The sequence below is a fragment of the Brasilonema angustatum genome, assembly GCF_059505445.1.
The window spans coordinates 1-49,008 of record NZ_JCACKO010000037.1 but is presented as its reverse complement, the minus strand read 5'-3'; the positions used below and the strand labels follow the sequence as shown (position 1 = coordinate 49,008).

General features: G+C 41.6%; 32 protein-coding genes and 3 tRNA genes. 26 read left to right on the top strand and 9 right to left on the bottom strand.

Translation table 11 applies throughout. The features are described from left to right. From AC5JM2_RS09370 to dnaG, 3 genes are all read right to left on the bottom strand, one after another. The coding region (locus AC5JM2_RS09370) for an NB-ARC domain-containing protein (protein WP_495834619.1) at positions 1-2,506 on the bottom strand (2,506 nt) is incomplete at its 3' end. 51 nt (positions 2,507-2,557) lie between these two features. Then, positions 2,558-3,580 (bottom strand): CHAT domain-containing protein, encoded by a 1,023-nt coding sequence (locus AC5JM2_RS09365; protein ID WP_495834618.1) that lies wholly within the window; start codon positions 3,578-3,580, stop codon positions 2,558-2,560. 377 nt (positions 3,581-3,957) lie between these two features. Continuing rightward, a complete protein-coding gene (dnaG, locus tag AC5JM2_RS09360) occupies positions 3,958-5,916 on the bottom strand; it encodes a DNA primase (protein WP_495834617.1) in 1,959 nt (652 codons plus the stop codon). Positions 5,917-6,073: 157 nt separating this feature from the next. On the opposite strand from dnaG, the gene tftA reads away from it, so the two are divergent. The 5 genes from tftA (at position 6,074) to AC5JM2_RS09335 (ending at position 13,086) form a co-directional block, all read left to right on the top strand. Further along, positions 6,074-7,426 (top strand): hormogonium tapered terminus morphoprotein TftA, encoded by a 1,353-nt coding sequence (gene tftA / locus AC5JM2_RS09355; protein WP_495834616.1) that lies wholly within the window; start codon positions 6,074-6,076, stop codon positions 7,424-7,426. 753 nt (positions 7,427-8,179) lie between these two features. Continuing rightward, positions 8,180-8,323, top strand: coding sequence for a hypothetical protein (locus tag AC5JM2_RS09350; RefSeq protein WP_169157121.1), 144 nt, complete (start codon positions 8,180-8,182; stop codon positions 8,321-8,323). 1,064 nt (positions 8,324-9,387) lie between these two features. Continuing rightward, positions 9,388-10,608 carry an acyltransferase family protein gene (locus tag AC5JM2_RS09345; protein ID WP_495834615.1) on the top strand — a complete coding sequence of 407 codons (1,221 nt, stop codon included), beginning with the start codon at positions 9,388-9,390 and terminating at the stop codon, positions 10,606-10,608. Between the two features lie 420 nt (positions 10,609-11,028). Next, positions 11,029-12,021 carry an NAD-dependent epimerase/dehydratase family protein gene (locus AC5JM2_RS09340; RefSeq protein ID WP_495834614.1) on the top strand — a complete coding sequence of 331 codons (993 nt, stop codon included), beginning with the start codon at positions 11,029-11,031 and terminating at the stop codon, positions 12,019-12,021. 159 nt (positions 12,022-12,180) lie between these two features. Further along, complete coding sequence (locus AC5JM2_RS09335) at positions 12,181-13,086, top strand: carbohydrate ABC transporter permease (protein ID WP_495834622.1); 906 nt, start codon at positions 12,181-12,183, stop codon at positions 13,084-13,086. A gap of 131 nt (positions 13,087-13,217) precedes the next feature. Here the strand turns inward: AC5JM2_RS09335 and AC5JM2_RS09330 are convergent, their stop codons facing one another. Continuing rightward, positions 13,218-13,562 carry an ArsR/SmtB family transcription factor gene (locus AC5JM2_RS09330; RefSeq protein WP_495834613.1) on the bottom strand — a complete coding sequence of 115 codons (345 nt, stop codon included), beginning with the start codon at positions 13,560-13,562 and terminating at the stop codon, positions 13,218-13,220. Between the two features lie 78 nt (positions 13,563-13,640). On the opposite strand from AC5JM2_RS09330, the gene trxA reads away from it, so the two are divergent. The 17 genes from trxA (at position 13,641) to AC5JM2_RS09245 (ending at position 41,158) form a co-directional block, all read left to right on the top strand. Continuing rightward, positions 13,641-13,964 (top strand): thioredoxin, encoded by a 324-nt coding sequence (gene trxA / locus AC5JM2_RS09325; protein ID WP_210620867.1) that lies wholly within the window; start codon positions 13,641-13,643, stop codon positions 13,962-13,964. Positions 13,965-14,100: 136 nt separating this feature from the next. Continuing rightward, complete coding sequence (locus AC5JM2_RS09320) at positions 14,101-14,895, top strand: SDR family NAD(P)-dependent oxidoreductase (protein ID WP_495834612.1); 795 nt, start codon at positions 14,101-14,103, stop codon at positions 14,893-14,895. Between the two features lie 111 nt (positions 14,896-15,006). Beyond that, the gene (locus AC5JM2_RS09315; RefSeq protein WP_495834621.1) at positions 15,007-16,122 is read left to right on the top strand and encodes an alkene reductase; all 1,116 of its coding nucleotides are present in this window, start codon (positions 15,007-15,009) and stop codon (positions 16,120-16,122) included. Positions 16,123-16,204: 82 nt separating this feature from the next. Continuing rightward, positions 16,205-16,876, top strand: a complete 672-nt coding sequence (locus AC5JM2_RS09310; protein ID WP_495834611.1) for a nitroreductase family protein — start codon at positions 16,205-16,207, stop codon at positions 16,874-16,876. Positions 16,877-17,103: 227 nt separating this feature from the next. Next, the gene (locus tag AC5JM2_RS09305; protein WP_495834610.1) at positions 17,104-18,396 is read left to right on the top strand and encodes an MFS transporter; all 1,293 of its coding nucleotides are present in this window, start codon (positions 17,104-17,106) and stop codon (positions 18,394-18,396) included. A gap of 15 nt (positions 18,397-18,411) precedes the next feature. After that, complete coding sequence (locus AC5JM2_RS09300; RefSeq protein ID WP_495834609.1) at positions 18,412-19,101, top strand: SDR family NAD(P)-dependent oxidoreductase; 690 nt, start codon at positions 18,412-18,414, stop codon at positions 19,099-19,101. A gap of 72 nt (positions 19,102-19,173) precedes the next feature. Then, on the top strand, positions 19,174-19,521 hold the full coding sequence (locus AC5JM2_RS09295) for a GFA family protein (protein ID WP_495834608.1): 348 nt from the start codon (positions 19,174-19,176) through the stop codon (positions 19,519-19,521). A gap of 189 nt (positions 19,522-19,710) precedes the next feature. Beyond that, positions 19,711-20,418, top strand: coding sequence for a glutathione binding-like protein (locus AC5JM2_RS09290; protein WP_495834607.1), 708 nt, complete (start codon positions 19,711-19,713; stop codon positions 20,416-20,418). A 172-nt stretch (positions 20,419-20,590) separates the two neighbouring features. Continuing rightward, a complete protein-coding gene (locus tag AC5JM2_RS09285; RefSeq protein ID WP_495834606.1) occupies positions 20,591-21,292 on the top strand; it encodes an NAD(P)H-dependent oxidoreductase in 702 nt (233 codons plus the stop codon). An 872-nt stretch (positions 21,293-22,164) separates the two neighbouring features. Further along, on the top strand, positions 22,165-24,750 hold the full coding sequence (locus AC5JM2_RS09280) for an AAA-like domain-containing protein (protein WP_495834605.1): 2,586 nt from the start codon (positions 22,165-22,167) through the stop codon (positions 24,748-24,750). A 228-nt stretch (positions 24,751-24,978) separates the two neighbouring features. Next, positions 24,979-25,860: a dioxygenase family protein gene (locus AC5JM2_RS09275; protein ID WP_495834604.1), complete on the top strand. Its 882-nt coding sequence runs from the start codon at positions 24,979-24,981 to the stop codon at positions 25,858-25,860. A 130-nt stretch (positions 25,861-25,990) separates the two neighbouring features. Beyond that, positions 25,991-26,464, top strand: a complete 474-nt coding sequence (locus AC5JM2_RS09270) for a lipocalin-like domain-containing protein (protein WP_495834603.1) — start codon at positions 25,991-25,993, stop codon at positions 26,462-26,464. A 32-nt stretch (positions 26,465-26,496) separates the two neighbouring features. Beyond that, positions 26,497-28,344, top strand: coding sequence for an alpha/beta hydrolase (locus tag AC5JM2_RS09265; protein WP_495834602.1), 1,848 nt, complete (start codon positions 26,497-26,499; stop codon positions 28,342-28,344). A 387-nt stretch (positions 28,345-28,731) separates the two neighbouring features. After that, entirely contained in the window at positions 28,732-32,955 is a 4,224-nt protein-coding gene (locus tag AC5JM2_RS09260) for a carotenoid oxygenase family protein (RefSeq protein ID WP_495834601.1), read from the top strand. A gap of 125 nt (positions 32,956-33,080) precedes the next feature. Continuing rightward, entirely contained in the window at positions 33,081-38,540 is a 5,460-nt protein-coding gene (locus AC5JM2_RS09255) for a trifunctional serine/threonine-protein kinase/ATP-binding protein/sensor histidine kinase (RefSeq protein WP_495834600.1), read from the top strand. Positions 38,541-38,552: 12 nt separating this feature from the next. Next, positions 38,553-38,927 (top strand): response regulator, encoded by a 375-nt coding sequence (locus AC5JM2_RS09250; RefSeq protein ID WP_495834599.1) that lies wholly within the window; start codon positions 38,553-38,555, stop codon positions 38,925-38,927. 23 nt (positions 38,928-38,950) lie between these two features. Then, positions 38,951-41,158 carry an AAA-like domain-containing protein gene (locus tag AC5JM2_RS09245; RefSeq protein ID WP_495834598.1) on the top strand — a complete coding sequence of 736 codons (2,208 nt, stop codon included), beginning with the start codon at positions 38,951-38,953 and terminating at the stop codon, positions 41,156-41,158. Positions 41,159-41,326: 168 nt separating this feature from the next. On the opposite strand, the gene AC5JM2_RS09240 is transcribed toward AC5JM2_RS09245, so the two are convergent. Together AC5JM2_RS09240 and AC5JM2_RS09235 are read right to left on the bottom strand one after the other, a co-directional pair. Further along, entirely contained in the window at positions 41,327-42,136 is an 810-nt protein-coding gene (locus AC5JM2_RS09240; RefSeq protein WP_495834597.1) for a TrmH family RNA methyltransferase, read from the bottom strand. Positions 42,137-42,222: 86 nt separating this feature from the next. Further along, positions 42,223-42,304 (bottom strand) — tRNA-Leu (locus AC5JM2_RS09235). Between the two features lie 801 nt (positions 42,305-43,105). Here AC5JM2_RS09235 and murA point away from each other — a divergent pair. The 3 genes from murA to AC5JM2_RS09220 all read left to right on the top strand — a co-directional run bounded on the left by murA (position 43,106) and on the right by AC5JM2_RS09220 (position 45,581). Further along, positions 43,106-44,500 (top strand): UDP-N-acetylglucosamine 1-carboxyvinyltransferase, encoded by a 1,395-nt coding sequence (gene murA, locus AC5JM2_RS09230; protein WP_495834596.1) that lies wholly within the window; start codon positions 43,106-43,108, stop codon positions 44,498-44,500. A 143-nt stretch (positions 44,501-44,643) separates the two neighbouring features. Continuing rightward, a complete protein-coding gene (locus AC5JM2_RS09225; RefSeq protein ID WP_495834620.1) occupies positions 44,644-45,519 on the top strand; it encodes a M48 family metallopeptidase in 876 nt (291 codons plus the stop codon). Continuing rightward, positions 45,498-45,581 (top strand) — tRNA-Leu (locus AC5JM2_RS09220). Before AC5JM2_RS09225 ends, AC5JM2_RS09220 begins: the two co-directional genes overlap by 22 nt. A 100-nt stretch (positions 45,582-45,681) precedes the next feature. Here AC5JM2_RS09220 and AC5JM2_RS09215 read toward each other — a convergent pair. The 3 genes from AC5JM2_RS09215 to AC5JM2_RS09205 form a co-directional block, all read right to left on the bottom strand. Continuing rightward, on the bottom strand, positions 45,682-46,800 hold the full coding sequence (locus tag AC5JM2_RS09215) for an ABC transporter permease (protein WP_495834595.1): 1,119 nt from the start codon (positions 46,798-46,800) through the stop codon (positions 45,682-45,684). Positions 46,801-46,897: 97 nt separating this feature from the next. Beyond that, positions 46,898-47,773 carry an Npun_R2479 family HD domain-containing metalloprotein gene (locus tag AC5JM2_RS09210; protein WP_495834594.1) on the bottom strand — a complete coding sequence of 292 codons (876 nt, stop codon included), beginning with the start codon at positions 47,771-47,773 and terminating at the stop codon, positions 46,898-46,900. Between the two features lie 658 nt (positions 47,774-48,431). Further along, complete coding sequence (locus AC5JM2_RS09205; RefSeq protein WP_495834593.1) at positions 48,432-48,581, bottom strand: hypothetical protein; 150 nt, start codon at positions 48,579-48,581, stop codon at positions 48,432-48,434. A 66-nt stretch (positions 48,582-48,647) separates the two neighbouring features. On the opposite strand from AC5JM2_RS09205, the gene AC5JM2_RS09200 reads away from it, so the two are divergent. After that, positions 48,648-48,719, top strand: a tRNA-Gly gene (locus AC5JM2_RS09200). The last annotated feature ends 289 nt before the right edge of the window (positions 48,720-49,008 follow it).

Sequence of the window (49,008 nt, the reverse complement as noted above, 5' to 3'; positions counted from 1 at the left end):
CTGCCTTTAGTACCTCTGATAGGTGTGGCGCAAGTCCAGTCAGGGCTTCAGCACGGTAATAGTCATTTTTAATACTAAATGCAGCTTCGAGGGCTTTCTCTAATAGTGCCTTTGATAGGTGTGGCGCAAGTCCAGTCAGGGCATCAGCACGGTCATAGTCATCTTTAATACTAAGTGCAACTTCGAGAGCTTTCTCTAGTACCTCTGCCTTTAGTGCCTCTGATAGGTGTGGCGCAAGTCCAGTCAGGGCATCAGCACGGTCATAGTCATCTTTAATACTAAGTGTAGCTTCGAGGGCTTTCTCTAATAGTGCCTTTGATAGGTGTGGCGCAAGTCCAGTCAGGGCATCAGCACGGTCATAGTCATCTTTAATACTAAGTGCAACTTCGAGAGCTTTCTCTAGTACCTCTGCCTTTAGTACCTCTGATAGGTGTGGCGCAAGTCCAGTCAGGGCATCAGCACGGTTATAGTCATCTTTAATACTAAGTATAACTTCGAGAGCTTTCTCTAGTACCTCTGCCTTTAGTACCTCTGATAGGTGTGGCGCAAGTCCAGTCAAAGCTTTAGTGCGATGTTTGTAATATTTAATACTAAGTACAACTTCGAGAGCTTTCTCTAGTAGTACCTCTGATAGGTGTGGCGCAAGTCCAGTCAGGGCTTTAGCACGGTCATCGTCATCTTTAATACTAAGTGCAACTTCGAGAGCTTTCTCTAGTAGTACCTCTGATAGGTGTGGCGCAAGTCCACTTAGGGCTGAAGCACGGTAAGAGTCAGATTGAATACCAAGGGCGGCTTCGAGGGCAATGGAAAGTAGAGATTCTGATAGGTAAGGAGCTAACGCGCTCAACGCTTCTGCTCGTTGATTGGATTCTTTTGTTTGTTGGACATATGCTAATCCTTGTGCTTGACTCCACAATTTTTGCTTTACTAGTGCTGCTATTAAAGAACCAGGGATATTCTTTGCCAAACTGTTTAGAGAAGTTGTAATCAGAGCATAGCGACACTGTAATGCAATTGACTGCGTTGGCTTTTCTTCAAACATCTTCTCTGCCAATTTCCAAGCACGAGCTATATCTATCACAAAATTGGCAGTTTGTCCCAAGCGATCGCACGCTTCAAACCACCCATTCCTTCCTGTCTCTGTTTCCTCCTGCAACAATAAGTGAATTTCTTCTGTTTTTAAAGCCTTTTCAAAATGCCAAGTAAGACGCTGATGGATATAACCGTCATCAGGTAAGGTGTGCCATTGCCCATTTTTGGTTTTTTCTTTATATCGCTCCAAAAATATATTATGAACATCAACCAACTTCAAACCCAATCCAGGCAAATCTCCACGACGTTTTGGTTTTGTAGGAGCAGTTAACAAATTACGTGCTAAGTCATGCAGTAAGTCGTGTAAACGATATGTGCGGGTTTCGTCACCGAGAGTCACACCAGGCAATAGCAGCGCTTTACTTCGTAAATCTTCCAAAATATCAGAAGCCTCGCGCGCATCATCCAGATCCCAAAGTGTTACCACCATTTTGTCAGTAATCGTTGCATCTTCAGGTAACACCCCCAGCCATGTAAAATTCTCGCGATCAGGTTCTTCCAAACGCTGTATGCTCAAGTTGAATGATGCAGTTAAACTGAGCTTTTTTAAAGAAGCTTCATCACTACTTCCTGTAGATCCCGGTCTGTCAAATGTTTTTAACCGAGCAATTTCCCCTTGAATATCTTTTAACAGAGTTGCCCAGGATACATTGCTGACAACCTGAGCCACAGCCAGTTCCAACGCCAGAGGTAGATAGCCAACGGCTTTAGCTAAATCGGCTGCAGGCTGACGTTCTGCATCTTTTAGGTCACGCCCTAGCTTGTTTGTCAGCAATTCCATAGCCTGCTCTGGCTTCATCACATCTAAACTATAGGTGCTGGCTCCTAATGCATCCGCGATCGCACCTTCACGAGTTGTGACTAGTACTTGACAACGAGAGCCTCCAACGCTAAATGCCTGAGCATGTTCTGGTTCCCAAGCATCATCTACTACTAACAATATTGCTTTATCATGTAGCAGAGTACGTAGATGAGTGGTAGCAGCTTTTATACTGGTTGGTTTAAAGTCATAGTCACCCAAAGCCTGCACCCAACCGCTTAGTAGGGAGAGGACATCCGGTTGCTGACCTAAAGTTGCCCAAAGAATACCGTCACTATAGTGTGTTTGCACATCAAGATCATGTGCCAAAGCAGTTGCTAGGGTCGATTTACCTACAGAACCTAAGCCATGAATAGCACTAACTACCAAACTACGAGTATCTGGTAATTCTGCAAGTAGGCGATTCTTCAGGTCTTTGGTGTACTCTGGTCTATCTACGTAATAAGTTGGCAGTGGAGGTGCTTGAAAATGTTTACCAATCGCGTGACGATAATTGATAGTTAGGCTGCCCTCTACTCTGCCAACTACGATATTATTGTCACCTTTGGCGTTTTGGACAACATTCTCATTACCTGAAATTTTTTGTGTTTGCATAGTTGTAATTTGTTTGATTTAGTCAGGCATAAACACAAATTTTTCCTTTAACTAATTGATAGTTGCATTTCCACCTACTCTTCCAATCGACTTACTGTTATTACCAGTTACGTTCTGTACCACATTGTCATTACCGGATATCGTCTGATTAAAAGTATTGACAGCCTTGGAAATAACTTCCTCATCTGACTGCATTAAGCGAGTTATCTCAGTACTCAAGACTTTATCTTCATCAAGCAGCTTCTTGAGTTGCTTTTGAAGTGTATCCAAAGCATCCGCATCAGTGGGAGAGTTAGCTAACTCTTGTGCTGCCCCTTTTGCCATCGGCTTTGTTTCCACCTTTGGTTGCAGCTTACCCCAAACAACAGTCGCTTTTCGCCAAACATCCTCACCAAGCTTTCCAGATGCACCTTCCACAGCCTTATTGCCCACATTTAGTAGAAATGGCAAACAGGGCGCTAAAAATTTAACTAATAATGAGATATCCATTGGTTTATGTGGTTTATCTAGATTTATGTTTGTTTTAATAACTGGAATCTCGGCTTGGAAAAGATTTTCCATTTGAATAGCCACAAAACCTTCTTCAAAAGCCCTTTGAAACACATTTTGGTTTCCTGAGGTTTCGTAACCTAATCCATCGTAAAAACCTTGAGAAAACTTAATTGCAGAATTATCTTGAATCTCCCGGTTCATCCCAATGACATAATTAATATATTCACTAATTGCCTCAGCAGATTTGACAGAGTTACAAGCATTTAACAGCACACAGTCTACATAATCCGCGTGTAACTTGAAAAGTGATGCCAAGCCCTGTGGTGGAACAGCCTTGTTCTGTCCCCTATCGTCTTCTAATAGCAAACTACCATCCTCTAAGCCGTGTCCACAGAAATGGACAATTTGGGGTTTTTCTTCGGCGATCGCACGGCGAATATCTTGTGGTTGAACAGCAGTCTTAGTAATAATCTTAAACGAATCTCGCCTCACTGCACCTCGGATACATTCTTCAATTAAGCGAATTTCCTTATCCAAGCGCAATCCCTGGGGAGTTGCTGCCAAAATTAGGATTGTTTTCATATACTTTGACAAAATTTTAATTGTGTGCAGATCGTCATAGTAGCATAAATCACTTCAATAAAGTCGGGGTTATTACCTTGTTCGGACATAAGCCTAGCAACTACATCTTATATAAATGTCAGTGAAATCAACTTATGCACACAAAGAAGATGAACTTGGATTGTAGATAGAGTCAAGCATTTTGCCGCCGCAGTAGAATTGATCCGCAAATACAGACAATGTTTGCAGGCGATACGGACAGTTTGCCCCGCAGGGAAACCCTCCTCTCCTGACGGAGACGCTACGCGTAAGTCCCAAAGGGACACGCTTACGCGAACGCCCTTGGCGTGCGCTTGCGCTTACGCAACTGTCCTTGGGAACCCCCTTTGAAAGTTGTGTTACAGCAATTCAGCAAGGGAAAATTGCCGCTGACGCTCTAATTCCTGAAGTTGCTGTTTTTCTTGGCAGAAAACCTTACAATAAGATTCCCATTTTTCCGGCTCAGCTTCTGGATCGATTTGCTCAAAGAGTTGACACAAATGACGATAGCGCTTTTCACGCAGCACCAGTTCAATGCAAGCAGTGGCTGCTTGAATCAACTTATCATGACGTGAAATAATTTCTTTTTGTGTTTTCTCATTTAAATGAAATAAGTGAGATACCAAACTCATTTCTTCTGGAAACTCTAGACATCTATCTTGCACCATTGATATCAAATCATCGTCAATCCCAGAGGAAATCTCTAAAATTTGCCGCCATAAAAAGCGGTGATGAGAAAGACTAAATTGCAAATCTCGCTCGTCTAAAACATCAACTATAGCCCCACGATATACTGGATAGTGCAAGTAAATTTGCAACAATAAAGCCTCTGCTATTGGTAATAAACTACTTTCACTCTTGTCGAGACTTTGCTCTGTTTCTACAGGTTGCTGTTTGATAACTGGTGTTGGCTTACGAAATGCCCTAGTAGGAGCAATTTGTGTCAGAAGATTTTCTACTCTTAGGGATATCAGTCTGGTATCTCCTAAACTGAGGATTTCAGCGCAGTGGGAAATGTAATAGTTACGTGTATCACTGTTAGCTATATTTTTCAATAACTTCACCATCTGCCCAGACACTTGTTGGAAATCAGCAGCCTGTTTCAAGTCACGCTCTTTTGTCATTTGCTGAATTTGCCAATCTAACCAAAGAGGAGCATTTGCTAATAATTGTCTATAATCTTCCGGTTCACGTCCTTGCAAGTATTCGTCAGCGTCTTTGCCATCGGGTAAATTAAGAATCTTAAGCTGAACTTCACCTTTATATGCGAGTTCGGCAATTTCTCCAATTGCTCTTTCTGTGGCGTTTGTCCCAGCTTTATCAGCATCAAAGTTAAGGACTAACTGTTTGGAGTCGGTGTAGCGTAAGACTTGCCGTACTTGTTCTATGCTAAGAGCAGTGCCAAGGGAGGCGATCGCATTATTTATCCCAGCTGCGTGGAGAGCGATCGCATCAAAATATCCCTCCACCACCACCGCTTGATCCTGCTGAGAAATCCCTGCTTTTGCCTTGTCTAAGGCGAATAAAGTTTTCCCCTTAATAAAAACTTCTGTTTCCGGTGAATTCAAATATTTGGGTTGTTCATCACCTAAACTTCTGCCACCAAAGCCAATGACACGTCCGAGAACATCGTGGATGGGAATGATGATGCGATCGCGGAACACGTCATAATAACCACTGGCTTCTTTACGTGGTTTAATCAAACCAGCTTTTTCCACCAGTTGTACTGGGTAGCGTTTGTCCTCAACTAAATAGCGGTAGAGTGTTTCCCAACCTGCGGGCGCATATCCGATTCCGAACTGCTGTATTGTTTCTTCCTTCAGTTGGCGCACTGATTGCAAATATTGCAATGCTTTCTCTCCCGAAGTCGCTTCAACTAGGGGAACCTCCGAAGGACGCTTCTGTCCACCGTACCTGAGAGCGTGTTGATAAAACTGTGCCGCCGTAGCGAGAACTTCGTATAGTTGTTCGCGCAAAGACAACTGACGCTGCAACTCTTGCCTCTGTTCCGGTTCTAGCGTTTTCACTGAGACTTGATAACGCCGCGCCAAATCTAATACCACTTCAGCAAAAGAGCGCTTCTCCAAATCCATGAGAAACTTCATAGCATTGCCACCAGCTTGACAGCCAAAGCAGTAGTACATCTGCTTAGTCTGGCTAGCAGTGAAACTGGGACTTTTTTCTGAGTGAAAGGGACACAAACCTACGTAATCTTTTCCGCGCTTGCGTAAGACGACGTGTTCTGAGATGACATCAATAATGTCAGCTCGTTGTTTAACTTCTTCAATTGTGTCCGGATGCAGGCGGGGGATGTGCATACTAAATTAGGAGTCAATAGTCAAGAGTTACAAATGATTGATCATTGACTATTGACTATAGACTAACGGTTCTGATGAATATTATATTCTTGATGCCAATCCAAGAATCAGGCTCCAGAATCGCTAATTGTTAATTGTATAACAGGAAATACTGAAAATGGGACGCATTTTTCTTTCAGCAGCTCACGGAGGCAAAGAAGCAGGAGGAATAGATCCAGGCTCAATTGCCGGTGGAACAACCGAAGCCAAGGAAATGATTCTGCTGCGGGATTTGATCATCACCGAACTCAGAGCGCGTAATTTTGAAGTTTTGGCAGTTCCAGATGACTTGAGCGCCCAACAAACTATCGCTTGGATAAATTCTCGTGCTCGTCAAAAAGATGTTGCCCTAGAAATTCATGCTGATGCTGCGAGCAATCCTTCTGTACGTGGGGCAAGCATATTCTACATTGCTAACAATGATGAACGCAGAAATCATGCCGAACTGCTACTGGTGGCACTGTTGCGTCGTGTTCCTCAGTTACCAAATCGGGGAGTCAAGCCAGACTCAGCAACAGGTTTGGGGCGTTTGGCGTTTTGTCGTCAGACATCAGTTGGTTCTTTGTTGATGCAAGTTGGCTTTCTTACTAGCCCAGATGATCGCGCCTTGCTACAAACTCGCCGCCGCGACTTTGCCTTAGGAATTGCCGATGGAGTTGCATCTTGGAGTCGTACTATTGATCCTGGTTCAGCTGTGGAAACAGACTCAACATATCCAGTATTTAGTATCAATATTAACGGACAACTTTATCCAGAGAAAGGGATACTCATTAACGGTAATGCCTATATCCCCATTGACTTGGCGGATCGCTTGCGGATTGATTTATCCAAAGCGCCTAATGTCCGCCGCGTGACTTATCGCCGAGTTGTTTTCCTCAAAGCCGTTGAACTGCGCGACTTTCATCTTTCTGTCGTATGGGATAGTACAAGTCAAACTCTGAATTTACGCTCGATCACGCAAATTCCTCTTGGTCAAATTGATCAGATTATGTCATATGGTCATGCATCAGAAGTGCAGTTGCAGTTATTTTTGAGAAACAATAATGAAAATGCGATCGTGCAGTTTCCCGACTTGCCCAAACTCTATCGGGAAGAAGCGACAATAGAAGGAGTGAGTCATGACATTGCTTTCTGCCAAATGTGCCTAGAAACTGGATTTTTACACTTTGGTGACGATGTCAAATCAGAACAAAATAACTTTGCAGGTTTAGGGGCTATTGGTGGTGCCCCTAACGCAGCGTCCTTTGAAAGTGCCAGACTTGGTGTTCGGGCGCACATCCAACACTTGAAAGCTTACGCCAGTTTGGAACCACTGGTGCAAGAACTCGAAGATCCGAGATTTCGCTTTGTGACTCGCGGTATTGCTCCATCAATCGAACAACTCTCGGGACGTTGGTCTGCCGATTTGGAATATGGTAACAAAATTATGGCAATGCTCAAACGGCTTTATGAGTCAGCAGGGCTATTCTAAGTGCTGAGATCCTAGCACCACAAACAAATTGTTCTCCCCAACCGTCGTACGTTTGCGGTTGAAGGAGATCACTTTGAGGAATTTTTGCACAGGAAAAAAGTAGTGGCGATATCGCGGTTGCTGGGAGTTGACACTCCCAACCGTCTACTTTCTTTGGGTTGCCTTGTTGCCCGAGGTGGCTCCCCAGTAAAAATATAGCAGTCGCCAGGTAGATTAGGACACGAAATAATGAGAAAACACGCTCACCAAGAGACTTTCAAGTCTGTTAAGCGTTCCCTGTTCCCTGCTATAGAAGAAAATATGTTCACATATAAGAAGCTTTTTCTTTAAATCAAGATTTTGTAAAGATTATCTTTCTTTCCGTAAATATCTATTAAAGAGTGGGCACAACATGACGATTTGTATTGTCATAGATGTTATGGTTTACTTGACTATAGAAACATTAATCTCTTAGCAAAACTAAGTATCTTTGGCTATGTTCAAAGTATACACAAATAACTACATATAGGTTGTTAATATGTACCATTGTCTACTTGTTTCTATCACCTTTTTCTAGTCCTTCACAAGAGGAATTAAGGAAATAGCTTATTAACGGCAACAGTAGAGGAACGTTTTTTACAATCATTTATGTGTAGTTATAAAAATAAAATCAATATTTTTGCTATAAGTCTAATGTAGAGAGCAGCTGTGCATTTACTACAGTATGTGCAGTGACGAGCGAACTGTACGATGGAAGCTCAGAGGTCATTTGTTATGTTTAAGCTAGATTTTCTTCGTGAAATCCTTCTGACTCACATCCAGCAACCACTGCTAAAAGGAACAGTTTTTGTAGGGTATGAGCTAGTAGTTCCAAGAGTTCATGCCGTCAGGGTTCCTGGTGGTGTAACTCCCCCCTGAATTTTATAGATTTCAAAGGCTTTCTTGGTCAAGGTTAGAGGCGTGACTTCTACTCTACACAGCCTTGCAAGATAAAGAGCTTTCATAATATACAACTTAGTACAGAACTGCATAAGTTCGTAACAATTTTTAGTTGCGAATGCTCCAGATATGCGAAGCTTCGCTTGATGATGAAATATCACAATTTCACGCTACATATAGGTGTGAATGTGTAAACAACTGTCCTTTGTTCAATACAAGAGTTTGTTTAGATACAGCAATACTAAATTGTTCGTGAACAACGTCATTTTTTCTCATTGCTCTAAATTCTTTGTGTCCTAATACAGTCAGGTGCATGCATCAAGGGACGCGTGCTTTACGGTTAGTTCAACAAGATTATGTTCACAACCTAAATTTGGACGCCTGTAGAGCAAAATTGAAAAATGTGAAAGAAAGTCTTTGTGATGACTTCATTCCACAGTGTTTGATGCTTTAGACAGAATGTAACTAGTTTCAGATATGGCTTAGTTAGCTTTCGCGACTCATTTACTATTGGTAGCAAAAAATCTAGTTTTCTCCTAAAGCAAATATCAATATAAGTAGTTAATACTTATATATTTTGGTTGTCACCTACCATCGCACAAGTAATATTTCTAAGTACATCTCACCATAAAACGGATTTAGAATTGGCTTAAAAGACAATTCATTATCTTGTTTTGGCATAAATTGGATTTCCGAATTCTATTAATGATGAGTTGTACTAAACTGTTTTCTAACTTAAGAAAGACTTCTCGTCTTCAAAGGTTTGTTAATATTAGGAAAAGCATTACTCTATGTAAATAGAAAAATGAAATTTTCTTGATTTGGCTTTAGTTTCGTTACTGGTAGAGTTTGATGTCAAGACTGTCGTTTTAACTAGAAAAGTCATTTTCTGACACTAACTTACAGAAACTTTTTGTTTGAATACCTTGTTCCAAGGGTAGTTAAATACCTTCCTAATAGCATGAGTTTATTAAACAACTCGTGTTCAGAATTTTTGTGCGTCTAATTCTTAATATTTAGCTCTTAATCATTTATCGTTACCAATGCAGCAAAATATCACTTACGAGTCTTCAAGTACTTATTCTGAAAAGCCTAGTAATCAGAGGCTCCGTCTGGCTTACTTAGATGGTATACGTGGTTTGGCAGCTCTATATGTGGTTCTCGTTCATTGTTGGGAACCCAGCCTTGCAGAGGCTTTACAACCAGCCTTGCTTTGGTTACCTATAGCAAAGTTCCTCAGATATGGAATTTTTGCTGTTGTTGTTTTTATTGTTATTTCGGGCTACTGTTTGATGCTTCCAGTAGTTCGTTCTGATAAAAAATATTTTTCCGGAGGCTTACTAGGTTTCTTTAAGCGACGGATTCGCCGAATTCTACCACCATATTATGCTGCTCTAATCTTATGTTCATTAATAGGTGTATTCATACTGTGGATAGAGCAAACTGCTAATTTAGGCTGGGATGAAGAAAGATTAAGCAACCTCAAAGGTTTGTTCTCTCCTTCATTTTCTTTCAAAGATATACTTTGTTATCTCTTTCTTCTTCAAAATTTCGGCAGTTCATATATTAATAAGATAAATGGTCCTACATGGACTGTTGCTGTAGAGTGGCAAATCTATTTTGTGTTTGCCATCTTTTTAATACCAATATGGCGACGTCTGGGCTTATTACCTACACTAACAATTGCCTTTGTTGTTGGAATTACACTTAACTATCTGATGGGTGAACTCTCCTCTACTGTTCATCCTTGGTTTTTAGGTCTTTTTGCTTTGGGAATGGCTGCAGCAGAGATTAACTTTTCACAAAAACCATTGTTGGTGCGGATGAAAAAATCATTACCTTGGGATAAACTTGCTGCTGTTTTTACTTGCTTTGGTTTTTTAATAGAGTGGATACGATTTAATTTGATACAAGAAATGCCGGAATGGGTGATCCATTACTTTATTGCTTTTGGCGCAGCTTGTTTTCTCATATACTGTACCAATTTCTTAATCAATGGTAAGCCACTTCCTCCTGCGGTGCGGTTCTTAGAATCACCACGGATTGTTGGACTGGGAGTATTTTCTTACAGCCTTTATATTATCCATGCTCCTATAGTTTGGCTTGTATTTCAAATTTTACTAAGTATGCACTTGTCTCCTTCAATGTTGGCCGTTAAATGGTTTCTGATCGGGGTTCCATTATCAATACTTGTTGCTTACGTATTCTACCGATTCTGTGAGCGACCTTTTATGTCTCACCTTCCAGTTAAAGTGAAGTCGTAAGAGCTGAAGGTTTGTAGCTCAAATTTCGCATCTTGAACTGCAAGAAGTGACTTTAGTTTTTATTGCGACTTGTTTTTTCAAAAGAAGGTTCATAGCGTCCATAAAGTTAAACTCAGTCGGACAGTCACCTAAACCTGCTGAGTTTCATTTTGTTCCTTATTGCTAGCGTTGATACAAAGTGCCTGAATTCAAAAGCTAGAATACAAATTTAGATCGGTAGATGTTTGAAAAGGGAGTGCCAAAACTCCTATTTTCTCCTTACCACTCCGATTACTGAATTGGTATAGGAATTTTATTTGATTTTTGGAACACCCTACACTACTCAAGATTTTTTATAAATGATTTAGGATTCCTATATTATGGTACTGGTATTCGTATTGAGAAATAATAAAGATAGAAGTTTGACAAGATTTAGAGCAGATGTCAAAAGAAAAAGACGTTCTAGACGAGAAAAACCGTTCAGTTAAAAATATTTTGCTCTTGGGTGCAACTGGCTATATTGGTGGAGTGTTGTGCCGAAGGTTTTCCCAAACACAAGATTTCAGTGTCTTAGCGCTCGTGCGTCCGAGTAGTAACACTGAGGCTATCAAGCCCTTTTGTAAGGACATAATCCGTTCCAAAGAAGTCGTATTCTCTGCTGAGGACGTTGAAGCCGCAATTTGCAAGTATGATGTTAAAACGATAATTAATGTGGCATGGAGTAAGCCTCTGGAATCGACCAAACAGGCTCAGTTTCAGAAAGATCGCATAGCCTTGGAAGCAGCTTTACACGGCGCAAGCGCCCTCTCACCAGATATTCATGTCATCACAACGAGTGGAAATTTTTCTCTGACGACTGCTGAGGGAGGACGAATAACAGAAACACCTCCGCCGAAAGGTTTCGCAAAACCCAAGTATTTAGAATGGGGGGAGTCATTATCGGCTGTAAATTTGATGAAGGATGCACTGACAGAGGAATACATTAGCCAAGTAGGTAACGCCTCCATCGTGTATCCATCATCAGTATATGGTTCATCACCTACCTGTGGCGGTTTCTGGGATTTTGCAATTCAGCAGTTCATCACGGGTAAACCATACTGGGGCTATGAACCATTTCCACCAGATTTTATGACAGCATGGGTTCACGTTGAAGATTTAGCCCAGTGCTACATTGCTACAGCGCGAAGAGGTGAGAAAGGAGGACATTACCTTGCAGCGCCTGAAAACCTGAGCATTAGCCAGATGGCAACTTTGTTTGCTGAAGCTGCTGAGGTGAAATTTCAGGCACCTGTGTTTGAGAATAAGGATAACGTAGTGTTTGATGATTCTTATACCCGAGAAGTACTCCAACTCGAATGGAAGCATAAAGTGGCTGATGAGGTTAAGGCTTGGGTGGAGCGAATTAAAGAGTTGGGAACTTATTTTTTGGGGTAGATGCGAAATTCCAACTGCTTAGTTTGTGTGGTGCGTTAACAACGTATAACGCACCCTACTAAAATTGAATCTTGATTTTCTAAACATTAATTTGCTTTTTACTTTTGCACTGATCCAAACTCGACATTCATGCCTCAACAGCACGAAAAAAATCTTCCTATGAATAAATTGACAGCCAAAGATTGGGTTCTCATCACACGGCGACTGACTCCTTACTTATTTTTGCTCCCTGCCCTGTTTATCTTGGCATTAACCGTCTTTTGGCCTGCACTACAAGCGTTTTACCTCAGCTTTACTCGCTACGAATACGATTTAACTCAGATGCCCCAATGGGTAGGTTTTGCTAACTTTCAGCGCTTGCGCAAAGATCCAGTTTTTTGGCAAACTTTATTTAATACTTTTATATACCTTGTGGGTGTTGTACCTATCTTAGTCATCGCCTCCTTAGCACTGGCAATTTTAGTCAATCAGAAACTGCGCGGAATGAACTGGTTTAGAGCCGCATACTATACACCAGTCGTGATTTCAATGGTAGTCGCGGGGATTGCTTGGAGGTGGCTGTATGCAGAAAATGGCTTACTCAATCAATTACTAAAGGGTATTTTCCCAGAAGGAATTCCTTGGCTGACGAGTCCTCATTTTGCACTATTCAGCGTCATGGCTGTGACGGTATGGAAAGGGTTGGGTTACTACATGGTGATTTATTTAGCTGGGTTGCAATCTATCCCCAGTGACATCTACGAAGCCGCAGCAATTGATGGCTCAGACGGTATCCGTAAGCATTGGGATATTACTGTACCTTTGATGAAACCATACATAGCTCTAGTTACTGTGATTTCGGCTATTTCTGCCACCAAGGTGTTTGAAGAAATCTACATCATGACGCAAGGTGGACCACGCAATAGCTCTAAAACAATAGTTTACTATTTGTATGAACAAGCGTTTAGTAATTTGGAAATTAGCTATGCTTGCACAATTGGGTTAGTGTTGTTCCTCATCATTTTGGGGCTATCCGTTGTGCGATTAACGATTGATCGACAGGGTGGTGATAATATAACAGCGTGATCAGGACTTATGCAACTGTCACAGGCGATAAGCTGGAGGCTTGACTGGCAAGATTCACAGACAGCACCTACCGTCTTTCCCCTGTAACAGCAACAATCGATATATTACAATCTTAAAATTAAGTAGTTACTTTACATAGATACCGTTTGTTGAGAGGAGGAATCAACACACAAAGGCTTAGCTGAGCGCAACACAGCGTCCAGCAACCCTGGAAAAAGTGCGTCCAAATCTTCTTTGCGCAACATATTAATGTGCTGTGTTCCCTCTTTGCGAGTCAAGATAACGCCTGACTCTCGTAAAATCTTGAAATGATTAGACATGGTGGATTTGGCAATGGCAAAATCAAAGTCAGCACAGCATTGCTCTTCCTTAACTGCCAGCCGCCGCACAATCTCCAGCCGCACCGGATCGCCCAAAGCGTAAAGCACTGCTGGTAAGGAAATATGTTTTCGGTCTGGGTGATACAAGAATCTCATACTTGTATTATCTCATCAAGTTGACTATATTTTAATTATTCGATATTATCGAATTAACGAATTAATGGAGAACAAATTATGTCATCCGTTGCAAATGTGACAGATGCCACGTTCAAGCAAGAAGTTCTTGACAGTGAAGTTCCAGTGTTAGTGGACTTTTGGGCACCGTGGTGTGGACCTTGTCGTATGGTAGGTCCGGTGGTAGATGACATTGCTGCTGAATATACAGGACAGGTAAAAGTAGTGAAGCTGAATACAGATGAAAATCCTACTATTGCCAGCAATTACGGAATTCGCAGCATTCCTACGCTCATAGTGTTCAAAGGTGGACGGCAAGTCGATACTGTAGTTGGTGCAGTGCCAAAGACAACGTTGAGTAAGACTTTAGCACAGTATCTGTAGTTCAATTCGTAATCAATAACTCAATTACAAATGACGATTTGAACTGGTGTAGGACAGTCAGTCCTGGCTCTTTGACAATCAGTTTTAACAAGACTTGCATAATGCGTAAATCCTATCATTTGTTGGAGTTCAACCAATGGACTTGAAATTGCATGGTAAATCCGCGCTGGTAAGTGGTTCAACTGCAGGTATTGGTTTTGCAATTGCCCAAGGACTTGCACAAGAAGGGGCATCAGTTATTATTACTGGACGATCTTCTGGACGAGTTGAGGAGGCGATCGCCAAAATTCAACACAGCAACCCAGAAGCAAAAGTTTCCGGTGTGGTTGGTGATCTTGCAAAAAAAGAAGGAGCTTCGGAAGTCTTTCAACAAGTTCCTCACATTGATATCCTAATCAACAATCTTGGTGTTTACGAGCCAAAGCCATTTTCAGATATCACTGATGAAGACTGGTTGGACATCTTTGAAGCTAACGTTCTTAGTGGAGTGCGCTTGAGTCGCCACTACCTACCAAAGATGTTGGAACAAGACTGGGGACGTATTATTTTTATATCCAGTGAATCTGCGATTCAAATTCCTGTCGAGATGATTCACTATGGTATGACCAAAACTGCTCAACTTGCCATTGCAAGAGGTTTAGCACAATCTGCCGCTGGAACTCAAGTCACAGTCAACTCTGTTCTAGCAGGACCAACTCGCTCAGAAGGTGTTGATGACTTTGTCGCAAAAATGGCAAAAGACCGTGGTATTAGTTCTGAGGAAGTCGAAGCTGACTTTTTCAAAAATGTTCGTCCAACTTCCCTGATCAAACGCTTTGCAACAATTGATGAGGTTGCAGCAATGGTTGTTTATCTATCCAGTCCGATAGCCTCAGCCACTAACGGTGCAGCTGTGCGGGTGGATGGCGGGGTTGTGCAGTCAGTTGTTTAACAGTTATCAGTTGTCAGTTACCAGTTGTCAGTGAGCAGTTTCATCTGCCTGCTTACTGATGACTAATGACTAATGACTTTTGATTTAGCACAGAATTTGGAGATTCAATTTATGAGCACTAACATAAACTTACTCTCGCCATACAAACTAGGTGATCTAGAACTGCCCAACCGCATAGTGATGGCTCCCTTAACCCGTCAGCGTGCAGGTGAGGGTAATGTACCGCACCAACTCAACGTCACCTACTATACTCAACGCGCTTCTGCGGGGTTGATTATTGCCGAAGCCACTCAGGTTTCTCCACAAGGTCAAGGGTATCCTCATACACCAGGAATTCACTCACAAGAACAAGTCGAGGGTTGGAAGTTAGTCACAGATGCAGTGCATCAGCATGGAGGAAGAATTTATCTGCAACTATGGCATGTAGGACGCATTTCACATCCTGATTTCCAACCGAATGGTGAGTTACCGCTAGCACCTTCTGCGATCGCACCTAAAGGTGAGGTACTGACCTTTGAAGGTATGAAACCATATGTAACTCCTCGTGCGTTGGAAACCTCGGAGATTCCTGAAATTGTCGAACAATATCGTAAAGGGGCAGAAAATGCTCTGGCGGCTGGTTTTGATGGTGTAGAAATTCACGGTGCGAATGGTTATTTACTTGACCAGTTTCTCCGGGATGGTACGAATAAACGTACAGATAAATATGGCGGTTCTATAGAAAATCGTGCCCGACTTCTATTGGAAGTAACCGAAGCAGTTATTGGAGTGTGGGGTGCAAAACGGGTTGGGGTACGTTTGTCTCCGAGTGGTAGGTATAACGATATGCAAGACTCCAATCCACTGGAAACATTTGGTTATGCGGCCCTTGCGTTGAATCAGTTTGATTTAGCATATCTGCATATTTTTGAGGCGATAGATCGCGATATCCAACATGGAGCAATAGTGGTGCCAACCAGTCATATACGCGATCGCTATCACGGTACACTTATCGTTAATGGGGCATACACTCGCGAAAAAGGCGATGCAGTCTTAGCGAAAGAAGAAGCAGAGCTCGTTGCTTTTGGCACACTATATATATCAAACCCCGATTTACCCCGACGTTTTGCTCTCAATGCACCGCTGACTGAGGGAGATTCGACGACTTTTTATGGTGGTGGAGAAAAGGGTTACAGCGACTATCCTACAGTAGAAGAGCAATATCCCTCTTTAGTAGGAGCAAAATAATTCGTCGTTCTTATAAATGTACGAATGACAAATAGGTGTGGTGCAACCTTATAATCTTTTTGAAAATTAACGGAGAAATCTCATGGTTCAAGAACTCAAAGAGCAAACTAAACCTCTAGATGTACCCAGCGCCATTATTCAGCGTCGTTCTATCAAGACTTTCAAATCAGATCCCATATCCCCGGAACTACTTAGGCAACTCGTTGAACTGACTGTAGCAGCGCCCAGTAGCTATAACATACAAGATTGGCGGATAGTTCTTGTGCAAGATGAGGCACAAAAGGCGGCTCTTGCAGCAGCAGCCTGGAATCAAAAACAAGTCGTTGAAGCGCCTGTGACGTTTGTATTTGCTGCTGATGCGACTGCTGGAGAACAAGACTTAACACCGATTTTGAATCAGGGACTCGAAACGGGTGCATGGAATGAGAAGACGGTAAACTACTTTAAAACCAATATCCCGCAGCATCAAGCTGGACTTGGAGACAAACGGCGCGAGTATGCCATCAAAGATGCTATGATTGCTGCGACTCATTTGGTGTTAGCAGCAGAAAGTCTGGGTTTGTCCACTTGCTTTTTGAATGGTTGGATTGAAGAGAAAGTTAAGGAAGTGATTGCTGCTGCGGACAATTCAGATATTGCGATCGCAGTTCTTGTACCAGTTGGATATGCAGCAGAACCACGTCGCGATCCCGGACGTCTACCATTTGCCCATAACGTTTTTGTCGATAGACTGGGAAATCCTTATGAGGGTTGAGATGACAACCGTCTACGCTACCGATCTATATTGAGAGATTAAACATGAGCAAACGGTGAGTAGACAGCCAGTAGCGAGGTACTGCTCACCTGATTGACCAAAGCTAGGGGTGTAAGGGTGTAAGGGAAGAACGAAAAAATGTGCTTTAATTTTTTGCTTGAATACCACTACTCCAATTCCTAATCCCCAATCCCCAGTCCCCATCTACCAAATAAAAATTTTTAGCCATGTCCTTAGCCTCATATCTAGCGCGTCGTTCGCTCCATTATGGCTGGCTTGTTGCTGGTTTAACTTTCATTGCCTTGCTGGTGGCTGCTGGAATTCGTTCAGCCCCCGGAGTACTGATTGTACCGCTCGAACAAGAGTTCGGCTGGACAAGAGCAACGATATCATTGGCAATCTCCATTAACTTGGTACTCTACGGACTGATTGGACCTTTTGCAGCAACACTAATGGAGCGGATAGGCATTAGCCGGACTATGGTTTTTGCACTTGCTTTCCTTGCTGTTGGTGTTGGCTTAACTACCTTGATGTCGGCTTCCTGGCAGCTGGTCTTGCTTTGGGGCATTATCGTCGGTAGTGGTACCGGGATCATTGCCTTAGTCTTAGGTGCTGTAGTGGTTAATCGCTGGTTTTCCCAACAGCGGGGTTTGGTTCTCGGTGTGCTGACAGCAAGTACAGCAACTGGACAACTGGTGTTTCTACCAATACTGGCGTCGTTAGTAGAGCACTTTGGATGGCGAGTTGCAACCCTTACTCTGAGTGGTGTAGCGCTGCTAGTCATTCCTTTGATCGCGATTTTTATGCGCGATCGGCCTTCTCAAGTCGGCTTGCGTCCGTTTGGCGATAAGAGCGAAACGGCAGAAGTGCTACAGCCCAGAGCTAATTCCATCGCTTCGACACTGCGCTTACTCTGGTTGGGAATGCGCCAACGCGACTTCTGGTTATTATTTGGTAGTTTTTTCATCTGCGGTGCCAGTACAAATGGGCTGATTGGTACTCACCTCATTCCCGCCTGTGTTGATCATGGCATACCTGAAGTCAAAGCGGCTGGTCTTCTGGCGGTGATGGGTCTATTTGATTTTGTGGGGACAACGCTCTCTGGTTGGCTGTCTGACCGATGGAATAATCGATACTTGCTATGCTGGTACTATGGACTTCGGGGTTTGTCCTTGATTTTCTTGCCTTTCAGTTTCGACCTCTCTTTCTACGGACTTTCTGTGTTTGCAGTCTTCTACGGTCTTGACTGGATTGCTACCGTACCACCTACGGTGCGTCTAACTGCTAACGTGTTTGGCAAGGAGAATGTCGGCGTCATGTTCGGTTGGATAGTTGCAGGACATCAGCTTGGTGCAGCCACAGCAGCATTGGGAGCAGGCGCACTGAGAACTTGGCTGGGCAGTTATCTACAGGCGTTTATCCTTTCCGGTGTTTTGTGCTTGATTGCAGCAGTTTTGGTACTCCGTATTGGTCAACGTCCTAACAATTCTCAGCTTTCTCCAGCCCAGCTTCATCCTTAAGGAGGAATTGAGCCAATGGCAATAACAGCTTTAATTATCGGAGCAGGTAGTGGACTGAGTGCATCTTTAGCCCGCCTGTTTGCAAAAGAGGGAATAACTGTGGCGTTAGCCGCCCGCCAAATTGATAAACTTAGTCAACTCAGTACTGAGATTGGGGCTAGCAGTTTCGCCGCTGATGTCTCAAAACCGGACGAAGTGAATCAGTTATTCATTGATGTTGAAAGTAAAGTAGGTTCACCCAACATTGTCGTTTACAATCCCAGCTACCGAGTGCGGGGACCTTTTGTGGATTTAGATCCCACTGAGGTGGCGAAAACTTTAGATGTAACTGCCTACGGTGGCTTTCTTGTTGCCCAAGCTGCTGCTAAACGGATGTTGAATCAAGGAGGCGGTGCTATCTTCTTTACTGGAGCCTCAGCAAGTGTCAAGGGTTACCCTCAGTCTGCTCCTTTTGCAATGGGTAAATTTGCGCTACGGGGTCTGGCTCAAAGTATAGCGCGAGAATTGGCACCAAAAAATATCCATGTAGCACATTTTGTGATAGATGGGGCAATTCGTTCAGCAGTACGTCCAGATCCAGCAGATAATCCAGATAGCACTCTTGATCCTGATGCGATCGCCCAAAGCTATCTCAACATTTTGTATCAGCCCCGGAGTGCTTGGACATGGGAAATTGAACTACGACCTTGGGTAGAGCATTTCTAGCTAGGACAATTGTCGTAAAGATGAAGATGTGAAAATTGATTTTGGTATAACTGCTGGTTATTCTGCAAAACAATGAATAGGTATCGCGGGCAATGTCATTGTGGGAAAGTTCAATTTGAAGTGACAACAAATCTCAAACGAGTTGTCAGGTGCAATTGCTCTTTATGCTCCAGAAGAGGTGCAATTATGCATCGCGTTCAAGCGGAACAATTCACTTTGGTAGCTGGTGAAGAGTATTTGACTCTCTACCAATTCCACACAAAAACAGCAAAGCATTATTTCTGCAAAGTTTGTGGTATCTATCCCTTCCACAGAACCCGAAAGGATCCTAAATTTTATGCAATCAATGTCGCCTGCTTGGAAGGCGTTGATCCCTTTCGACTACAGCCTGGATTAATTGATGGTCGCTCAAATGACTGACCCGCAGTAGCAAGCGCACTATAACGGCGCACCACCAGCTACGAACGAAAAAAACACCTTTTTCAATCAGTTATCAGTTAATGTTCCCTGTTCCCTGTTCCCTATTCCCTGTTCCCTATTCCCTGTTCCCTATTCCCTGTTCCCTCTGTTTCTTAAAAGACTGTTCATTTAAACGTAAGGAAAAAACCCATGATTGAACTTTATTACTGGACAACACCAAACGGACATAAAATCACACTCTTCCTTGAAGAAGCCGGAACACCTTACACAATTGTTCCTGTCAACATTGGCGCGGGGGATCAATTTAAGCCTGAGTTTCTCAAAATTTCTCCTAACAATCGTATCCCGGCAATTGTGGATCATGAACCAGCAACTGGAGGTGAGCCGATTTCAGTCTTTGAGTCGGGTGCTATATTGCTGTATTTGGCAGAAAAAACTGGGAAGTTGATTCCAGCAGATTTGCGCGATCGCGTTGAAGTCTTGCAATGGTTATTTTGGCAAATGGGCGGTTTGGGACCGATGGCGGGACAGAACCACCACTTCAGCCAATACGCTCCCGAAAAAATTGAGTATGCTATTAACCGTTATGTGAATGAGACGGGACGCTTGTATGCTGTCCTAAATAAGCGGCTTGCTGATAGAGAGTTTCTCGCTGGTGATTATTCGATTGCTGATATTGCCACCTATCCGTGGATTGTGCCATATGAGCGCCAAGGTCAAAACTTAGAGAACTTTCCTCACCTCAAGCGCTGGTTTGAAACAATTCAGGCGCGTCCGGCAACAATTCGTGCTTACGAAAAGGCAGAAGCCTTCAAAAATCAGGCGCTGGATGTAGAAAAGTCAAGAGATTTGTTATTTAGCCAGTCGGCAAAAACAATTCAGACGCCCACAACCTAAAAGATGCGGCTGTTTTGGAGTATCATTGTAACTCCTGCGGACACGTTGCGCTAACAAAGCAACGTGTCCGTTATGACAAAATGGGTGCTGCGAACCATTGCGTGGCTCTAAGTTTGGTATCTGTATCAGAAGCAGCATATTAGACTCGGATAAGTGTTTAGGGGATGTCAAGATGAAATTCTTTATTGTTCACGCTCACCCAGAACCCAACAGTTTCAATAGTGCACTGACTCGCTATGCTAAGGAAGTACTGCAGACCATAGGACATGAGGTGATCATTTCTGACCTTTATGCCATGCAGTTCAACCCAATTTCTGACCGCCGCAACTTTACTTCTCATAAACAACTAAACTACTACAATCAGCAAACTGAAGAAATGTATGCCACTGAAGTTGATGGCTTTGCCCCAGATATCAAGGCGGAGATGGAAAAACTTGACTGGTGCGATGTGCTGATTTTTCAGTTTCCTCTTTGGTGGTTCGGACTTCCTGCGATCCTCAAGGGTTGGGTTGATAGAGTCTTTGCAATGGGAAAAATTTATGGTGGCGGGAGGTTTTATGACAATGGAGTTTTTCAAGGCAAAAAAGCCATGCTGTCTCTCACCACAGGTGGTGCATTAACCATGTACACCGAAATAGGGATCAATGGTGAGATTCGTACCATCCTCTATCCAATTAATCACGGAATTTTTCGCTTTGTGGGTTTCGATGTTTTGCCACCTTTCATCGTTTGGGGCGCAAGTCGCATTGGGGATGAGCGTCGCCAAGCTTATTTGGAAGAGTATAAGCAGCGGTTGTTAACGATTAATGCAACGCCTCCTATTGTGTATCCCTCACTGAAAGATTTTGATGAAAATTTCCAACTGAAGCAGTGATGATAAGCTGTTGCGCGATAACTTGCATATTTTCCCCTTGAAGAGAGCCGTTAAATTTCTGGTAAATTATCAAGGACGATTGTCCATGTGCAAGCGCGCGCCTCTCGTTGCGATGCCCCCTCCGGGAGCAGCCGTGTTTTTGGGTAATACTTGATACAGAAGAGTGCAGTGGGTAAGAGCTTATGCCTAATCACTCTGGAAGCGAAACAACAGCTATAGGACTCATATTTGATTTTTGACGAAGCTAGGTACAGTTTCTGTTCCCTGTTAAGCGTTAAGCGTTCCCTACCTCCACGAGTCAATTCACCAAATAAAACCGGATTCCCATAGACCATTTGATTTTGTTTTACTAAAATCTTAAGGTTAAAAAAAGGAGTCAAGCAGATGAGGCAGATGAAAGAGAAATATTTTCATTCTTGCTCGTCTCCAAATGCCCGTCGGGAGTATTTACTCATTCTCCAGCTATGAATGGCGGGGGTTTCGCCCTAAAAATCTTGATCAATGTTGTCGAAATTCAGTATACTACAAAGGAATATTTTCAATAGACTTAACGTTTCTATTTTCTACAAATATAAGAAATTATGAATTGTTATAATAAGCTTTCAAAACAATGTTATATTTATATGAAAATTTTATTAAAATAACCAAGGTGCCTAACTGATTAGTAAAAATCGATTAGATTTATTATTGTGAGCAAAAAAGGATGAAAAGTAAAGTACAAAAAATGTAAAAATCTTTACTTCATTATACAGATTTTTGTTCTATGCTAAAGGAAACCGTCCTAAAAGTTAAGATGCTTGTACGCCGGATTATCTCCATCCTTGCAAATGATTCGTCACGTCTACAGTTGACCTTTATTTGATCAAACTCTTATGAGTAGGTTAGTTGTTTTAAGCCTAGGTCAAGGGAACCTACACGAAGGCTGTGCTACGGTGACGGCTCAGCTTGGAGAAGCAGACAACCCCTACCGGATGAAATTTACTGCCAGCTTACCACCCGCACCAAAAATTTTAGAACTCTACCAAAATTGGCAGTCAGTTTATTATGCTTTTTATCAACGCTTGAGTTGGCGTCTCGATAACGAAATAGATGATAATTTTGAAATTGAAGAAAATTTTATTACTAATATTTCAGAGGCTGATATTCATGGCTTGTGTAAGCTGTTGTCAAAAAAAATCAATACATGGCTCAACTCAACAAAGTTTCGCAAAATAGACCAGCAGTTACGTACACAATTAAAACCCTCTGAAGAAATTCGCTTCATTATTGAAACCAACGACCATTTACTGCGACGACTTCCTTGGCATCTGTGGAAATTTTTTGAGGATTACCCATATGCAGAAGTGGCGTTGAGTGCGCCAGAGTATCAAAACACTAATAAATTGCTGGTCAATAACCGCACAGGTAAAGTGAGAATTTTGGCAATTTTCGGGAATAGTCAGGGAATTGATATTAGCCAGGATAAAACTCTTTTAGATAAACTATCAACTCAAGCAGAAGTTAAATTTTTAATAGAACCGAATGTCGGTCATTTAAACGAGCAGCTATGGCAACAAAGTTGGGATATTCTCTTTTTTGCGGGTCATAGTTTTAGTCAAGAAAAAGGTTTTTTGCAAATTAATAAAACAGATACGATTACCCTTGAGCAGTTAAAATATGCTCTGAGACAAGCTATTAGTCGTGGGTTGAAGCTAGCGATTTTCAACTCTTGTGATGGTTTAGGGTTGGCGCAGGAACTCCAAGATTTGCAAATTCCACAAGTGATTGTCATGCGTGAGCCTGTACCGGATGTCGTCGCTCAAGAATTTTTAAAGTATTTTCTGGCAGAATTTTCAACTGGAAAGTCTTTATACAATGCAGTGCGTTCTGCACGCGAAAGACTGCAAGGATTAGAGGTGGAATATCCCTGTGCCACTTGGCTACCAATGATTTTCCAGAATCCTGCTGAACCATCTATGATTTGGTCACAGCAAAATGTATGGACTAAACGGAAACACAAGACAGATTTCTCAATGCTGGCTTCCACCCCAAATGCCAGAGGTGTGCAAACAAACATCCGATTGCCAGTAGGAACCTCAGTTTTTTCCAAAACAACGGCTCTCGATTCACTCATTGAGATGCTCAATGGCAAGTTCCTGGAATATCAAAATCGCCCCCTTAATCATACAGAAATTTTGGTTTTACGAGGTATTTGGCAAAGTCAAACTTACAACCAAATTGCTCAACAGGGAGGCTATAGTCATAGTAACTTTACTAAGACTGTCGCTCGAAAATTATGTCAAAAATTGTCTGATCTGATCGGCAACCGTGTGACTAAAAAAAACTGTCGGACGCTACTAGAATCGTATGTGACTACACAAGCTTCTCCAAAAACAACCTTAGAACAACGTCCCTCTGTAAGAAATTTTCCCAATTTCCAGCAGGAAATGTCACCTCGTTTTCCTAGTGGTTTAGTCCAACTTGGTTCTCCCTATTACATTGAACAACCAGAGATTACCACACAGGTTTATAAAGAAATGATTAACCCAGGAGCCTTAATTCGCATGAAAGCTCCTCAAGAAATGGGTAAAACCTCGCTGCTGTTGAGGATTCTTGAGTATGCCAAGCAAATCGGCTACCATACAGTGAGCCTGAATTTGCAGGAGCAAGTTGATCAAACTATCTTGAGCGATTTGAACCGCTTTTTGCGTTGGTTATGTGCTAACGTCTCTCATCAGCTTGACCTTGAACCAAGATTAGACGAGTTTTGGGATGAAGATATTGGCAGCAAAGTCAGCTGCTCGCTTTATTTACGAAATTATGTGTTAGAGCAGATTGATTCTCCTCTGGTTTTGGCGTTGGACGAAGTGAACCAGATTTTTGAGCATCCGCAAGTGGCAAAAGAATTCTTACCTTTGTTGCGTTCTTGGTACGAAGATGCCAAAAGACAACCTATTTGGCAAAAGCTGCGTCTGATTGTGGTTCACTCAACTGAAGTTTATGTTCCCCTGGAGCTGAATCAGTCCCCATTTAATGTCGGACTACCGATTGAGTTAAACTATTTTAGTTTAGAGCAGGTACAGCAGTTAGCCCAGCGCTTTGGACTCAATTGGACAGATGATGAAGCAACGTTTTTGATGGACATCGTTGGCGGACATCCTTCATTAGTACACCTGACACTTTATCACCTCAGTCGTGGAGAGGTTGCCTTAGGGCAACTGCTGCAAACTGCTGCCACACCCACAAGTATTTATTACCGTCATATCCAGCCTCACTGGGCAACTTTGAAGGTGCACCCAGAATTAGCATTGGCTCTTTCTGCAGTGATGAGTGCTACCAAACCTGTAAGGTTAGAACCGATTCTTGCTTACAAGTTAAAGAGTATGGGGTTGATTAAGTTGGATGACAATCTAGCTACACCTAGTTGTCGGTTGTATCAAGAGTATTTTCAATTGAAGTGTCAGATAAGTGCAAGCTAAAAACCCGAGCCAGCCGCGTGGTGAGGTAGTGCTGCACCGAAGGTAGGAAACTGGTATCCAGCAATGCCTGATATCGTGTCCGGTTAAAGACTTATCATTAAAATACAGCAGTAGGAAGTAAACACCAAACTAGTCTGTAAAATGAGTTGACGAATGCTAGAAGTAGTTGGAAAACTAGACTCTAACTAAAGTAGTCAACTATGGATAAGTTTCACGGAGCAGATAAAGATGAGAAATATTACTCTCGAAAATATCACTCAAGCCGTGATTGAGCACGGTGATAAAGGCAAGACTCATCCACGCCTTTATGAGATTTATGCCAGCCTTATTCGACATCTGCACGCCTTCGTGCAGGAGGTGAATCTGACGGAACAAGAGTTATCGCTCTTGCGCGATTTTATCATTCGGGCAGATCGCTACACAAAAGAGATACCGAATGGGGAAATTCATATGTTGCTCGACGTGCTGGGAATCTCAGAGCTAGTGCTTCTGTTGCATAACAACAGCAGCACAGCTACGGAAAGTAATGTGGAAGGTCCTGTGTATGTACCGGATGCGCCAGAGCGCAACATGGGCGATCGCCTGGGAATCGATCCTGACGGCAATACGCTTTTCCTCTCAGGACGCGTCTTAGACCGGAACAACAAACCAATTGCCAATGCGCTTGTTGATGTCTGGCAATCAAATTCAAAAGGACTGTATGACCTTCAAGATGCATCCCAGGCAAAGGGTAACTTCCGAGGTCGTTTCAGAACCAATTCGGACGGCTCCTACTCCATTGAAACGGTTGTGCCAATAGGGTACACTATCCCATCAAGCGGACCGTGCGGTGAGCTGCTGCGGCTTTTGGGACGACATACCCTGCGAGCAGGCCATATCCATTTTAAGTTGAGTGCTGCAGGCTATATACCCCTGACTACACAAATTCATATTGATGGAGATCCGCACCTCGATTCAGATACAACGTTCGCGGTCAGATCTGCCATCCTTAAGCTGCAAAAACATGAGACACTCGACAAACTCAACGCATACAATCAAAGTAAACCTTTCTATACAGCCGAGTTCGACTTTGTGCTACAACCGACCAACCAACAGACAGATGCGGCTTAGAGCTTGGAAGGTGATTGGTTGTTGATTATGAGTTTTTAGTGCTTAATAGTTAGTGAATAACTCGTAGCTCTACCGAGAGCAGCGACTAAAAACTAACCACTAAAAATGAGCTACTTATAAGGAGTGAGTCATGTCTGATTTGTCAGCTGCTCAGACGAATCCGTTGCTTGGAACTTGGACGCTAATCAGTGCAAGCGCCATCAACCCTGATGGGACAGTAACTCCTCAAGTGTATGGTTCTAACCCCATTGGCTACATCACCTATACACCCGAGGAGCGGATGATGGTTATCTTTTCAAGGAGCGATCGCCCACCCTTAAGTGGAGATATTCGCTCACCATTCAGCAAAGACATTCGCTCTTTACCGACTGAGGAATGTGTACAGGCGTTTTCTACCTTCAATGCCTATGCAGGGACATACACGTTGAATGGAAACACCGTCACTCATCACGTCGAGGTAGCATCGATTCCTAATCGGGTTGGTAAGGATTTAGTCCGAACGTTCACATTGAATGGGAATCGAGTCACACTGAAAACGCCACCGACCAACACTGATGGAGTCCTGAAGGTCTTTGAACTGGTGTGGGAACGTGTGGAGCTATGATGATATCGACTCGTATATAATAGGTAGTAAATATGGATCTTTTGATAGATGACCTTGTAAAGAATCAGAAAATTGATGGCAAAAATCTAACTATTCCCGGTTACTTTATCCGCAGCACTGCACCTATCAATATAGAAGATGATAAGTTGAAAGTGGATGAAACTTTGCCGACAATTGATGATGTTATAGACCATCTTTTTCAAAACAGTCAATCGCAGACAGAAGAGTTAGGATTGATTATTCAAATTCATGGTTATAATACTGGTGTTAAGGACGGACAAAAAGACTATGTACGCGAAGATTGGCAACAAGTTTGCAAATATCTTAATCAACAAGACAAAGCTCTGAAAGATAGAAAAAGTAGCTTTGTTTATTTAGGTTACCGATGGTCATCGGAAAGTGTTCCTTCAAACCTGAAAAATGCATTTAATTCTTTACCGAGTTTACTACAATTTTTACTATATAGTGGGTTAGCAATTACTGCCATTGGTATTTTATTATTAATTTTATTCTCGTATTCTTGGTTTGGGATTTTGATTTTAGTAGGTCTGTGTGTCGCTTCTTTTGTTGGAAGTTTATTCATTTTGAGAATTATTGTTTATTTTCGAGATGAATATCGTGCCAGATATTATGCTGTGCCAGATTTAATAGAATTTATTCGACAATTAGACCAAGGTTTAATCGAGCGTTATACCCAACATTTTCTTACGAGCCAAGCTTTTTTAGATGATGAAAAAGAAGCCAAAAAAAAGGCCAAAGAGGAGTTGAATCAAAAAAGAATTAAGTTGACATTTATTGGTCATAGTATGGGTGGATTCATCACAACAGAAGTCGTGCGAGTTCTCTCTGACGCCTTTGATCAAAAATCGATTGGTAATGTCAAGAATTTGAACAAACAACCATCATCTAATATTGGTCGTGTTTTCAGTTTAGGTCGGTTGATTTTGGTTTCTCCAGACATTCCAGTAAATACTATTCTTTCAGGACGGACTAATTTTTTACGCTCTTCTTTGCGTCGTTTTGAAGAAGCTTATCTCTTTAGTAGCGAGGGAGATGTAGCATTACGCCTTGCTTCAACAGCAGCTAGTTATTTCTCTTTCCCAGCTAGTACTCGTACTCAAGGATATCGACTTGGTAATCTGACAGTTAATTTGCCAGATACAAATGTTTATGGAATTGTGAATCTAAAGCAGCTCTTGTCGCCAGATAATCAGGTCTTTGTTTCGGATAAAAAATTCGACCATCTACTGAGATATCTTGGGGTTAAGGTTTTAAACAAGGGGGAAGAGCGAAACCTCTTACAGAATAAGAAAGACCCGGAATCTTTAGTCCCTAAAAGTGAAGATCCAGAATCGATCGCTGATTTGTTTACCTATTTTGATTGTACAGAATATCAAGATAAAACTGACTACCCAGGTCGTGAGGGCAAAACAATCAATGTTCTCATTTGTCCAAATCAAAAATCTCCGTTAAAACTTTGGCAGTATATAAGGCTTCTCAAGGCTTTTCTTGACTCTTTTAACAACAGTTCAACAGGGATAGATGTTCATGGTGGTTACTTTCACGGTTATTTTTGTAAATTGATAATTTACCGTCTGGCTTTCGTGGGATTTGAGGGTTTACTAGACTCTTTAATATTAGAACAACCCAATGAATTTAATCTGATAGCACCTCCTGATTTACAAGAAAAGCTCAATAGAAGTAGAGAATTGAATACAGTGGAAAAACATAAAATTGCTCTGGAATATTTTTCTTGGATCTGTGAGCAAAAAACTATTCAAGTTGCAGCTTCTTCAGAACGTTACTATGTCGATGTTTTAAATGAACCTCGCAAGGAAGTTAGAGATGCATTCTTATCACAACAAAAAAATGAGTCTTGATAAGCATCTATACTTACGGAGCGAGAGTCAAACTGCATAAGTTAGATTAGCTTACATCTATTACAGGTTAAGTAGTGATCTGGCTATTAAACCCAATACAGTTGCTGTTAGTGGTATTTAAGATCCCCCAACCGACGCCAGGTGCTACAACGGGGGGAACCCCAACGCCAGATGCCTACGGAGGGAAACCCTCCTGCAGCACTGGCTCCGCAACGCACTGGCTCCCCTTAAAAAGGGGGCTTAGTTCCCTCCTTTTTAAGGAGGGCAAGGGAGGAGCAACCCTTAACAGCAAGCGTATTGAATTTAAGCCTCGGAACAAAGATGATGGCAGGAAAAGTCAGACTCACTTGAGCCGGATTCGCTCAAATTAATAAACGGTAAGCTGATATGACTAACGTAATTCCAAAGTCTATTTTGAGTGTTCGCCAAGAAGAACTATCAGATACTCAGATGATTGTTGATGGAACACTACCAGATGACTTGTCTGGTCATGTTTTTATCTTAGCTCCAGTAGGACATGTCAACTCCAAACGAGATGGTAATCTTGTCTTTCCATCTAAGGATGGTACACCACTTCCTAATGGCAATGGGATGATTTATCGGCTTGACTTTGATAAAGCCGGGACAGTGGGGTTAAAGTCAAAAATTGCTAAAACGCCATGCTACTATGCCGATGAGGCAACAATATCAGGAAGTGAATATCAAGAGTATAGATTCCGCAATTTTGGCTTGGCACGTTTGTCACCCTCATTAGGTGTTCGCAGTGTCGCAAACACAGCATTGGTGCCGATGAAATTTGGGGACGAAAATGAACGTATGATGGTAACTTGTGACGTCGGTCGTCCCTACGAAATAGATACACATTCTCTTGAAATTGTAACGCCTGTAGGATCGAACACAGAGTGGAGAGAACAATTACCACTCAATCTTCCTTTTGAAATGGTGATGAATACGGCACATCCTTACTTTGATACCCACACCAATGAGCTGTTCACAGTCAATTATGGTAAGTCATTACGGACTCTTTTATCAACTATATTTAAATCTGATGTAGAAAATTTATCACAAGTTTTCAAAGCAATTATTGGAAGGTTTGCAAGATTACCGGCAGATAAGCAGAACATAAAAAACTTAGAAATCGAAAAAGAAATTCCTCGGGAAATTGTCAACCAAGAAATTGATGAAAGTCCAGAACGTCTTAAAAGTCTTTGGCAAAGATTGGGAGATCTAGTCAAAAAAGAGAAAGAAGAGATAGAAGAAAAAGAAGAAAATGCTCGCGAACTGTTCAGTGAATTAAAACAACTGATGGGAATCAGCCTGCAAATGCTGGGAGGATTGGATCAAATTGACGATTTTGTTTATCTGATTCGCTGGGATGGTAAAAGTGAGTTAGAAAGATGGCACGTGACCCTTCCTGATGGTTCACCAATTAAGATTAGGCAAACAATACATCAAATTGGGGTGACGCAGGATTATGTGGTGTTGGTGGACACAGGCTTCAAAGTTGGTCCGGAACAGCTGATTACCAAACCAATTATCAAGAATAAGAAGCTAGAAAATCTGGTGAGAGAAGTTCTAAATGAACCAGTATCAGATAATACTTCATTATATATTGTGCGCCGTGCCGATTTGACAGCTGGACAGCGTCCAGCATCTAGTCAAAACGAAGTTAAAATCGTCGCACAGAAGGTGGAAATACCGGGAGCAATTATTCACTTTCAAGTTGACTATGACAATCCTCAAAACCAAATTACATTTCATGCTGCTCACAGTTCTGGCTGGGATGCATCTGAATGGCTGCGGGAATATGATACACCATTAGAGCTACAGCGTCCGGTAGGAATGATATCTGGTTCAGCAGACATTCACCCTTTAGGGCGATATGTGATTTCTGCGGAGAATGGAGAACTGGATTGGGAAAAATCTAGAATTATTAGAGATCCCGAGGAACTACAGCACTTGACTTGGGCTGCTGCAATCAACACATATAATGAGCACACGACCTCGAAAAAGATCGATAATCTTTACTGGAACTCTTGGGGATGTTCAACAGAACGGCTATCTGATTTTCTTGTGAAGCTGTATGAGAATTATCCTAATCGGAATTTACCGATGCATGAAGTTATGAAAATAACACAGGAGGGAAGACCAGCAAACATATGTCGGTTAGTCACAGACTCTAAGGAAAAGATGGCGATCGCCGACAGTTACAAATTCGATCCAGGGTACTTTGGTAACTCAATTCAGTTTGTACCACGAACTCATAGTAATGGTAGCTCAACTGACGGTTATATCGTGTGTACGGTTCTTTCTGACAACCCTGAAAAAAGCGAAATTTGGATTTTTGACGCCAATCATTTGGATCAAGGTCCCATTTGCAAGCTGAGTCATCCCCAACTTAAGTTTGGATTTACCACCCACACCAATTGGTTACCCAAAATTGCACCACGTACATCAAACTACTACATCCCTGTGCGTGAAGATTATCAGGATCGGGTGAAACAACAGCATCGTGAAATCCAAAAATTGTTTGAAGAAGCCGTCTATCCCAAATTTCCTTTCACAACTTGGGCGTCTGTTCCCGATTCTGTAACTAACGCCAGTCGCCAAGAAATCGACATCAAGCTGAATATTCTTGAGTCAAAATTGCCAGACAAAAAACTCCCAGAAGGACTGCACGGTCATATTTTCATTATGGGTCCAGTGGGTTCTATCAATTCTGGCGGACTTCCCTACAGTAGTGGCGATCCAATCTTCAACAGTGATGGGATGATTTACAGACTCGATTTTGATCAAAAGGGAGAAGTTGGTTTAAAGACACGAATTACCAAACCACCATGTTACTACGCCGACATGGCAACTCAACCTGAAACAAAATATGCTAAATATGGATTCCGCAATTTTGGCATCTCACGATTCTCCACTCAGCTAGGCTCTCGCAATCAGTTAAATACTGCTTTTGTGCCGATGTATGATGGAGAAGAATCTGAACGCTTGCTAGTTAGTTGTGATGCTGGTCGTCCCTATGAGATTGATCCCGAAACTCTTGAAGTTATCACACCTATTGGAACAAATAAAGAGTGGCGTCCAGAGATTAAGCTGAACTTTCCGTTTCCACCCGTTTTAACAACAGCCCATCCCAGTTTTGACGCTCACACTCGTGAAGTTTTTACCGTCAATTATGGGCGATCGCTGTCTAATTTTATCGAAACTATACCTTCGGTTGAGGAATTGGATAAATTTCTTGATGAAGTTGATGATTTTTTGGATAAAGGTATTTTCAAAACCTTTTCTCAGGTTTCTGATAAACTTCGTCAACTCTTTGGTAAAGTTGTTTCACCAGTTACCAATTTTGTACCTCAGGATTTTGTTTATATTATCCGTTGGGATTTAGTTAGTCACCTTGAAAGATGGAAGTTAGTGCTGGCGGATGAAACTCCTGTTGAGATTTCGCAATCTTTGCATCAGATTGGAATCACTAAAGACTATGTTATTCTCATAGACACAAATTTCAAAGTTGGAATTGCTCAAGCATTCAACAATCTTTGTCCCTGGAATCAAAAAGTAGAGAAACTCACAAGAAAGTTACTCACACTGCCCGTGTTACCTGAGACGACACTTTATATTGTCCGCCGTGCAGACTTGAAAAACGGACAACGCCCCCAAGTGAGTCAGCAGGAAGTGAAAGTTGTCGCGCAGAAGATAGTTCTTCCAGAAGCTACAATCCACTTTGTATCAGATTACAACAATCCAGACAACAAAATTACGCTTCACGTAACCCATAACAGTGCAGATGTCGCTGAGTGGGTGCGTCAGAGTGATAATTTCGCCTCTAATCCTGAAACTTCCGTACCCTCGAATCTAGTAGGTATGCTGACTAGCGTCACAGACGTTAGCCGTAATGGTCGCTACATTATAGATGGTGAAAGCGGAGAGATTCTTGAATCAAATGTGTTATCTAATTCCAGGTATACTTGGGGGGTAGGACTTTACACTTACTGCGATCGCTTATCAACAGGTCTACCATCAGGACAGCTAGAAAATATTTACTGGCAGTCTTCAGGTTTTTGGCAAGAACTATTCACAAAATTTATCTTCGATTTGTACAAAGATAATGAAAACCGGATAGTGTCACCAAAGAAACTACTTCAAGCAAACAATCGACAAAACAGACCTTCGTGTCTATTCCGTCTAAATACAATAGACATGAAAATTGCTGACGCCTATGAGTTCCCTGTTACTTATGAAGATGGTAAATCGAACAGTCACATGATTTTATCTCCGCAATTTGTACCCCGCCTTCATGGTGATGGAAGTTCAACAGATGGTTACATTGTTTGTACCGTTGCTTCAGAAAACAGCGATGAAATCTGGATTTTTGATGCTAATAATCTTGCTCAAGGACCTGTTTGCAAACTTGGTCATCCCGAGCTAAATTTTAGTTATACAATACATACAACTTGGTTACCAAAAATTGCACCCCGTACAGCTACTTATAACTGTCCCGTGCGCGAAGATTATCAAGAGCAAGTCAAGAAAAATTCTCCAGATATTCAACAGTTGTTTGAGACGGAAGTTTATCCGTATTTTGAGGGAAAATCAGTTAAGTGAACTGTTGAAATTGTTGAATAGTTATTCATGACAATACCATTTATCTCGTTTCCATGCTATGCATGGAAACGAGATAAATTTTGTAAAGATACAAAATACAGATTTAGATAAGTACATCCTGGACTATGATTACAATTCCTGGCATTGAAGTTAGTACGCATATCTACGAAAGTGCTAATACCCTGGTTTATCGAGGTATCCGAACTCAGGATAAAAAACCTGTTATTCTCAAGGTTTTGAACAAGGAATATCCCACTCCTGAGGAACTGGCTAGGTACAAACAGGAATTTGAAATAATTAGTTCGTTAAATATATCTGGAGTGATAAATGCGTACACGTTAGTTAAATATCAGAGGACTTTAGTTATTATTTTGGAGGATTTTGGTGGCGAATCTTTAAAATCTTTCATCAATACTAGAAAATTAACACTAGCAGAATTTCTTTTAATCGCCATACAGAGTGTTGATAATTTAGCAAGAATACACTCGGCTAACATTATCCACAAAGATCTTAATCCTTCCAATATCGTTTATAACTCAAAAAACGGAGAAATCAAACTTATTGACTTTGGTATTTCGACAGTTTTTTATCAAAAAAGTTTCATAACTAAAAATGTCGATACTTTAGAAGGTACTCCAGCCTATACTTCGCCAGAGTTAACTGGTAGAATGAATCGTTCATTCGATTACCGTGCTGATTTTTACTCTTTAGGAGTAACCTTTTATGAACTGCTAACCAGTCAATTGCCTTTTGAAACAACTGATTTGATGGAGTTAGTACATTGTCATATTGCTAAACAACCTGTACCTCCTCATAAAGTCAATCCAGAGATTCCCCTGGTTATTTCCAATCTTGTGATGAAATTGTTGGCGAAAAATGCTGATGATAGATACCAAAGTGCCTGGGGAATCAAAGCAGATTTAGAGCAAAGTTTATTCCAACTCGTGGCAAACGGTAAAATTTCAAATTTACCCATCGCTTGCCAAGATGTTTCTCAGAAATTTCAAATTATCCAAAAATTATATCACAGAGAACGAGAAATTGAAACTCTACTCACAGCATTTGGGAGAGTGAGTGATATAAATCATGATACACCTCCTAGAAGTGAAATGATGTTGATATCTGGATATTCAGGAGTTGGAAAATCAGCTTTGGTTCAAGAATTTTATAAATTCTTGAACCAACAGCAAGGTTATTTCATTTCTGGTAAGTTTGATGAATTCTCTCGCAATATTCCTTATTCAGGATTGATTCAAGCCTTTCAGCAATTAATCAAACAACTGTTAACCGAAAGTGAATCACAGATTAATTTCTGGAGAAAAAAATTATTAGAAGCATTTGGCTCTAATGGTCAAATGCTTATTGATATCATCCCGGAAGTAGAATTAATTGTTGGTAAGCAATCATCAGTTCCTGTATTGTCATCGACAGAATTTCAAAATCGCTTTCATCTAATATTTCAAAACTTTATTCAAGTTTTTACCCAACCAGAACATCCACTAGTCATATTTATAGATGATTTACAGTGGGTAGATAATGCTTCAATGCAATTGATACAACTGCTGATGACAGCAGAAAATAGTCAATATTTATTTTTGATTGGTTCGTACCGTGATAATGAAGTGGATGGGAACCATCTATTGAAGCTAACATTAGATAAAATCCAACAATTTGGGACGATTGTCAATTCTCTTCACCTTGAGCCTTTGGATTTAGAAAATGTTAATCAGTTAATTGTAGATAGCTTTAATTGCTCTTTTGATCAAGGAAAATGCCTAGCAGAATTAGTTATTCGTAAAACGAATGGCAATCCTTTCTTTGTCAACCAGTTTTTGCAATCATTATATCAAGAAAGATTAGTAGACTTTGATTTATCTCCTGTTACCTATGAGAGAATATGGCGATGGAATTTGGAGCAAATTCAAGCGAGAGACTTTACAGATAACGTCGTTGAACTAATGGTGAGCAAGATTCAGAAGTTATCTTCGGATACGCAAGAGGTGTTGAAGCTAGCAGCTTGCATAGGTCATCAATTTGATATTCAAACAATAGCAAATATTTCTGAAAAATTACCAGAAGAAATATTGAAATCACTGCGTGAACCAATTGAGGAAGGTTTCATCTTACTCTTGAAAGATACTTACAAGTCGATTGATTCAGATTCGTCACAAGAAACAGACTCTGTCAAGGGTGAATACAAGTTTGCCCATGACAGAATTCAGCAAGCAGCATATTTTTTGATTCCGCCAGAACACAGAAGCGCGGTTCATCAAAAAGTAGGTCAACTGCTGCTGAAAAATACTCCACAAGATAAGCAAGAACGGAAAATTTTTGATATTGTTAACCAATTAAACTTGAGCATTGAATTAATAAATCATCAGTCATATCGAGATGAATTAGCTTCGCTTAATTTAATGGCTGGTAAAAGAGCGAAAGGATCAGTCGCGTATGAACCAGCATTGAGATATCTGCAAATTGGCATAGAATTGTTGGCTGAAAATAGCTGGGATAAGCAGTATGATTTCACACTGGCGTTGTATGTGGAAGCGACAGAAACAGCATATCTCAACACTAATTTTGAGGAGATGGAGAGATTGGCCGAGGTGGTACTGTGTAATGCTAAAACTTTGCTGGATACAATAAAAATATATGAAGTTAAAATCCAAGCCTATATGGCACAAAATCAGCCATTGTTGGCTTTAGAAATTGTGCTACCAGTTGTGAAATCTTTGGGAGTAAATTTTCCAGATACACTGAGTCAATCGAATATTTTGATTGGTTTACTAAAGACAAAAATATCTTTGGCAGGACATCGAATTGAAGACTTGATTGACTTACCAACAATGACTGATTCCTATAAATATGCTGCAATAAACTTATTATCTCAAGTAAGAGTAGCAGCATATTTGGCTTCTCCACCTCTATATTCTCTTATTGTTTTTAAAGAAATTAATTTATTAATTCAATATGGAAATACTTTTGACTCTGCTTTTGTCTATGCTGCTTACGGGATGATTCTTTGTGGAGTTGTGGGAGATATTGATTCTGGGTATAGATTTGGTAAACTTGGTATAAAAACTTTAGAAAAATTTCATATAAAACGTAAAGAAAATAGAGTCATGCATATAATAAATGGTTTTATTAAAAATTGGAAAGAGCATGGAAACAAAACTTTAGAACCACTGGAAGAAGCCTATAAAACAGGCATAAAAAATGGAGATTTTGAATTTTGCGGTTATTCCGCATTTATGTATTGTTTTAATGCATATTGTGTTGGGGAAAGTTTGAGAGAACTTGAACAGCAGATTTGCTCATATAGTCAGGCTATGAATCAGCTAAAACAACAAACTATATTCAATTATTTACAAATATTACACCGAGCCATCTCGCAATTAATGGATCAATCTGAGGAGAAGTTTTCTTGCCAATTCAGAGGTGAACCTTACAACGAAGAGAAAATGCTTCCACTTCATTTGGAAGCGAATGATAAAACCGCGATTTGTAATATCTATTTCCACAAAATGATTCTTTGTTATTTATTTCATAATTACCATGAAGCTGTTAAAAATGCAGAACTCGCTCAAAAGTATTTAGGGAGTGCTACAGCCTCACTCCTTGTTCCTCTATTCTATCTCTATGATTCTTTAGCACGACTCGCCGTTTTCAAGGATGTTCCTGAGTCACAACAAAAATTTATTTTAAAACAAGTTACTAATAACCAGAAGAAAATGAAAAAATGGGCAGATCATGCTCCCATGAATTATCTACACAAATTTTATCTAGTGGAGGCTGAACGCGATCGCGTGTTGGGCAAAAATAGAGAGGCTAGGGAATATTATGATCGCGCTATTGCTTTAGCACACGAATATGAATATATCAACGAAGAAGCCCTCGCTTATGAATTAGCAGCAAAGTTTTATATAGATAGAAACCAAGATCATCTTGCTCGTCACTATTTGCAAGATGCTCACTACGCCTATCAACTCTGGGGGGCTACAGCCAAAGTAAAAGATTTGGAAGCCCAATACCCACAATTTCTGAGTCAAGCTCATAAAACTGATCTTAAGACGACTTTATCCACATCAACAACGGGGCAAAATACATCCCATGTATTAGATTTACTAAGTGTACTTAAAGGAACACAAACGATTTCCGGCGAAATCATTCTACACAACTTACTTGCAAACTTGATGAAAATCGTGATTGAGAATGCAGGAGCACAAAAAGGCTTTCTGATTCTGGGTTCCCAGATAAAGCCTCTTAACGAGGAGGATAACTGGGTGATCGAAGCTACAGGAAGTGCAGATTCGGATGAAGTTACCATTCTGCAATCAATACCAATAAAATCAGTAAATACCGATGATTTACACCCCCTTTTATCAACTGCCATCATTAACTATGTCGCCCGCACTCGCGAAAATGTGGTCTTAAATGATGCTCTGCATGAAGGACAATTTACCCGCGATCGCTACATTGTCACCGCTCAATCCAAATCCATTCTCTGCATTCCTTTATTGTATAAAGCCAAACTCAGCGGCATTTTATATCTGGAAAATAATCTTACAACAGGTGTATTTACTCCAGAACGTGTCGAAGTGTTAAGAATCCTTTCTGCTCAAGCCGCTATCTCAATTGAAAATTCCCGTCTTTACGAGCAGTTAGAGGATCATAGCCGAACTCTGGAACAAAAAGTGAAACAGAGGACTCAGGAATTACAACAGAAGAATCAGGAATTAGCAAATCTCTTGCAAAAGCTTAAAGCGACTCAATCTCAAATTATCGCACAAGAGAAATTGGCTTCTTTAGGAGCTTTGACAGCAGGTATTGCCCATGAAATCAAGAATCCCTTAAACTTTGTTAACAATTTTGCTGAACTTTCTGTAGAATTAACCCAGGAACTGCTTGAAGAGATTTCAAGTCAAAAAGACCGATTAGATCCAGAATCTAGAGAATACATAGAAGAAATATTAAACGATTTGAAACAAAATGCTAAAAAAATCAATGAGCATGGCACAAGAGCAGATAATATAGTGCGTGGGATGCTCATGCACTCACGGGGGCAAACTGGCGATCGACAACTGACTGACATCAACGCCTTGCTAGCTGAGGCTATTAGTCTAACTTATCACGGAATGCGTGCCAAAAACCCTTCCTTTAACATCAACATAGAAACTGAATATGATGATAACCTTGGTAAACTCAGTGTTGTGCCGCAGAGCATGAGTCGTGCTTTTATAAATATCATTAATAATGCTTGCTATGCAGCGTGTAAAAATAAAAAGCGTTTGTATGCTGAGCCAGGGTACGAGGGTGAGGGTTTTTCGTCTATCCTTTTTGTAAGGACAAAAGATTTGGGTGAGCAAGTAGAGATACACATCCGAGATAATGGCGAAGGCATTCCTCAGAAAGTGCTAGATAAGATTTTTAATCCTTTTTTCACCACCAAGCCACCTGGTGAGGGAACTGGTTTGGGTTTATCTATTACTCATGATATTATTGTCCAGCATCAAGGAAATATCAGGGTAGAAACAGAAATGGGTAGTTATACAAAATTTATCATCACTCTACCCAAAGTTGTTCCGTAAGGAAGATGAAACATGAAAATCATGGTTGTAGACGATGAACAAGATGTTCAATTTTTATTCGAGCAAAAATTTAGAAAAGAACTTAAACAAAATCAGATTAGTTTGCATTTTATCCTCTCCGCAGAGGAAGCACTCGAAAAAATACAAACTCAGAATAAACTTATAGAATGCTTATCTGTGATTTTAGCAGATATCAATATGCCTGGGATGAGTGGCTTAGAATTACTCAAAATTCTTAAAGAAAATTTTCCGAAGCTAAAAGTTTTTGTAATTACTGCTTATGACGATGAATTTAATTATTTAATTGCTCAAAAATATGGTGCAGATGAATATATTACAAAACCAATTGAATTTGACAAACTGAAGCAAAAAATCTTTACTATATAAACAATCCCAATCAGAGAAAAAATATGGCAACAAAAATACTGGTTGTGGATGATGAACCTGACCTAGAAACACTCCTTTGTCAGGCATTTCGAAAAAAAATTCGGCAAAAGCAATTTCAATTAATTTTTGCTCAAAATGGTTTAGAAGCACTAGAAAAGCTACAAGCCGAACCGGATATAGATATCGTTTTAACTGATATCTATATGCCAGAAATGGATGGGCTGACTTTACTGACTAAACTCAATGAGTTATATCCCATCATTAAAGCAGTTATTATTTCTGCCCATGGCGATATAGAAAATATTAGAACGGCAATGAATTGGGGTGCTTTTGACTTTCTGACTAAGCCGATAAATTTTCAAGATTTAGAAATCACAACCAACAAAACTCTGCACCATGTGCAGCGAATGAAAGCAGCGCACGAACAAGAGCGTTTAGCACAGCAGGCTCAAGCAGAGTTATTAACTCGTTTACAACAAGAGGTGGCGGAACGCCTGCGAGCTGAGGAAGCATTGCGCGAAAGTGAGCAAAAATTGACTCAATTTCTGGAAGCTGTGCCAGTAGGAATATTTGTCATTGATGCCAACGGTCAACCCTACTATACCAATCAGAGGGCACAGCAGATACTTGGTAAGAGAATGGTAACTGAAATTACAGCCACTGAATTTCCGGAAATTTATCAAGCTTATGTAGCGGGGACAAATCAGTTATACCCCTTTGAGGAGCAACCCATTTTACGAGCGTTTAACGGCGAAAGTGTAACCGTCGATGATATGGTGCTTCAGCAAGCTGACAAAATGGTTCCCATAGAGGTGTCAGCAACCCCAATTTATGATGATAAGGGAAAAATGATTTATGCTATAGCCGCCTTTACTGATATTACCCAACGCAAACAGGCGGAAGCTGAACGGATTTCGTTTTCCCAAGAACTCGCACACAAAAACGCAGCTTTGCAGCAGGCAAAAGATGCATTAGCCCAGTCCAACTCTACCTTGGAAGAAAAAGTCGAGGAACGTACTCGCCAACTGTCTCAAACATTAGAAATTCTGAAAGCGACTCAAGCTGAACTGGTTTTTGAAAACGCTTTGCTCAGAAGTACAGAAGAATCCTCAACGTTTGATTATCAAGTTGGGGGTAGTTTACCAATGAATGCTCCTACTTATGTGGTGCGTTCTGCAGATCGTCTCCTGTATCAAGCACTCAAGCGCGGAGAGTTTTGTTACATTCTGAATGCACGCCAAATGGGTAAGTCAAGCCTCATGGTATGCATGATGCATCGTCTCCAGCAAGAGGGGTTTAGCTGTGCAGCGGTAGATATCACTCGCCTTGGTACTGAAAACGTCACTCCTGCTCAATGGTACAAGGGATTTGCTGTGGAGTTATGGCAAAATTTTAATTTGTTTGGAAAGGTGAATCTGAAAGCGTGGTGGAATGAACAAAAAGATTTATCGTCTATTCAGTGCTTGAGTCGGTTTATAGAGGAAATCATACTAGCTCAGGTTGAGAGTGAAAAGATATTTATCTTTGTCGATGAAATTGATACTGTTTTGGGCTTGAATTTTCCTGTTAATGACTTTTTTGCTTTGATTCGCTTCTGCTTTAATCAACGCGGTATTAATCCAGAGTATCAACGTTTAACTTTTGCTTTGTTTGGAGTCGCAACACCTTCTGATTTGATAACTGATCCTCAAAGAACACCCTTCAATATCGGTCAAGCAATTCAACTTAATGGCTTTCAAATCCATGAAGCTCAACCTTTGCTTTATGGATTGACAGATAAAGTCAGTAATCCACAAGTTGTGCTCAAAGAAGTGTTAGCCTGGACAAACGGTCAACCTTTTCTGACTCAAAAGCTTTGTAAATTCATACGCCGTTGTTCATCTCCTATTCCGACAAACGGTGAAGCGCAATGGGTTGAGAATTTAGTGCGAAATTATGTGATCAAGAATTGGGAATCTCAGGATGAGCCAGAGCATTTGAGAACCATACGCGATCGGCTTTGCCGCTGCGCAGAGCGCAATCGCATTCTCAACACCGAGCTAAAATCATCTCGCCTACTAGAACTATATCGACACATTTTGGATCAACAAGAAGTCGTCTCTGTTGATAGTCCAGAAGAAAAAGAGTTGCTATTGTCAGGTCTAGTCGTCAAGCAACAGGGTGTTTTAAAAGTGCATAACCGGATTTATCAATCAATATTTGATCATACTTGGATCAGTGAGCACCTGTGAACAAAATTCTTATAATATAGGACTCCTATTTGATTGTTGAACAGAACTCTGTACAGTTTATGTTAACCAGTTATCAGTTATCAGTTATCAGTTATCAGTTATCAGTTATCAGGTAGGAAACCGACTCGTCCACCCCTTGTTCACTGTTCACTGTTCACTGTTCACTGTTCACTGTTCCCTGTTCCCTGTTCCCTCTTTACTTTGAAAAATTTGCCTTTGCGCTTCGTACAACATTAAAGCGGCAGTAATTGCCACGTTTAAAGATTCTACCCCTGGACTCAGGGGAATTTTTACTTGTAAATCTGCTACTGCTGTCAATTCTTTTGACAAACCAGCACCTTCATTCCCTAACAAAATTAAACTGGGTTTGCGCCAGTCTACATCCCAATAAGTCAAAGTAGCACTGGGTAAGGTTGCAACAACCTGCATTCCTGCTTCCCTACTTTGCTGGACTGTCGTTTTCAAATCGGGACTCATCGCCATTGCTAGGCGAAACCACTGTCCAGCAGAAGCACGTAATACTTTTGGATTGTCTAAATCCACACTATCTTCACTCAGCCACAACCCAGAAGCCCCAGCTGCTGCTGCGGTCCGAATTATCGTACCCAAGTTGCCTGGATCTTGTACAGTTTCCAACCCTAGCACTATACCAGTAAACGGCACTTCCCCAAGGCGATCGCTTCTTTTTGCCGTCGCAACTACGCCATCTGGTTGTACTGTGGTGGCGATCGCCTTTAAAACCTCTTCACTTACAATTTCTGCTCGTTCGCAAAGATCACAAGCTTTTTGCCATAGCACAGCATGGGTGTCTTGCCATTCTGGTGTACTGCACACTGCTTCCAATGGGTAATTCGCTGCACAAGCTTCCTCTAACAAGTGCGTCCCTTCTACCAAAAACAACTGCTGCTGGTGTCTTTCTTTTGAGGAGTGCAGTTTGCGAATTTGCTTGACTAGGGAATTTTGTAAACTTGTTAACATTAAAATTCTGAGTCATGAGTGGTGAGTCAAGATAGTCTACCAACAAATAACCTTTTTTACTTGTTACTCAGCACTTCCCTCTCGTATGCGGAACCCGGGACTTGAACCCGGAAGCCTTTCGGCACTAGAACCTGAATCTAGCGCGTCTGCCAATTCCGCCAGTTCCGCAAATTTTATTGTTGATTAACAGTTTTTCATTGTCACTCAATTGTTTAGATCTGTCAAGTCCTAATTTCTGACCAAAGCTAAGGGTGTAGGGGTGTAGGGGAGCCACTGCCCTATGGCTTACGCCACGCCTTACGGCTATCGGGGATGACCTCCGGTCACGCTGCGCGCTCCGCAGTCGCCGTGAGAGCGGGAGACCCTCCTGTAGCGCTGTCTCACCGTGCGCGGGTTAAGCGCGTTGAGGAGCCACTGCGTTGCGCAGAGCAGCGCCTTGCGGGGGTTCCCCCCGTTGTGGCGACTGCGGAGGGTTCCCCCCGTTGTAGCAAGTGGCGTGCATGTGGCGTGAGCCAGAACTGAAGCGCGTTTATCCTTTGAGTGCGCTCCCAAAGGGAGCGATCGCGCCCCCTATGCCGTAGGCACAGATCTTGCGCAAAGCGCACGAACCCGACCAAAATCTATGATTTTGCTCGTCAATGATAGCGTGGTGGGTTCAAGCCCCCACTAATCACTCCCTTACACCCCTATTCCCTTACACACGCCACATGCCTCAAGTCGGGAGACCCGCCCACGGCAGTGGCTCCCTTACACCCCTAGTTTTTGACATCAGCGGTTTCTTGATTTTTAGGTAATTTTTGTTACTATTATCTAGTTTTCGGAAAAGATTGTATGATAGGTTGTTGATTCATTATCTGCTGTCAAAAAACCATAAATGAAATTTATCAATTTCCGTTGAAAGATGTAGACAATCAAAAACTATCGTGTAGAATCGAAACCAACTTCAAACTTATAAAATCAACAGTTTTTTTGGAGGGTAAGTTTATTATTCCTTCTGGCGGCTTACCAGATGCCAAATCTTCCCCGACAGCAGACTCCTCAGTCCTGCAAATATGGGGTGGGCATCCTTTGCAAGGTCATGTAAAAATTAGCGGAGCCAAAAATTCAGCACTGGTGATCATGGCTGGAGCGTTGCTCTGTTCAGGCGAATGTCGGCTTCGTAACGTGCCGTTATTGGCAGACGTGACACGGATAGGTGAGGTTTTATCAGCTTTAGGCGTTGGCTTGAAGCAAACAGGAGACATTTTAGAAGTTGATGCCAGAGAAATCAAAACATCAAAGGCTCCTTATGAACTGGTCACACAGTTGAGAGCAAGTTTCTTTGCTATTGGTCCGATGCTAGCACGACTGGGAGTCGCGCAAATGCCTTTACCGGGGGGCTGTGCTATTGGCACAAGACCTGTGGATCTGCATGTTCGAGGACTGCAAGCAATGGGAGCGGAAGTACAGATTGAGCATGGCATTTGTAATGCCTATGTTCCTGGTACTAGTCGCCGATTGAAGGGAGCAAAGATATATTTGGATATTGCCAGCGTGGGAGCAACAGAAACTCTGATGATGGCGGCGACTCTTGCAGAGGGCGAAACCATTATCGAAAATGCTGCACGCGAGCCAGAGGTCGTTGATTTGGCAAACTTCTGTATTGCAATGGGAGCAAAGATACACGGAGCAGGAACCAGTAAAATTACGATTGTTGGTGTTCCACAGTTGCATTCAACTGAATATACGATTATTCCTGATCGCATTGAAGCAGGAACGTTTTTGGTTGCCGCAGCAATCACTCGTTCAGAGCTTACCCTCTCGCCTGTGATACCAGAACATTTGACACCGATCATTACCAAGCTGCAAGATATTGGAGTGCGCATCATTGAGGAAGGACCTAACTGCCTACGTACTCTGAGCGCAGAAACGCTGAGGGCAACTGATATTGAAACTTTGCCCCATCCAGGTTTTCCTACAGATATGCAAGCGCCATTTATGGCTTTGCTGGCACTGGCAGAAGGTGACAGCCTGATTAATGAATCTGTGTTTGAGAATCGTTTGCGCCACGCCTCAGAGTTAAATCGCTTAGGGGCGGATATTCGTATTAAAGGCAACGTTGCCTTTGTTCGAGGAGTGTCGATGTTATCAGGTGCACCCGTACTAGGAACAGATTTGCGAGCATCAGCAGCGTTAGTTTTGGCGGGACTCGCGGCAGAAGGAAAAACCATAGTTCAGGGACTACAACACTTAGATCGGGGCTACGATAGACTTGATGCAAAGTTGCAGCAATTAGGAGCAAGAATCGAGCGGGTGCCAGTAGCAAACGTAAATGCGGAAGTTGCTTGTACCCCCATTGAGCCTCAAGCGCGAATCTCTATTTAGATACAAAAAACCACAAAAGCGACAGGACAAGGAAGAAATTCTTCCTTGTTCCTTTTGCTATGGCTATACTGTTTGTGTGGGGCTATTCAAAAGACCAGTCCTACATTTATTTAATTCCCTTATTTGCCCAGCAAGATTCCGCCATGTTAACGCCAAAGACTCAACTGATTGGTCTCAAAGCAGATTCATTTCGTCATCCGCTAGATCTAGACGCAACCAAAGCACTGAAGCAGATACCTGGTTTGGATATGATGGTGCGGAATCTTTTGGGTCCATTGGCTGAGCAGATTTTTTATGTAGAAAATATCGCTTCTAGTGTTCTAGTCGGCGAAAAACAACTGCCCCATCTTCATAAGTCGCTGTTAGAAGCCTGCAAGATACTGGATATTGAACCTCCCCAGCTTTATATTAGGCAGCATCCAGCACCAAATGCATACACTTTTGCGATGCGGGGAAAACAGCCTTTTGTTGTGCTGCACACCTCGCTGATCGATATGCTCGAACAAGAAGAAATCCAGGCTGTGATTGCTCATGAATTGGGACACCTTAAGTGTGACCACAGTGTTTACCTAACTCCAGTTAATATATTGATATTAGCTGCGACAGTGGTGCCTAATGTTGGAGCATTTCTTGCTCAAGCAATACAGGCGCAACTTTTGGAATGGGTACGCTGTGCTGAGTTTACGTGCGATCGCGCAGCATTGCTGGCAACCCAAAACCCGAAAGTTGTCATGTCGGTGTTGATGAAACTTGCTGGTGGTTCGCCCACCATCGCACCACAACTTAACCTTGATGCTTTTATTGCCCAAGCTCGTGCTTATGATGATATTAGTAAGACCGAGATAGGTGAGATGGTCAAAGCTGCCCGCACAGCTCAGTTAACTCACCCAGTGCCCGTTTTGCGTGCCAGAGAAATTGACCGTTGGGCAAGTAGCAAAGATTATCAAAAGTTGTTGCAAAATCAAAAAATAGAGTATAATAGTGAAGTTGCACCCAAGGGCGGGTGGCGAAACTGGTAGACGCACCACACTCAAAATGTGGCGACCTTGCGGTCATAGGAGTTCGATTCTCCTCCTGCCCACTTTAAATCAGTGAACAGTGAACAGTGAACAGTGAACAGTGAACAGTTATCAAGGAATTGATGACTGATAACTGATAACTGATGAACAACCGAGTAGAAGCTACCTTCTTAAACTGCGAGGGTCTAAAGCATCTCTTAGCCCATCACCCAGCAAGTTAAAAGCCAACACTGTAAGAATAATCAACACAGCTGAAGGCCAGATTAGCCAAGGTTGCAGTACTAAAATTGAGGCGTTAGTTGCAAGAGATAACATATTACCCCATGAGGGGTCTGGTTGTTGAATTCCTAACCCGATCAGACTGAGTACTGCTTCTGCCCCAATAAAGCTAGGAACAGAAAGTGTGGCTGAAATAATGATATAAGTGGCGGTTTGCGGCAATACGTGACGCACGATAATGTAAAGTGGATTGCCACCCATTGCTTTTGCTGCTTGAACGTATTCTCTCTCTTTAATAGAGAGAACTTGTCCGCGAATAACTCGTGCTAATCCAGCCCAGCTAATAAACGAAGTAATCACGACAATCAGCAAAAAGCGTTCGGTACTCGATAACCCCGGCGGTAGTACCGCACCCAAGGTTACCAAAAGATAAATACTAGGGAAAGTCATTAGCACTTCGCTCAACCGCATAATGACACTGTCAAGCCAGCCACCGAAATAGCCAGAAATTCCCCCAATCAACATCCCTAAGGGAAAGGTTAGGGCAACCCCAATAATACCGATAAACAGACTTATACGACCACCATACAGCAGGCGACTGAGTTGATCTCGACCTTGGTCATCTGTACCTAAAACGTTAAACTTTGCCTCACCGACAGCACCAAACAAATGTATATTTAACGGGATACCACCAAATATTTCTGTCTCCTCCCACTTTGGGGGTAAAGGTAAATTCAACTGCAGTAGACGATACTCAGGTCCAGTGACAAATAGTCTCAGGGGACAAGGCTTTTTATAGTTTACGATGATTTGGCGATCGCCCGTTTCTAAATTTGTGTCTCCCTGAGTTGTTGGATAAATGTGAGGCCCAATAAACTGCCCTGATTGTTTAGAAACCCAGTAAACACGCGTTGGTGGTAGTAGAGAACCATTTGGTTGTGAGGTGTAAGCGTTGTAAGGGGCGACAAAATCAGCCAAAATGACTGCTATATAAAAAACCAACAGTAAAGTTGCCCCAAACCTTGCTAAAGGATTTTTGTTTAGTCGATGCCACCAATTCATAGCAATTACCAGTTATGACTCATAAATGATGAATTATAAATTATCAATCATCAATTGTGAAAGCTTTTTCGTTGTGAAAATTTATAATTATCAATTTTTAAGCAGGGAGTTTTTCAATCAGGTACAAAGGCTCTTCTTGAAGTTTTTCATGTTCTATAACAAATACATTTGAGTAGAGATTAGCAATAATTTGCTTTCCTTGCTGTGTGAGCGAGAGGTAGCGCAATGCATCCTTGATATAAGGATATACGACGTTCCAGTAGAACTTGGCATAGTTCTTGCGTAAATCAGCAGGATTTTGATAACCCAACACCTTATTCATTCCAATCTCTTCAAACTCATAAAATAAAGAGGTAATCTTTTTTAAATAACGTGGATCGCTCAGTTGTCCAATCAAATCTGCAGCACGCACTAAACCTGCAAAATCATTTGTATCTTGGTGGTCATCTACAGCTGGTACTGGAAACCGAGTCAATTCAATATTGTTCTTTATGACTTCTGAATCTATCAATTTGTGACCGCCAAAACGCTCATCAATAAAAAGCTTTCCCCGATCAACATGATAAGGTGTCAGACTCGCATCAGAAGCTCCAGAACGAAGAAAAATCATTTTCCCATCTTTACCTGTTGCGTACAAACCTTCATCCTCTCGGTCTTGTCGGCAAACTCCTTTAACATAACCAATATCATGACAGACCAAGGATATAATAAAATGCAACCAGTCTTCATTAGAAACACCTCCTTCACGGATATGTTTGCCACGCAAAATTTCTTGTCCAACCAAAGTAACTAGGATAGAATGTTCTACGTTATGATAAAGGGCGTCACTGTTGGCAATATTTTCCAACGCCATATTACCTGCCCAGCCTATAATATCTTGATAATCATTTTTCAGGCAGCCGTAGGTGCGACGGTAGCCTTCACGAATTTGAGCGACAAACGCATCAATCAAGATTTCAGTGGCATTAAACATATTGGTGACTCTGTTATATACCAAATTATGTATTATTGGTTTATCTCAAATTTAGATAATTTGATGACCGTCGGAGTACTCAAAAAAAGGCAAATAACTCTTTATAACTGTTTATAGTTTAAGCATATCTGCTAGCAGTGCGTGTATGGGGGTTATAGCAAATCTTTACGAATTGACCAAAACATCAATCATGCCTTCGTAGTTATACATAGCCCTAAACGAGTACGGAAGTGGTGATACAGGTTTATCTTGATCACTTTTACCCCTACTTGACAAAATCATGACGATAATCATCCGTAACTTTGAGGAATATGTAGAAATCACGGCAGAGATAATACCTTATAGTTAATATACATTAATTAATTTAAAATTTTTTTAAGCACAACTGCCTAATGGCGCTTGGAAAATTGGAGAGACAACTGTGGAAATGGAAAGTTTTTCATAACTAAAAGTGGAAGAACCAGTGGTATTTGAAGATGCAAACTGATAAAAAAGAGGAGTGTATCTAAAGTCACCTTGATGAATGATACCACTGTTAGTAAATACAGGTTTGGGAGGTATTATTCCCTTTGGGGGAATGCGTCTGTTAAGTCAAAGTGTATCTTTAAAAACAATAGTTGCTGAGAATAAATCAGTAAAAAAAGTTGTACCGACAATGTCAAGTGATGGCTGTGGTGAATGATTCGGTACTGCAAGACCAAATTCGGCAAGCAAAAGCGGATAAAGCAGCATCCGTCCGCAGATAATTCGGTAACTCAAAAGTGTTTGCTAAATCTCCTTGGCGATCACCCACATAAAACAATCCCAAACCAAACCCTCATTGGTCGGAATACCTGGTAAGATTAACACTATACAACGGCACTAACCCTGACTTGCGGGTGTAGTTCAGTGGTAGAACGTCAGCTTCCCAAGCTGAATGTCGTGGGTTCGAGTCCCATCACCCGCTTCAAAAAATCCTCAAATCGTTTGCTTTTCAAGGGTTTTTGGCGTTTTGCTAACCCCTTTGTCTCATTGATTATCAAGTCGCACCCAGAAAGACCTCACCATAATCTTTAATTTAGTCAGACCAGTGCGCATGAGGCGGGTTTCCCTCCAAGTGAAATAGAAGTTGGAGAAGAGTTAGTGTGCTTACTAAACCCCTACTTTGCTAAAGGATGAGTCGCTTTTTAATTTTTAGCAACTATCCCTCTTCTGTCACTTTCCGGGTATTCTGAATAAAAGAATCATGGATAGAA

Bases quoted from the DNA above. Each gene is read 5' to 3' on its own strand.
- AC5JM2_RS09275 (WP_495834604.1), top strand. From the start codon at position 24,979: ATGAGAAATATTACTCTCGAAAATATCACTCAAGCCGTGATTGAGCAC.
- dnaG (WP_495834617.1), bottom strand. From the start codon at position 5,916: ATGCACATCCCCCGCCTGCATCCGGACACAATTGAAGAAGTTAAACAA.
- AC5JM2_RS09315 (WP_495834621.1), top strand. From the start codon at position 15,007: ATGAGCACTAACATAAACTTACTCTCGCCATACAAACTAGGTGATCTA.
- AC5JM2_RS09340 (WP_495834614.1), top strand. From the start codon at position 11,029: ATGTCAAAAGAAAAAGACGTTCTAGACGAGAAAAACCGTTCAGTTAAA.
- AC5JM2_RS09210 (WP_495834594.1), bottom strand. From the start codon at position 47,773: ATGTTTAATGCCACTGAAATCTTGATTGATGCGTTTGTCGCTCAAATT.
- AC5JM2_RS09290 (WP_495834607.1), top strand. From the start codon at position 19,711: ATGATTGAACTTTATTACTGGACAACACCAAACGGACATAAAATCACA.
- AC5JM2_RS09260 (WP_495834601.1), top strand. From the start codon at position 28,732: ATGACTAACGTAATTCCAAAGTCTATTTTGAGTGTTCGCCAAGAAGAA.
- AC5JM2_RS09365 (WP_495834618.1), bottom strand. From the start codon at position 3,580: ATGAAAACAATCCTAATTTTGGCAGCAACTCCCCAGGGATTGCGCTTG.
- AC5JM2_RS09240 (WP_495834597.1), bottom strand. From the start codon at position 42,136: ATGTTAACAAGTTTACAAAATTCCCTAGTCAAGCAAATTCGCAAACTG.
- AC5JM2_RS09330 (WP_495834613.1), bottom strand. From the start codon at position 13,562: ATGAGATTCTTGTATCACCCAGACCGAAAACATATTTCCTTACCAGCA.
- AC5JM2_RS09350 (WP_169157121.1), top strand. From the start codon at position 8,180: ATGTTTAAGCTAGATTTTCTTCGTGAAATCCTTCTGACTCACATCCAG.
- AC5JM2_RS09225 (WP_495834620.1), top strand. From the start codon at position 44,644: ATGTTAACGCCAAAGACTCAACTGATTGGTCTCAAAGCAGATTCATTT.
- AC5JM2_RS09335 (WP_495834622.1), top strand. From the start codon at position 12,181: ATGAATAAATTGACAGCCAAAGATTGGGTTCTCATCACACGGCGACTG.
- AC5JM2_RS09255 (WP_495834600.1), top strand. From the start codon at position 33,081: ATGATTACAATTCCTGGCATTGAAGTTAGTACGCATATCTACGAAAGT.
- AC5JM2_RS09295 (WP_495834608.1), top strand. From the start codon at position 19,174: ATGAATAGGTATCGCGGGCAATGTCATTGTGGGAAAGTTCAATTTGAA.
- AC5JM2_RS09245 (WP_495834598.1), top strand. From the start codon at position 38,951: ATGGCAACAAAAATACTGGTTGTGGATGATGAACCTGACCTAGAAACA.
- AC5JM2_RS09310 (WP_495834611.1), top strand. From the start codon at position 16,205: ATGGTTCAAGAACTCAAAGAGCAAACTAAACCTCTAGATGTACCCAGC.
- trxA (WP_210620867.1), top strand. From the start codon at position 13,641: ATGTCATCCGTTGCAAATGTGACAGATGCCACGTTCAAGCAAGAAGTT.
- AC5JM2_RS09265 (WP_495834602.1), top strand. From the start codon at position 26,497: ATGGATCTTTTGATAGATGACCTTGTAAAGAATCAGAAAATTGATGGC.
- AC5JM2_RS09270 (WP_495834603.1), top strand. From the start codon at position 25,991: ATGTCTGATTTGTCAGCTGCTCAGACGAATCCGTTGCTTGGAACTTGG.
- AC5JM2_RS09215 (WP_495834595.1), bottom strand. From the start codon at position 46,800: ATGAATTGGTGGCATCGACTAAACAAAAATCCTTTAGCAAGGTTTGGG.
- AC5JM2_RS09300 (WP_495834609.1), top strand. From the start codon at position 18,412: ATGGCAATAACAGCTTTAATTATCGGAGCAGGTAGTGGACTGAGTGCA.
- tftA (WP_495834616.1), top strand. From the start codon at position 6,074: ATGGGACGCATTTTTCTTTCAGCAGCTCACGGAGGCAAAGAAGCAGGA.
- AC5JM2_RS09250 (WP_495834599.1), top strand. From the start codon at position 38,553: ATGAAAATCATGGTTGTAGACGATGAACAAGATGTTCAATTTTTATTC.
- AC5JM2_RS09305 (WP_495834610.1), top strand. From the start codon at position 17,104: ATGTCCTTAGCCTCATATCTAGCGCGTCGTTCGCTCCATTATGGCTGG.
- AC5JM2_RS09285 (WP_495834606.1), top strand. From the start codon at position 20,591: ATGAAATTCTTTATTGTTCACGCTCACCCAGAACCCAACAGTTTCAAT.
- AC5JM2_RS09345 (WP_495834615.1), top strand. From the start codon at position 9,388: ATGCAGCAAAATATCACTTACGAGTCTTCAAGTACTTATTCTGAAAAG.
- AC5JM2_RS09280 (WP_495834605.1), top strand. From the start codon at position 22,165: ATGAGTAGGTTAGTTGTTTTAAGCCTAGGTCAAGGGAACCTACACGAA.
- AC5JM2_RS09320 (WP_495834612.1), top strand. From the start codon at position 14,101: ATGGACTTGAAATTGCATGGTAAATCCGCGCTGGTAAGTGGTTCAACT.